General features: G+C 65.9%; 47 protein-coding genes (1 of these 47 running past the window's edge). 24 read left to right on the top strand and 23 right to left on the bottom strand.

Annotation, left to right across the window (positions count from 1 at the left end):
• From AAC645_RS16855 to AAC645_RS16800, 12 genes are all read left to right on the top strand, one after another.
• Nucleotides 1-978, top strand: the 3' portion of a protein-coding gene (locus AAC645_RS16855) for a GspE/PulE family protein (RefSeq protein ID WP_340317697.1). Its footprint begins 528 nt before the window's first position; the window shows 978 of its 1,506 coding nt (coding positions 529-1,506); its start codon lies off the left edge, out of view; the stop codon is at nucleotides 976-978.
• Complete coding sequence (gene gspF, locus AAC645_RS16850; RefSeq protein WP_340317695.1) at nucleotides 971-2,194, top strand: type II secretion system inner membrane protein GspF; 1,224 nt, start codon at nucleotides 971-973, stop codon at nucleotides 2,192-2,194. Before AAC645_RS16855 ends, gspF begins: the two co-directional genes overlap by 8 nt.
• 98 nt (nucleotides 2,195-2,292) lie before the next feature.
• Nucleotides 2,293-2,721 (top strand): type II secretion system major pseudopilin GspG, encoded by a 429-nt coding sequence (gspG, locus tag AAC645_RS16845; RefSeq protein ID WP_340317713.1) that lies wholly within the window; start codon nucleotides 2,293-2,295, stop codon nucleotides 2,719-2,721.
• Complete coding sequence (locus tag AAC645_RS16840; protein WP_340317693.1) at nucleotides 2,696-3,151, top strand: GspH/FimT family pseudopilin; 456 nt, start codon at nucleotides 2,696-2,698, stop codon at nucleotides 3,149-3,151. The genes gspG and AAC645_RS16840 overlap by 26 nt, the downstream gene beginning before the upstream one ends.
• Entirely contained in the window at nucleotides 3,141-3,512 is a 372-nt protein-coding gene (gene gspI / locus AAC645_RS16835; RefSeq protein ID WP_422785849.1) for a type II secretion system minor pseudopilin GspI, read from the top strand. Before AAC645_RS16840 ends, gspI begins: the two co-directional genes overlap by 11 nt.
• The gene (gspJ, locus tag AAC645_RS16830; protein WP_340317691.1) at nucleotides 3,512-4,216 is read left to right on the top strand and encodes a type II secretion system minor pseudopilin GspJ; all 705 of its coding nucleotides are present in this window, start codon (nucleotides 3,512-3,514) and stop codon (nucleotides 4,214-4,216) included. Before gspI ends, gspJ begins: the two co-directional genes overlap by 1 nt.
• Nucleotides 4,213-5,187 (top strand): type II secretion system minor pseudopilin GspK, encoded by a 975-nt coding sequence (gene gspK / locus AAC645_RS16825; protein WP_340317689.1) that lies wholly within the window; start codon nucleotides 4,213-4,215, stop codon nucleotides 5,185-5,187. Before gspJ ends, gspK begins: the two co-directional genes overlap by 4 nt.
• 3 nt (nucleotides 5,188-5,190) lie before the next feature.
• A complete protein-coding gene (gspL, locus tag AAC645_RS16820) occupies nucleotides 5,191-6,273 on the top strand; it encodes a type II secretion system protein GspL (RefSeq protein WP_340317687.1) in 1,083 nt (360 codons plus the stop codon).
• Nucleotides 6,270-6,740: a type II secretion system protein GspM gene (gene gspM / locus AAC645_RS16815; RefSeq protein WP_340317686.1), complete on the top strand. Its 471-nt coding sequence runs from the start codon at nucleotides 6,270-6,272 to the stop codon at nucleotides 6,738-6,740. The genes gspL and gspM overlap by 4 nt, the downstream gene beginning before the upstream one ends.
• Before the next feature lie 12 nt (nucleotides 6,741-6,752).
• A complete protein-coding gene (gspN, locus tag AAC645_RS16810) occupies nucleotides 6,753-7,457 on the top strand; it encodes a type II secretion system protein N (RefSeq protein ID WP_340317685.1) in 705 nt (234 codons plus the stop codon).
• A 44-nt stretch (nucleotides 7,458-7,501) separates the two neighbouring features.
• On the top strand, nucleotides 7,502-9,556 hold the full coding sequence (locus tag AAC645_RS16805; protein ID WP_340317684.1) for a protein-disulfide reductase DsbD family protein: 2,055 nt from the start codon (nucleotides 7,502-7,504) through the stop codon (nucleotides 9,554-9,556).
• Nucleotides 9,557-9,562: 6 nt separating this feature from the next.
• Nucleotides 9,563-9,733, top strand: a complete 171-nt coding sequence (locus AAC645_RS16800) for a DUF1289 domain-containing protein (protein WP_340317682.1) — start codon at nucleotides 9,563-9,565, stop codon at nucleotides 9,731-9,733.
• On the opposite strand, the gene AAC645_RS16795 is transcribed toward AAC645_RS16800, so the two are convergent.
• From AAC645_RS16795 to AAC645_RS16715, 17 genes are all read right to left on the bottom strand, one after another.
• Nucleotides 9,720-11,273, bottom strand: a complete 1,554-nt coding sequence (locus tag AAC645_RS16795; protein WP_340317680.1) for an alkaline phosphatase D family protein — start codon at nucleotides 11,271-11,273, stop codon at nucleotides 9,720-9,722. The genes AAC645_RS16800 and AAC645_RS16795 overlap by 14 nt on opposite strands.
• Nucleotides 11,274-11,298: 25 nt before the next feature.
• Nucleotides 11,299-12,663: a PepSY-associated TM helix domain-containing protein gene (locus AAC645_RS16790; RefSeq protein WP_340317679.1), complete on the bottom strand. Its 1,365-nt coding sequence runs from the start codon at nucleotides 12,661-12,663 to the stop codon at nucleotides 11,299-11,301.
• Entirely contained in the window at nucleotides 12,660-14,933 is a 2,274-nt protein-coding gene (locus AAC645_RS16785) for a TonB-dependent receptor (protein WP_340317678.1), read from the bottom strand. Before AAC645_RS16785 ends, AAC645_RS16790 begins: the two co-directional genes overlap by 4 nt.
• A gap of 47 nt (nucleotides 14,934-14,980) precedes the next feature.
• Nucleotides 14,981-15,379, bottom strand: a complete 399-nt coding sequence (locus tag AAC645_RS16780) for a DUF2946 family protein (protein ID WP_340317677.1) — start codon at nucleotides 15,377-15,379, stop codon at nucleotides 14,981-14,983.
• A gap of 56 nt (nucleotides 15,380-15,435) precedes the next feature.
• Nucleotides 15,436-17,541 (bottom strand): TonB-dependent receptor, encoded by a 2,106-nt coding sequence (locus AAC645_RS16775; protein WP_340317675.1) that lies wholly within the window; start codon nucleotides 17,539-17,541, stop codon nucleotides 15,436-15,438.
• An 86-nt stretch (nucleotides 17,542-17,627) separates the two neighbouring features.
• Nucleotides 17,628-19,259, bottom strand: a complete 1,632-nt coding sequence (gene bglA / locus AAC645_RS16770) for a beta-galactosidase BglA (protein WP_340317674.1) — start codon at nucleotides 19,257-19,259, stop codon at nucleotides 17,628-17,630.
• A 2-nt stretch (nucleotides 19,260-19,261) separates the two neighbouring features.
• Nucleotides 19,262-21,226: a glycogen debranching protein GlgX gene (gene glgX, locus AAC645_RS16765; RefSeq protein WP_340317672.1), complete on the bottom strand. Its 1,965-nt coding sequence runs from the start codon at nucleotides 21,224-21,226 to the stop codon at nucleotides 19,262-19,264.
• Nucleotides 21,227-21,238: 12 nt separating this feature from the next.
• Nucleotides 21,239-22,870, bottom strand: a complete 1,632-nt coding sequence (locus AAC645_RS16760; protein WP_340317670.1) for an alpha-D-glucose phosphate-specific phosphoglucomutase — start codon at nucleotides 22,868-22,870, stop codon at nucleotides 21,239-21,241.
• On the bottom strand, nucleotides 22,867-24,324 hold the full coding sequence (gene glgA, locus AAC645_RS16755) for a glycogen synthase GlgA (RefSeq protein WP_340317669.1): 1,458 nt from the start codon (nucleotides 24,322-24,324) through the stop codon (nucleotides 22,867-22,869). The genes AAC645_RS16760 and glgA overlap by 4 nt, the downstream gene beginning before the upstream one ends.
• 8 nt (nucleotides 24,325-24,332) lie before the next feature.
• Nucleotides 24,333-25,598 (bottom strand): glucose-1-phosphate adenylyltransferase, encoded by a 1,266-nt coding sequence (gene glgC / locus AAC645_RS16750; protein ID WP_340317667.1) that lies wholly within the window; start codon nucleotides 25,596-25,598, stop codon nucleotides 24,333-24,335.
• Between the two features lie 14 nt (nucleotides 25,599-25,612).
• The gene (gene glgB / locus AAC645_RS16745) at nucleotides 25,613-27,772 is read right to left on the bottom strand and encodes a 1,4-alpha-glucan branching protein GlgB (RefSeq protein WP_340317665.1); all 2,160 of its coding nucleotides are present in this window, start codon (nucleotides 27,770-27,772) and stop codon (nucleotides 25,613-25,615) included.
• 151 nt (nucleotides 27,773-27,923) lie between these two features.
• A complete protein-coding gene (locus AAC645_RS16740) occupies nucleotides 27,924-30,389 on the bottom strand; it encodes a glycogen/starch/alpha-glucan phosphorylase (protein WP_340317663.1) in 2,466 nt (821 codons plus the stop codon).
• A gap of 196 nt (nucleotides 30,390-30,585) precedes the next feature.
• Nucleotides 30,586-31,791: a hydrolase gene (locus tag AAC645_RS16735; protein ID WP_340317661.1), complete on the bottom strand. Its 1,206-nt coding sequence runs from the start codon at nucleotides 31,789-31,791 to the stop codon at nucleotides 30,586-30,588.
• Nucleotides 31,788-33,191, bottom strand: a complete 1,404-nt coding sequence (astD, locus tag AAC645_RS16730) for a succinylglutamate-semialdehyde dehydrogenase (RefSeq protein WP_340317659.1) — start codon at nucleotides 33,189-33,191, stop codon at nucleotides 31,788-31,790. Before astD ends, AAC645_RS16735 begins: the two co-directional genes overlap by 4 nt.
• Complete coding sequence (locus AAC645_RS16725; protein ID WP_340317657.1) at nucleotides 33,188-34,192, bottom strand: arginine N-succinyltransferase; 1,005 nt, start codon at nucleotides 34,190-34,192, stop codon at nucleotides 33,188-33,190. The genes astD and AAC645_RS16725 overlap by 4 nt, the downstream gene beginning before the upstream one ends.
• Before the next feature lie 69 nt (nucleotides 34,193-34,261).
• Nucleotides 34,262-35,533 (bottom strand): N-succinylarginine dihydrolase, encoded by a 1,272-nt coding sequence (locus tag AAC645_RS16720; protein WP_340317655.1) that lies wholly within the window; start codon nucleotides 35,531-35,533, stop codon nucleotides 34,262-34,264.
• The gene (locus tag AAC645_RS16715) at nucleotides 35,530-36,540 is read right to left on the bottom strand and encodes an arginine N-succinyltransferase (RefSeq protein WP_340317654.1); all 1,011 of its coding nucleotides are present in this window, start codon (nucleotides 36,538-36,540) and stop codon (nucleotides 35,530-35,532) included. The genes AAC645_RS16720 and AAC645_RS16715 overlap by 4 nt, the downstream gene beginning before the upstream one ends.
• A gap of 81 nt (nucleotides 36,541-36,621) precedes the next feature.
• Here AAC645_RS16715 and AAC645_RS16710 point away from each other — a divergent pair, with 81 nt between their 5' ends.
• Together AAC645_RS16710 and AAC645_RS16705 are read left to right on the top strand one after the other, a co-directional pair.
• Entirely contained in the window at nucleotides 36,622-37,230 is a 609-nt protein-coding gene (locus AAC645_RS16710; protein ID WP_422785852.1) for a trimeric intracellular cation channel family protein, read from the top strand.
• A 106-nt stretch (nucleotides 37,231-37,336) separates the two neighbouring features.
• Nucleotides 37,337-37,993: a hypothetical protein gene (locus AAC645_RS16705; protein ID WP_340317653.1), complete on the top strand. Its 657-nt coding sequence runs from the start codon at nucleotides 37,337-37,339 to the stop codon at nucleotides 37,991-37,993.
• 6 nt (nucleotides 37,994-37,999) lie between these two features.
• On the opposite strand, the gene AAC645_RS16700 is transcribed toward AAC645_RS16705, so the two are convergent.
• The 6 genes from AAC645_RS16700 to AAC645_RS16675 all read right to left on the bottom strand — a co-directional run bounded on the left by AAC645_RS16700 (nucleotide 38,000) and on the right by AAC645_RS16675 (nucleotide 45,880).
• Complete coding sequence (locus AAC645_RS16700) at nucleotides 38,000-38,509, bottom strand: GNAT family N-acetyltransferase (protein WP_340317651.1); 510 nt, start codon at nucleotides 38,507-38,509, stop codon at nucleotides 38,000-38,002.
• 14 nt (nucleotides 38,510-38,523) lie between these two features.
• Nucleotides 38,524-40,407 (bottom strand): signal peptide peptidase SppA, encoded by a 1,884-nt coding sequence (sppA, locus tag AAC645_RS16695; RefSeq protein ID WP_422785851.1) that lies wholly within the window; start codon nucleotides 40,405-40,407, stop codon nucleotides 38,524-38,526.
• 64 nt (nucleotides 40,408-40,471) lie between these two features.
• The gene (locus AAC645_RS16690; RefSeq protein ID WP_340317647.1) at nucleotides 40,472-41,299 is read right to left on the bottom strand and encodes a transglutaminase family protein; all 828 of its coding nucleotides are present in this window, start codon (nucleotides 41,297-41,299) and stop codon (nucleotides 40,472-40,474) included.
• On the bottom strand, nucleotides 41,299-42,234 hold the full coding sequence (locus tag AAC645_RS16685) for an alpha-E domain-containing protein (RefSeq protein ID WP_340317645.1): 936 nt from the start codon (nucleotides 42,232-42,234) through the stop codon (nucleotides 41,299-41,301). The genes AAC645_RS16690 and AAC645_RS16685 overlap by 1 nt, the downstream gene beginning before the upstream one ends.
• Nucleotides 42,234-43,682, bottom strand: a complete 1,449-nt coding sequence (locus AAC645_RS16680; protein ID WP_340317643.1) for a circularly permuted type 2 ATP-grasp protein — start codon at nucleotides 43,680-43,682, stop codon at nucleotides 42,234-42,236. The genes AAC645_RS16685 and AAC645_RS16680 overlap by 1 nt, the downstream gene beginning before the upstream one ends.
• Before the next feature lie 149 nt (nucleotides 43,683-43,831).
• Nucleotides 43,832-45,880: a lytic transglycosylase domain-containing protein gene (locus AAC645_RS16675; protein ID WP_340317642.1), complete on the bottom strand. Its 2,049-nt coding sequence runs from the start codon at nucleotides 45,878-45,880 to the stop codon at nucleotides 43,832-43,834.
• A gap of 46 nt (nucleotides 45,881-45,926) precedes the next feature.
• Here AAC645_RS16675 and dapA point away from each other — a divergent pair, with 46 nt between their 5' ends.
• The 10 genes from dapA to AAC645_RS16625 all read left to right on the top strand — a co-directional run.
• Nucleotides 45,927-46,802 carry a 4-hydroxy-tetrahydrodipicolinate synthase gene (gene dapA, locus AAC645_RS16670; protein WP_340317641.1) on the top strand — a complete coding sequence of 292 codons (876 nt, stop codon included), beginning with the start codon at nucleotides 45,927-45,929 and terminating at the stop codon, nucleotides 46,800-46,802.
• Nucleotides 46,803-46,917: 115 nt separating this feature from the next.
• Entirely contained in the window at nucleotides 46,918-47,400 is a 483-nt protein-coding gene (gene smpB, locus AAC645_RS16665) for an SsrA-binding protein SmpB (RefSeq protein ID WP_340317639.1), read from the top strand.
• Entirely contained in the window at nucleotides 47,400-47,972 is a 573-nt protein-coding gene (locus AAC645_RS16660; RefSeq protein ID WP_340317637.1) for a DUF2062 domain-containing protein, read from the top strand. The genes smpB and AAC645_RS16660 overlap by 1 nt, the downstream gene beginning before the upstream one ends.
• 154 nt (nucleotides 47,973-48,126) lie before the next feature.
• On the top strand, nucleotides 48,127-50,553 hold the full coding sequence (locus AAC645_RS16655) for a hybrid sensor histidine kinase/response regulator (protein ID WP_340317636.1): 2,427 nt from the start codon (nucleotides 48,127-48,129) through the stop codon (nucleotides 50,551-50,553).
• Between the two features lie 112 nt (nucleotides 50,554-50,665).
• Nucleotides 50,666-51,739, top strand: coding sequence for a recombinase RecA (recA, locus tag AAC645_RS16650; RefSeq protein ID WP_340317635.1), 1,074 nt, complete (start codon nucleotides 50,666-50,668; stop codon nucleotides 51,737-51,739).
• 28 nt (nucleotides 51,740-51,767) lie between these two features.
• The gene (locus AAC645_RS16645; protein WP_340317634.1) at nucleotides 51,768-52,112 is read left to right on the top strand and encodes a VOC family protein; all 345 of its coding nucleotides are present in this window, start codon (nucleotides 51,768-51,770) and stop codon (nucleotides 52,110-52,112) included.
• Nucleotides 52,113-52,254: 142 nt separating this feature from the next.
• A complete protein-coding gene (locus AAC645_RS16640; protein WP_340317633.1) occupies nucleotides 52,255-52,881 on the top strand; it encodes a glutathione S-transferase family protein in 627 nt (208 codons plus the stop codon).
• A 280-nt stretch (nucleotides 52,882-53,161) separates the two neighbouring features.
• Nucleotides 53,162-55,816 carry an alanine--tRNA ligase gene (gene alaS, locus AAC645_RS16635; protein ID WP_340317631.1) on the top strand — a complete coding sequence of 885 codons (2,655 nt, stop codon included), beginning with the start codon at nucleotides 53,162-53,164 and terminating at the stop codon, nucleotides 55,814-55,816.
• 648 nt (nucleotides 55,817-56,464) lie between these two features.
• Nucleotides 56,465-57,217 carry an SDR family NAD(P)-dependent oxidoreductase gene (locus tag AAC645_RS16630; RefSeq protein ID WP_340317629.1) on the top strand — a complete coding sequence of 251 codons (753 nt, stop codon included), beginning with the start codon at nucleotides 56,465-56,467 and terminating at the stop codon, nucleotides 57,215-57,217.
• Between the two features lie 95 nt (nucleotides 57,218-57,312).
• Nucleotides 57,313-57,671 (top strand): oxidoreductase (locus AAC645_RS16625; RefSeq protein WP_459112809.1); only part of this gene is annotated, 359 nt, incomplete at its 3' end.

The following is a 57,671-nucleotide window of genomic DNA, read 5'->3' as shown; positions in this document are numbered from 1 at the left end:
GTGATGTCCCGCCTCGACATAGCCGAGCGGCGGCTGCCGCAGGACGGGCGGATCGGCCTGTCGATCGCAGGCCGGCTGCTCGACGTCCGCGTCTCCACCTTGCCGGGCCGTGCCGGCGAACGGGTGGTGCTGCGTATCCTCGACAAGGAAGCGGCGGGCATCGCGCCCGAAGCGCTCGGCATGCCGGCACGGATCGAGAGCGCGTTCCACCAGGCGCTGACCGAACCGAACGGCATCATCCTCGTCACCGGACCCACCGGATCGGGCAAGACGACCACGCTCTATGCCGCGCTGCGCCTGCTCAACGACGGCAGCCGCAATATCCTGACGGTCGAGGATCCGGTCGAATATGCGATAGACGGTGTCGGCCAGACCCAGGTCAATCCGAAGGTGGGGCTGGACTTCGCGGCGGGGCTGCGGGCTATCCTGCGCCAAGACCCCGATGTCGTCATGGTCGGCGAAATCCGCGACCGCGAGACCGCCGACATCGCCACCCAGGCCTCGCTTACCGGGCATCTGGTCCTGTCGACCGTTCATACCAACGATGCGGTCGGGGCGATCACCCGGCTGCGCGACATGAAGATCGAACCTTTCCTGATCGCATCGACGCTGCGCGTGGTGATCGCTCAGCGGCTCGTGCGGCGATTGTGCCCTGCCTGCAGCATCGGCGACGTGCCTGCGTCCGGCGTCCGCATCGCGCTCAAGCTCAAAAAGGACGAACTGGTGCGCTCGCCGCGCGGCTGCGACGCCTGCGCGCAGAGCGGCTATCGCGGACGGGTCGGGCTTTTCGAGTTAATCCGCATCGATGATCGTATCCGCGCGGTGATCAACGACAATGGCGACGAGGACGCGATTGCACGGCTCGCCTTCGCCGATGGCGATACATTGGCGAAGGCAGCGCGGCGGCTCGTCCGCGATGGCGTCACCAGTCCCGAGGAAGCGCTGCGGATCCTGCGCAGCGAGGGCGGCGATGGCTGATTTCGCCTGGCATGCCATCGATACCGGCGGGCGCGAACGCCGCGGCCGCATCCACGCGCCATCGCTGGACGAAGCGAAGGCCCGGCTCGAGGCGCGCCGTTATTATGTAGTGGCCGTCGACAAGGCGGGGGAGGGGCCGGGTCCCAGCCTCGCCACCAGCCTGTTGCAGCGGCGGCCGAAGCTGTCCGTGCGCGAGCTGACTCTGTTCACCCGGCAATTCGCCACGCTGATCCAGGTCATGCCGATCGAGGAGGCGCTGCGCAGCATCGCCCGCCAAATAACGAAACCGCGCGTGGTGACGGTGATCGAAGCGGTCCAGGCGTCGGTGTTGAGTGGCCATCGGCTCGCCGATGCGCTTGCCGTCGAGGCGCCGAGTTTTCCGCCGCTCTATCGCGCGATGGTGGCGGCGGGCGAGGCGAGCGGTACCTTGCCGGATATATTGTCGCGGGTCGCCGATCTGCAGGAGCGCCAGGCCGAGGTCCGCAACAAACTGGTCACCACGCTGGCCTATCCCGCGGCGCTCGCGCTGGTGGCCGCTGCGGTGGTGCTGGCGCTGATGCTGTTCGTAGTGCCCCGGATCGTCGAGCAGTTCGAAACGGTGGGACAGCAGCTGCCGTTGCTGACCCGCATCGTCATCGCCACCTCGCACTTCATCGGCGCCTGGTGGTGGGCGATGCTGATCGCTCTTGCCGCGGCGCTGCTGCTGTTCTCGCGGCTGATCGCCGATCCCGCCCGGCGCCTCGGCTTCGATGGCTGGCTGCTGCGCCTGCCTTTGATCGGCGGTCTGATCCGCGATCTCCACGCCGCGCGCATGGCGCGGACGCTGGCGAAGATGGTCGAAAGCCGGCTGCCGCTGGTGGAGGGCCTTGCAATGACGATCCCCACGCTGCGCAACCATGCGTTGCGCGATGCTACACGCGTCATCGTCGAGGATATCCGCGGCGGATCGAGCCTGTCGGCCGCGCTGCGGCGCGCGGGACTGTTCCCCGCCATCCTCGTCCACATGACGGCGAGCGGCGAGGCGGCCGGCCGGCTCGACGAGATGCTCGAACACGCCGCCGACTATCTGGAGCGCGAGTTTGACATGTTTACTGCGACGATGCTGTCGCTGCTCGAACCCGCGGTTATCGTGGTGATGGGTGCGGTGGTCGCCCTGATCATCCTGGCGATCCTGCTGCCGGTGCTGCAGCTCGATACTTTGGCGGGGATTTCGTGATGCGCTTCCATCCTCTCTCGTCATTCCAGCGAAAGCTGGAATCTCTCTTCTCTCGCTCGCCGCGCTACGAAGGCAGCGAGATCCCAGCTTTCGCTGGGATGACGGGGGAGCATGCGGAATCAGGCTTCACCCTGATCGAGCTCATGGTCGTGATCCTCATCCTCGGCTTGCTCGCCACCGTCGTTGCGCTCAATGTGATGCCGGCGCAGGACAAGGCGATGGTCGAGAAAGCCCGCACCGATGTCGCGCTGCTCGAACAGGCGGCCGAGCGCTATCGGCTCGACATGTTCGCCTATCCGACCACCGATGCGGGCCTTCGCGCACTAGTCCAGCCGCCGGCCGGGCTCGCGCATCCGGAGCGCTATCCGCCGGGCGGCTATATCAAGCGGCTTCCCGACGACCCCTGGGGCAATCCCTATCATTATCAGGCACCGGGGCGGCATGGCGCGGTCGATATCTACAGCCTCGGCGCGGACAATCGCGAGGGCGGCGAGGGGCAGGATGCCGATATCGGCAACTGGAAATGACCGCGGCTTCACGCTGATCGAGCTGCTCGTCGTGCTGGCGATCATCGCGGTCGGGGCGACGGCGGTGCTGCTCAGCCTGCCGGGGCCTGAGCGCGTCCTGCGCGACAGCAGCGAGCGGCTTGCCGCGCAGGCGGCGGCATTGCGCGACGAGGCGGTGATGGCGTCGCAGCCGATGGCGATCCGTATCGGTGTTGGCGGCTATGGCTTCGAACGCTATGACGGCACCGCCTGGATCGCCGAAACCGGGAAGCCGTTCCGCCATGTCGACCTCCCGGAAGGGATGGCGGTGACTGCGGAGCCCTCGGGCGAGCAGCGCATCCGGTTCGACACCACCGGCCTGGCCGATCCTGTGGTGCTCTCGCTGGGCTATCAGGGACTACGGCGGACGGTGACGGTCGATGCGGGCGGGGGTGTTCGGCTTGGCGGCTGAGGATCATTCCGAGCGCGGCTTCACGCTGATCGAGGTGATGGTGGCGCTCGCCGTCTTCAGCCTTGCCGCGCTGACTCTGCTGCGACTCGAAGGCGCGACCATGACCAACGCGCGCATGCTCGAGGTCCGCACCGCCGCCGAGATCGTCGCGCGCAACCGCGCCGTCGAGGTGCTGACCGATCCGATCGCGCCGTCGATCGGCACGGTCAGCGGCAGCGAAATGCAGGCGGGGCGACCCTGGCCCTGGGTGCGCATCACGCGACCGATGCCGGACGCCGGACTGGTCGCGGTGGCGATCCATGTCGCGAGCCCGTTCGGCGGCGAGGCGGCGGCGATCACTGTGTATCGGCGGGTGACGTGATGGGATCGAACTTCGCGTCGCCGCCGCTCCAACGTCATCCCGGCGGAGGCCGGGATCTCAGGAGGCCAGGGCGCGCGTCAACCTCCCGAGTTCCCGGCCTTCGCCGGGATGACGGTGAGGGCAGAGGAAGCGAACACGGCTTCACCCTCGTCGAACTGCTGGTCGCATTGGCCATCTTCGGACTGCTCGCCGTCGCCGGCGGCTATCTGCTCGGCTTCTCGCTACGCGCGCAGGAGAGCACCGCGCGCTCGCTCGATCGGGTCGCCGCGGTGCGACGCGCCTCGGTGCTGCTGACCGCCGACATGGCGCAGACCCTGCCGCGGACCAGTCGCGACGAAAGGGGCGACCGGCAGCCGGCGGTGATCGGCGGGGATGCCGCCCTCGGCTTCGTGCGCGGTGGCTGGACCAACGACAGCGATGCGCCGCGCTCGGCCTTGCAGAAGGTCTCCTACAGCCTTGTCGGCCGGGAGCTCGTCCGCACCAGCTGGCCGATGGTCGACGGTGTCGCGCTCGATCGGGCGGTGCGCAGCGCCCTGGTGACGGGCGTGTCGCGGCTCGGTCTGCGCTACCGCAAGGAGGGCGCCTGGACCGAGACCTGGCAGCCGCGCCTGCCGGCCGATGTGCCGGACGCGGTCGAAGTCACCATGGCGGTCGACGGCGTCGGCGAGATCCGGCAGCTGTTCCTGGTGGGGATCGGCCGGTGAAGCCGGGCGAACGCGGCGCGGCGCTGCTCGCGGTGCTGCTGCTGGTGGCGCTGATCGCGACGCTGGCGGCACTGGCGATGGACCGGCTCGCGCTGGCGACGCGGCTTGCCGGCAATGCGCGGGCGGTGGATCAGGCGCGCGGCTATGCGCTGGGTGCCGAGGGGCTCGCGACGCTGATCGTCGACCGGCTCAGCGATCGCGCCAGGGGCGAGGCATCGCTGCCGGCGGGATGGGCGGGCGAGACGCGCACCATCCCGATCGAGGGCGGCGTGATTCATGCGCGGCTCGGCGACGGCGGCGCCTGCTTCAACCTCAACAGCCTTGTGATGGGCAACCAGCTCAGCGGCTTCACTGCGCGGCCGCAGATGATGGACCGGCTTACCACCCTGCTGCTGCTCGCCGGCGTGCAGCCGACCCGCACCCGGCCGATCGTCGCGGCGATAACCGACTGGATCGACAGCGACGCGATTCCGCAGCCGCAGGGTGCGGAGGATGCTGCCTATGCGCGGGCGCCGGTGCCCTATCGCACTGCCAACACGCTCATGGCCGACGTCAGCGAACTGCGCGCCGTCGCGGGTGTGACGCCCTCCGTCTATGCGGCGCTGCGGCCCTGGGTCTGCGCGCTGCCGGTGAGTGAGGTCGCAGCCCTCAACGTCAACATCCTGCCGCCCGAGCGCGCGCCGCTGCTGGCGATGCTCTATGGCGGACGGCTGTCGGTGGCGCAGGCTGCGGCGCTGTTGCGCAGCCGGCCCGTCGAGGGATGGGCCGATGCGGGGCAATTCCGACAGCTGCCCGTGATTGCCGCGGCGGGAAATGCCGCTGGCCTCGGCGAGGAAATTGCCGTCCGGTCGCGCTGGTTCACGCTCGAGCTTGACGTGGCGCTGGACGGTGCGCAGGTGAAGGAGGTGGCTCTGATCGACGGCGGCATCGCGCCGTCGCGGGTGGTCAGCAGGGCGTGGGGGAATCGATAGCAGATGCGCGCGCTGCTGCTCTTTGCCGAGGAGGAGGTTGGCACGGTCGAGGGCTGGTTCCGGCTCGTCGATGGCCGCGTCGTCGCGCGCGGATCGGGGATCGACTCGCTGCCGTTGCGCGAGGAGGGCGAGCGCCTGTTCCTGCTGCTGGCCGGCAGCGAAGTAACGATGCGCTGGCTCACCCTGCCGATGCTCACTGAAGCCCAGGCGCTGGCCGCCGCGCGCCTGGCGATTGCCGACGATAGCCTCGGGCCTATCGATGCGCTGCATGTCGTGCTCGGCCGCATCCATGGCGGCCATCGCCTGGTCGCCGTCATCGCGCATGAACGGATCGGCGCGTGGCTTGACTGGGCGGCGAGCGTGGCCATCGATCCGGATCATGTCGTGCCGCTTCCGCTGCTGATCGCCTATGGTGAGGGCCCCGCGCGGGTGTGGGCCCGGCCGCGGCGCACGCTGGTTCATGGTGCGCTGCAGGCATTTGCGATCGAGACCGAACTGGCGGAGATGCTGCTCGGCGACACGCCGGTCGAGACGATGGACGATGCCCGCTTCGAAGCGGAATTGCCGGTTGCCTTGCTCGCGCTGCCGCTCGACCTGCGCCAGGGCGCCTGGCGACGCCGGCGAGTATGGCGCGTCGACGGCGAATGGCGGCGGCGCATGCTGCGCTACGCCGTGGCCGCCGCGATCCTGCTCGCGTTGATCCCGGTCGCGCGCCTCGGACGGCTCGCTTGGGAAGCCCATCGCCTACACAGCGAGGCAGGCCGAGTCGCGCAGTCGACTCTCGGAACGCCTACAAGGCCGGAAGATCCGCGCGCGGTGCTCCTGCAGCGGCTCGAACGACTGCAGGGGCCGGGAATGGGCTTCGTCGACGGGTCGGCCGCGCTATTCGGCGCGGTGCGGCAGACGCCCAATGTCGAGCTTGCCGATCTGGCCTTCGGGGACGATGGGACGCTGACCGCCGATGTCCGGTCGGCCAGTGCCGCCGATCTGGCCGAGCTGGTGCGGCGGATCGGCTCCAGCGGACTGGTCGTCGAGACCAGCGGCAACGGGCAGGGGATCAGCAGCGTCCGGATAAGACAGCCATGATCGAACGGCTACAGGCGTGGTGGCGGCTGCGAAGTTCGCGGGAACAGGGTCTGCTGGCGGTGCTCGCGGTGATCGCGGTGCCGACCCTGCTCTGGTATGGCGTCATCCGCCCGATGGATCGGGCGCTGGAGGCGGCACAGCGCGCCCGCGACGGCGAGGCCCGCAACCTGGCCGATGTGCTGCGGATGGCGGGCAAGATCCAGGCGGCGGATCGTCCGACGCGCGACTCGCGGCCGGTCGAGGCGCTGATCCTGGCTGATGCTGAGCGCGCAGGCTTCACGGTCGACAGCGTGACGCGCGATGGCGATGGCGCGCTGTTGACGATCGACGCGGTTCGGTCCCAGCCTTTCTTCGCCTGGGTGGCGGCGATGAAGCAGCGGCGCGGGATGATCGTGACAAGGCTGACCGCGCGGCCCAACGGGGATTCGACATTGTCGATCGCGGTGCGCTTTCAACACGCACGCTGAAGGGGGAGAGTAATGAAAACGATAATCTGGTTTCTGCTGGTGATAGCGGCGGGCTTCGCCGCGATTGCGTTCGTCCCGCTCAAGATTGCGGTCGACCTGCTCCAGCTTCGCCGGTTCGGGCTGGAGGCGGCGCAGATCGAGGGAAACATCTGGTCGGGCCATCTGTTCGATGCCCATCTCGGCAAGATCGCCCTCGGTGACGTCACCAGCAAGCTGTCGCTGGCGGACCTCACCAAGGGGCGGCTGCGGCTCGATATTGCCGGCACCGACGAAGTGTCCCGGCTCAAGGGCGTGTTCAGCTATGGCCTCGGCGGCGCTGGTATCGACGATTTCAACATCGGCATGCCGGTGATGGCGGGCCCGCCGCCGATCGGCGGCGTGACGCTGATCGTCGATGGGCTGAAGGCGCATTTCCCCGGCGGTGATTGCGCCGACGGCAGCGGCGAGGTGCGCGCCTATCTGTCGGGAGCGCTCCCCGCGGTCGGCCTTCCCGGCGAGATGAGCGGACCGGCGCTGTGCCGCGACGGCAAGCTGATCTTCGATCTGGCGAGCCCGAGCGGGCGCGAGCAGGAGTTGATCACCATCCTTGCCGCCAACCGCTACAAGGTTCGCGCGTTCATCCGGCCCGCTTCGCCGCAGGTCGGGCAGTTCCTCCAGTCCAAAGGCTTCGTGCCGTTCGATGACGGCTATGCCTATGAGGAGGAGCGAACCCTCTGATCGGGTGGCTTCCCAGCCGCAGCGGACGGGGCCATAAGCCGACCATGAGCCTGACCGGAATCCTGATGCGCCTCGCCGTGGCGCTGCTGCTGCTGGGAAGCGGCGCCGGCGCACAGGCAGCGCATATCCGCGTCACACTGGAGGCGGAGACGTTGCGGCCGGCGCCCGGCAGCCGGGTGACCCTCGCCCTCAGCATGACGCCGCAGCCCGACTGGCACGGCTATTGGCTCAATCCCGGCGATGCCGGCGCGCCCACCGACATCGCCTGGACGCTGCCGCAGGGCGTGGCGGTAAGCGCGTTGCGCTATCCGGTGCCCGAGCGGCTGATCGTCCAGGGGCTGATGAACTATGTCTATGAGCGGCCCTATGCGCTGCTGATGAGCCTGAACCTGCCCAAGAGCCTCGCGCCCGGCACGAAGCTGCGCATCGCCGGCAAGGCGCGTTGGCTGGCCTGCTCGCCATCGATCTGCGTGCCCGAGCAGGGGCCGGTGGCGATCGATATGATCGTCGGCGACGGTGCCGTCACTGCCGCAAGCCGTGTGCGTTTCGATGGATGGCGCGCGAAGTTGCCGATGCCGCTCGGTCAGGCGGCGAGCTTCGAGAAGAAGGACGGCCGGATCAGGATTGCCATGCCACTCCCGAAGGCGCGGCCGGTCTCCAGCCCCTATTTCTACCCGATCACGCCGGACATCATCGACTATGCCGCGCCGCAGGCGATCAGCCGGCGGGGCGACCGGCTGATCATCGAAGCCAAGGCCAGCCCCATCGCCGCGCCCGCCGGCACGATCGAGGGGGTGATCGCCATCGGTCCCGATCGCGGCCTGTCGCTGACAGCCCGGCCTGGCAATGTCCCGGCCGCGGGAGCGCCTGTGGTCTCGAAAGACAACGCCGCGCCGGAAGGGAAGAGCCGCCTGTTCCTGCTTGCGTTGGGCGGTGCGCTGCTCGGCGGTTTGCTGCTCAACGCGATGCCCTGCGTGTTCCCGATCCTCAGCCTCAAGGCGCTGAGCCTCGCCCGCAGCGGCGAGACCGATCGTCACGCGCGGGTGGAGGCGCTGGCCTATACCGGCGGCGTGGTGCTGAGCTGCGTCGCGCTGGGGCTGCTGCTGCTCGCAGTGCGCAGCGCGATGCCCACGGCGGGGTGGGGATTCCAGCTTCAGGATCCGCGCCTCGTCATGCTGCTGCTGCTGCTGGTGACGGCGATCAGCCTCAATCTGGCCGGGCTGTTCGAGCTGGGCGCGATCGGCATCGGCGATGCGATGACAAAGGGCGGCGGAGCAGTGCCGGCCTTCTGGACCGGGGTGCTGGCGGCGCTGATTGCGACGCCGTGCAGCGGGCCATTCATGGCCGGGGCTGTCGCGACGGCGCTGCTTCTGCCCCCCATCGCGGCCGTCGCGGTGTTCGGTGGCCTTGGTCTTGGCCTCGCCATACCGTTCCTGCTGATCGGTTTCGTGCCCGCCCTGCGACGCCTGTTGCCCAGACCCGGCGCATGGATGAACCGGCTGCGGCGCATATTGTCCGTGCCGATGTTCGCGACGGCGCTTGGGCTGGCGTGGATATTGGGGCGGCAGGTGGGAGTCGATCACATGGTGCTTGGCCTCGGCGCGGCGCTGCTGCTCGGGCTTGCGCTGTGGTGGGTTGGGGTAAGGCAAGCGCGCGGGCTGCGCTTCAGCTGGGCGCCGGTCCTGCCGGTGATGGCCGCAGCGGCGGCGCTGACGCTGCTGACGCCGGTGGGCACCGCCGCCTCACCGGCGGCACAAATCGGGGGCGGGGTCGGTGAACCCTTCAGCGAGGCGCGGCTGTCCGCGCTCACCAGCCAGAACAAGCCGGTTTTTCTATATTTCACCGCTGACTGGTGCCTGACCTGCAAGGTCAACGAGAGGGCTGCGATCGAACGGCAGGCGGTACGCGATACCTTCGCGGCGAGGGGCATTACGGTCATGGTCGGCGACTGGACCAATGGCGATCCGGTGATCGGCCGCTTCCTCGAGGCGCAGGGCCGCTCCGGCGTGCCGCTCTACCTGTTCTATCACCGCGATGGCCGGGTCGAGATGCTCCCGCAGATACTGACGCCGGCACTGCTGACCGGCCTGTCCGCCTAGTCTGTCATGGCCGTGCCGTCGCCCTGCACCCAGGTCTGCCAGATCGACGCACGCAGCGGCTATTGCCGCGGCTGTCTTCGCACGATCGACGAGATCGCGGCCTGGGGGGCGTCCGACGATCGCTGGAAGCATGCCCTGCTCGACAGGCTGAAGACCCGCTCGATCAGGAAAGACTGAGGCGAGGGCGTCCATATTCGATGGTGGCCGTGGTGCGGGTCGAAATGGTGCCGTCGGGCGTCGTGACCCGGTCGATCACGCGGAAATGGCCCTGCCACGCATCGCGGCCGACATCGCATATCATGTAGCCGCGCTGGTCATTGGTGAAGGATAGGCACGGGTTGCGCGCGATCAGCCGTTCGGTGCCGGCGCGCTTGTCGCTGCCATTGCCGCCTGACGAGATCGAGGTCGACACCAGCTCAACTGCCACGGCATCGCCGCGGCCCGCCCGGCGGCGCAGCTCTCCGGCGAAATTCTGATGCTCGTCGCCAGTCATGACGACGACGTTGCCGAGGCCGTCGAGCCCGGCCAGCAGGCGTTCGCGCGCCGCGTCATAGCCCGCCCAGCTGTCCATGTTGCGCAGCTCGGCGGGGCTATCGTCGATCCGGCGGTCCAGCGGCATCATCATGACCTGCTGGGCGATCAGGTTCCAGCGGCTCTCCCTTTTGCGCAGCGCCTGCGCCAGCCAGCGTTCCTGCGCGGAGCCGAGCACCGTCTTGCCGGGATCGGCGACATCGGCACAGGCCGGCTCGAAGCCGCCGGTGCACGGTAATGGGCTGCGATACTGGCGTGTATCGAGGAAATGGGCGTCGAGCAGATCGCCATAGCGCGCCCGGCGATAAAGCTGCATCGCGCCGCCGCCCGGCATCGAGCTCCTGCGCAGCGGCATGTGCTCATAATAGGCCTGCATCGCCGCCGCCCGGCGTAGCGCGAACAGCGCGGGATCCTTTTGGAAGGGGCTTACGCCGCCGGTCCAGTTGTCGACGATCTCGTGATCGTCGAAGGTCACGAACCAGGGCGCCGCGAGATGGGCGCTCTGCAGGTCCGGGTCCATCTTGTACTGGGCATAGCGTCGTCGGTAATCACCGATCGTGTAGCAGTCGCTGCCGACATGATCGCGCACATGGATCCGCGGCGATCCGTCGCGCTCGTAATTCACCTGCCGGGCGCGCTCCTCATAGATATAGTCGCCATAATGCCAGATGAAGGCGACATCCTCCTGGGCCAGATGCGCGTAAGCGGTGAACAACCCATCCTCATAATGCTGGCAGCCGGCGACGCCGAAGCGGAGGCTGTCGAGCCGCTTGCCGGGCAGGGGCGTCGTCCGGGTACGTCCTAGCTGGGTCTTTTCGCGCCCGATCGTGAAGCGATACCAATAAGGCCTGTCGGATTCGAGGCCCGAGATTTCGACATGGACAGAGTGGCCGAGCTCGGGCCAGGCCGTCGCCACGCCCTTCTGCACGAGGCGCTTCATGCCGGCATCGTCGTAAACGGCCCAGTCCACGTCGATCGGCGCTGTCGGCATGCCGCCATGATCGTCGAGCGGATCGGGGCAGAGCCGAGTCCATAGCACGAAGCCATCCGGGCCAGGATCGCCCGAGGCGATGCCTAATCTGAACGGAAAGGCTGTGAACAGCTGTTGGGCGCGCAGGATGGCCGGCGCGGCGAGCAGGCTCGCGCCGGCGCCGACTAGAAGGTCGCGGCGGGATATCATCGTCATGGCCTGCGCCTCCAGCGTTGCCGCCTTATGACGCCGCGCCACGCTCTGCCGCAAGACCCAGCCAATGCGCGATTGCGCGGCTTCGGCGGAAAACCAGCCGTTCGAGCAGCAGCCAGCCAGCCAGCGTCGCGCCGAACATCGGAAAGAGCAGCGCCAGCAGCAGGATGGCGCCGACCAGCAGCGGTCCGAACCGTGGACGGCCCAGCGGAATCGGTGCGCCGAGCAGGCCCTGCGGTCTCCGACGCCACCACATCACTGCGCCGGTGGCGGCAGTCACGAACAGACCCAGTGCGGTCAGCATCCCGAGCAACTGGTTCGCCAGCCCGAACAACTGGCCCTCGTGGGCCGCGGTGCCATAGCCGACCAGCTGGTCGATCCAGTGCCGTTCGGAGAAATCCGTGCGGCCGACCACCGTGCCGCTGACTCCATCGATGGTCAGGTTGGTCCTGAGCGGCCGGTCGGCGCTGTCCGACTTGGCGGTCCATAGCCCATCGCTGCCCGCCGGCGGCGCGATCAGCACTGGGGTGGCCAGCCCGAGCGGTGCGACGTTGGCGACGATCCGGTCCAGCGGCGCATAATCGATGCGGGGATGGTCCATCGTCATGCCGCCATGCTCGGCATGATCGCCCATCATCTGCGCGGTGCCGGCCCCGGATCCTGCGCGCGACGAGGTCGCCCAGTCCTGGGGCCCGTCGGTCGCGCCGGTCAGCGCGCGCACTTCCTTGAGATAGCCTCCCCAGGCATTGGCCCAGGGCAGGCCGGTCAGGATGAGCAGCAGTGCCAGCCCCGATATCCAGATGGCGGTGACCGCGTGCAGGTCGCGCCACCAGGCTCGCCCGCGGAGCCGGAGGCGCGGCCACAGCACGCCGGCAAGCCCCTGTGCGCCGCGCGGCCACCAGAGATAGACCCCGGTCAGGATCATCATGATCGCCCAGCAGGCGGCGGTCTCGACGATCCAGCTACCCGGATCTCCGATCATCAGCTCGCCGTGGAGCCGGAAGACCCAGCGCATCAGCCGGTCCTGTTCCTCGACGGTCTTGAGGATAGCGAGCGTCTGCGGATGGACATAGACCCGGCTTTCCACGCCGTGCCTGCCGACGATCACCTGCACGGCCTGGCGCTGGGTCTCGGGCAATTGATAGCGGTGAAGCACCGACCCCGGCACCGCGTCGACTGCTGCTTCGGCGATGCGCGCGGCGCTGGCGCGTGGTCCGGTGCCACCCACGTCGGCATAGGGCCTGTCGATCAGCGCCTCGATCTGCGGCCGCCAAAGATAGATGGATCCTGTCATGGAGAGCCATAATATCAATGGGATGCAGAACATGGCTGCGTAGAAATGCCAACGCCAGACGGCGTTGTACCAGCGGCTATCAGCCGGATTCGTGCTCACAGGACCCAGCCCGCCTCGATTACGAAGGTTCGTTGCGGATAGGGGTGAAAGACCCAAGCCTTGTCGTTGGTGAGGTTGTTGACACCGGCCGAGATGCGCAGCCCTTCGGCGATGCGGTGATTCATTTTTGCGTCGACCTGGAACAGCTCGGAGGCGTAGCCATAGGTGTCGCCGCGCTGCAGCCCGTCGATATCGCTGTTGGGCCGCGACGCATAGCGTACGCCCAGCGACAGATCGGTCGCGTGGTCGATCCGGTATCCGAGGTCGCCGCTGAGCCGCCAGCGCGGGATGCGCGGGAACTGTACGCCTTCCGAGGCGGGGTCGGCGCGATTCCGGACCGTGACCGCATCGATCCATGCGGCATTGGCGTTGATGTCGAGCCCCTCGATCGGCCAGTCGTGCGTCTCGACGATGAGCTCGGCGCCATATTGACGGGTGACGTCGATATTCCTGAAGATCAGGCTCGACACGCCATTCTGGTTGAAACTCAAGAAGTTGAAGATCGAATTCTTCACCCGCTGGTAGAAGATGCTGCCGGTGACGGTCGCCGGACCGACATGATGACGCAGCAGCAGGTTGGCGTCACGGCTCCGCTCCGGCTTAAGATTGGGATCCAAGCTATTGATGTTGAAGGAGCCATCTCCGTTCAACGTTCCCTGGAACAGTTCTCCGACGGTGGGAAAGCGGGTGGCCGTAGCGAGGCTGAGTTCGGTGGCCCAGTCGGGCGCGAAGGCCCAGTGCGCCGAGAGTTTCGGATCGACGCTGTGGTCGCGGCGCGGCGCGTAGAGCGTGGTGCTGGTCTGGCCGATCAGCCCGCCGCGATAGGCGCGCCAGAACTCGGCGCGGACGCCGGGCGTGACGCTGAGGCCGTCGCCCAGATCGATCTCGTCTTCGGCGAATAGTCCGATCAGCCGGCTCTTGCCGAACGTGCGGTTGACGAAGGTGCGCCCGCTCGCCTCGCGCCAGCGTGTCGTCGCATAGTTCGCCTGATCGGTCCGATAGCGGTTGGCGTTGAGCCCGAAGGTGACTCGATGCGTGCCAATGGTCCGCGCCGCCGCAAGATCGAGCGTGTACCAATCGGTCGGTCCCTGCTCGATGAGGATGCCGCGTCCATCGAGCAGGCCGGCCACATAGCCGTTGGAGCGGCGCATCGTCTGCTTGTCGAACTGCAGCGTCGAGAGGTTGGCGCTGACATCGAAGCCCAGCAGCGGCGCGGCGATCTTGAGGCCGCCCAGCCACTCGTTCTGGCTGCCGATACCCTGGTTGAAATTGATGAACGGGTTGAGCGTGTAGGTCTTGCCGTTGAGCAGCACCCTGCCGCCATTCGCCGCCGATCCGTAGAAAGGAGCGCCGGCGGCAGTGCGCAGATAGGTCTTCGGATCAAGCTGCCGCTCGACGTTCCACCAATAGGTGAACAGCGCTTCGACATGGACGTCGCCGCTGTCGAAGCGGAGCTGCGCGCGCGCCTGGTCCTGCCGCGTATGGCCGGTCGCATAGTCCCCGGCGACGGGAGTGCCGATGACGAGGGCAGGATCGACGACGCCGCCGCTGATGGGCGTTGCCGGGCCGCCTGCCGGTGCCGCGACCAGCTGATAGAATTGCAGGGGCTGCACGTTGTTTTCCAGCCGTCGGCCGGAGACGCGCACCGAGAAGGGCCCGTCCTTCTGCCTGAGCCCGAAGCCCGCCTCGACCGAACCGCCCCACAGGCTCTCCTGTGTGCCATATTGGCGGTAGGGCTGGATGAATCCCTGAACGGTGCCGAACGCTTCGGTGTGCTCGGGCGCGCGGGTAGTGATGTTGACGATGCCGCCCATCGAGTTGCCGGGATAGCGCGCCGAATAGGGGCCATAGACCACGTCGAATTGCCGGACCTCCGACGGGCTCACTACGCCCCAGGCGGGCGGGAAGGAAAAGCTGTTGCCGAGGAAGTTCGAAATGACGAAGCCGTCCACCATCACCAGCGCGCGCGCGCTCTGCGTACTGTGGGTGCCGCGAAAACCGGGCACCGCGTTGTTGTCCCCGATGAAGCGCGTGCGCACGAAGAAATCGGGCGCATATTTTATGAGATCTTCAACGTTCAACGCGTTGATTCTCTTGAACTGTTTATCCCCGAGACTGACCGAAAGGCCGCGCGGTTCGATGCTTATCGGCTGGTCGCGCTGACCGACCACAAGGATGTTTTCAGGACGTTCTTCGGCATGGGCGGGGGTCCCGGCCAGCGGAATGGCGGCGAGAACCGCCCACAGGCGGTGTGAGACGAAAGTCGACATGGAAACCTCGGAATCGTGGGGCAACAACCGCAACGGGCGGTGACGGGTTACGCTACGAGTGGAGGCCCCCTGAGCGGTGGCCGAAGATGTCCGCTCCGCGCCAGCGGCGGCGAGCGGTCGGGCAGTACGCCCAGGGCAATGATGAAGGCTATGGCGGACGCCAGCAGGACCGGATCGGCGGCCGAGATCATGGCGTGGCCCAGCGAGGCGAAAGCGCAGGGGCTGTCGGCCTGTGCCTTGCCGTGCTCTTGATGACCAGCCTGGCCGGGCAGCGCGATGGTGACGGTCTTGCCGGATACGCCGCTGCACAACTCGACCGTCAGGCCCGCGGGCGAGGCGCTGGTCATATAGCCCGCGGGGATCAGCGAGCGGACGGCAAGCACCAGCACCATGATCGACATCGCGATCATGGCATGGCGGTGCAGCACGTCGCGGACCCCTGTCATGCAGCGGCTGTTAGACGACGATGGTTCGCCTTTCCAGCGAAAGCTCGACCCGGCCGTTAAAGCGAGATTCGGGTCGTGATCCGGAAGTCGCGTCCCGACAATGGCGCGAAATCTTTGAGATAGCTGGCGTGACGTCGCGCGTTCACGTCGAATATATTGTTGGCTGACACTATCACGCTGATACCACGACTGTCCGCCAGCGGCCGGAAGGTCAGCGATGCGTTGACGATGGTGAAGCCGTCGGTCGGCGTCTCGGCCGGCGCCAGCCGGCGCGCCTTGTCGGTCCATTCGACCTCGACGCGACCATCGATACGCTCGCTGTCGGCGCTGAGCCCCCCGAGCAGACGGAGCGGCGGAATGCGCGGCGCCGGGCCACTGCCCTCGATCTGGGCGTGGACATAGTCGCCGAGCGCATCCGCCTTGATCCCGAAGCTGCCGATCGTCGCCAGCTTCAATGTGCCCTCGACCTCGGCGCCATAATAGCGCGCCTTGGCCTGGAAGTTGCGGAATACCGGCAGGCCGTCCTGTAGCGTGCCGTCCGCGCTGTCATAGATGAAATTGTCGAACCAGTTGTAATAGAGCGAGGCATCGAAGGTGAAGGAGGGGCCCTTGCCATGCAGCACCGCCTCGACGCCCCAGCTACGCTCGGTCTTGAAGTCGGGGTCACCGATCTCGAACGCCTCGGTGCCGGCATGCGGGCCGTTGGCGAACATCTCCTCGGCCGATGGCGCTCGCGCCGTGCGCAGCAGGTTGCCGCCGACGCGCCAGTTGGAGGCGAACCCATAAGACGCCCCGATCGAGCCGGACACCGTCTCGAAGCTGCGGCCGCCACTGAAGAATTGCGGTTGATCCTCGAATGGGTTTGCCGACAGCCAGCTTTTCTCGTAGCGCGCGCCACCCTCGATCTTGAGCTTCCCATAGTCGAGCTGTTGCAGCGTGAAGAGGCCGACCTGCTGGGTCTGGTTGCGCGGCAGGAAGGCTTCGTCGCCGACGACGTTGAAGTCGCGGGTGAAGAATTGCGCTCCCGACGCACCATGCCAGACGCCACGGTCGGCCTGGATCAGTTCGATGCGTCCCTCGAAGCCATGATTGTAGAAGGCGGTGCCGACCGAACCGTCCTGCTCGAGCTCGAAGTGGCGATATTGGGCATAAGCCAGCCTTGCCCGGATGGTCTGGATCACCGATCCGCCGGTGGCGATCTCGGCGCGCGCGTCGAGGCGGTTCTGGACCAGGTCGATGCGCGGCGCTTCCTGGCCTTCGCCGGGCAAGGTCGCGTAGCGGATCGGCACGCCGTAAAAGCTGTCATAATGGCTGTAGGACAGGCCATAATGGCTGTCGCCATCGACATAAGCCAGGCCGGCGCCCGCTACCCAGGTCTTGGCGCTGCTGTTCGGAAGTTTGTCTTTGACGGCGGCGTTGGCGGCGAAATCGATCGGCTCCGCGGCATCCGGGTCCGCCGGCAGCTGGGCGCTGGCAAGTGCCTGGGCGCGTGCCCGAGCGGTCAGGGCGTGCCCGCCGATGCGCAAATCGCCGGTCTTCAGATAGCTGCCGTCGAGATGGGCGACGAAGCCGTGCCCTATCGGCGTGTCGATCGCCACGCCGCCCGACCGTTCGTTGGCGGCACTGCCATAGCTGGCGATGGCGTCGACATGGACCGCCTCGTCGGGGATCGCGCGAGGGATTCGCTTGTCGATGACGTTCACCACGCCGCCGATGGCGGCCGAGCCGTAGAGCAGCGCCTCCGGCCCCCGCAGCACCTCGATCCGCTCGGCAAGCAGCGGGTTGATCACCACGGCATGATCGACGCTCGTGTTCGATACGTCGACCGAACCGATGCCGTCGGTCAACACCCGGACCCGCTCGCCCTGCAGGCCGCGAAGGATTGGCCGCGAGGCGTTGGGGCCGAAGGAGGTCGCCGAGACTCCGGGCGTCCGCTCGAGAGTCTCACCGATGGTGGGCCGCAACGCGGTGGTCAACTGCGCGCCGGTCAGCACCGAGGTGCCGGCGAGCACGTCCATCCGATCGCGCTTCACAGGCGCCGTGACGATGATGGTGGCCGAATCGGACTTGTGGAAATCCGTGTCGTCTTCGGCGCGCGCAGCGGTGGCGGCTGCGATCCCGATGAGGGCGAAGGAGAGCATCGGAACTGGTGATCGTGTCATGATATATTATCCCCAAACCCTGTCGAGCAGGGGTTAGGCATGATGATATGTTATATCAAGAGATTTATTTCAGCGCCCGGAGCGGCTCACGACGACCGCAGATATGCCCATGATAAGGCAGGCAGCCGCGCCTTCTTGGGGTTTACGGTGATGCCGGGCGCGGAAAGCGGCTCGGCGATGGCGGCGGAGAAAGCCGAGGGCAGCAGCCAGTCCTGCGGTTCGCGCGACACATTGTATAGACATAATGTGGTGTGGCCGTCGAAGCTCCTCGTGAAGGCCAGGATCTCGTCCGGCGCGTCGAGGAAAACGATGTCGCCGCGCTGGAGGGCGATGCTGCTTCGGCGATAGGCGAGCGCCTGGCGGTAGAAACGCAGCACCGCCCTGCGGTCACGCTCCTGCACGTCGACCGCGCGGGGCAGGTGCTCGGCCGGGATCGGCAGCCATGGCCTGGCCGACGAAAAGCCTGCCTGCTCGGCGGTTGCGGACCAGGGCATCGGCGTGCGGCAACCATCGCGGCCCTTGAAGGAGGGCCAGAAGCGGATGCCATAGGGATCGCGCAGATCCTCATAGGCAATCTCCGCCTCCGGCAGCGCCAGCTCTTCGCCCTGATAGAGGCAGATCGTACCGCGCAGGGCGATCAGGATCGCGAGCGACAGACGCGCAACCCGGTCGAGATCGTCGCCCGGCTGTGCGAAGCGGCTGACATGGCGGACGACGTCGTGGTTCGACAGCGCCCAGCACACCCACCCGTCCTTGGCCGCGGCCTCGAACTTCGCGATGGTCTGCCGGAAATGATCGCCGGAGAATTCCGGGCCGAACAGGTCGAAGGTGTAGCAGAAGTGCAGCGCGTCACCGCCCGAGGTGTAGAGGCCGACCGTTGCCGGCGATCGATCGCCGTCGCCCACTTCGCCGACCGCCAGCGTGCCGGGATATTCATCGAGCAAGGCCCGGATGCGGCGTAGGAAGGGCAGGTTTTCAGGCTGGGTCTTGTCGTATCTGTGCTCCTGGAATCCGTAAGGATTGCTGGCGGGAACATCATGCGCGCCGCTCCGATTCACCGGCGGATTGTCTCGCAGCTGCGCATCGTGGAAATAATGATTGCAGGCGTCGAGCCGGAAGCCATCGACGCCGCGGTCCAACCAGAAACGCATCGCCTCGATCAGTTCGTCACGGATCTCGGGCGAATGGAAGTTCACGTCGGGCTGCGACGCCAGGAAGCTGTGCATATAATATTGCATCCGCGTCCCGTCCCACTCCCAGGCCGGTCCGCCGAAGATCGATAGCCAGTTGTTCGGCGCGGTGCCGTCGGGCTTGGGATCGGCCCACACATACCAGTCGGCCTTGGGATTGTCGCGGCTCGAGCGGCTTTGCTTGAACCAGGTGTGCTGGTCCGACGTATGGCTGAGCACCTGGTCGATGATGATCTTGAGGCCCAGTTCGTGCGCTCGCGCCAGCATGGCGTCGAAGTCGTCGAGCGTGCCGAACATCGGATCGACATCGCGATAGTCCGAAACGTCATAGCCCATGTCGGCCATCGGCGACCTGAAGAAGGGCGACACCCAGATCGCATCGACCCCGAGCGAGGCGATGTGATCGAGCCGTGCCGTAATGCCGGCGAGATCGCCGATGCCGTCGCCATTGCTGTCCTGGAAGGAGCGCGGATAGACTTGGTAGATCACCGCGCCGCGCCACCAGTCCCGATCGCCGCCATCGCTCATGGCTAACCCTCTTCCTCGACCAGATAGGCGACCGATCGCGCGCGCAGCATCAGCGATCCGCCGTCTTCATCGAGCCGTTTCCAATGGTGGTCCGCCTTGGCCGGAAGCACAAGCCGATGTTCCCCCGCCATGCGGTTGAAGGCTACAGCGATCCGCTTGTCCTGCTCCGGCAGGTGGACGAGCATGACGATGCTGGCGGTCTTGGGATCATGCCATTGCTCGTCGTCGAATGCCTCACCTTCGAAGGTCAGCCACTCCACGTCGGCGGCGCCGAGCAGCACCGGATCGGACAAGGCGGGATGCGCCGAGCGCAGCTGGGCGAGACGCGCGGTGAAGCGCTCAAGATCCCGGTCGCGGCCGGTCCAGTCGACCCAGCTGATCGCATTGTCTTGCGCATAGGCGTTGTTGTTGCCCCGCTGGCTGCGGCCGAACTCGTCCCCCGCGGTCAGCATGATCGTCCCGCGCGAGGCGAACAGCGTGGCCAGCAGCGCCCTGGCGTCGCTGCGGCGGGCGGCGAGCACTACCGGATCATCGGTCGGCCCCTCCACGCCGTTGTTCCAGCTGAAATTGTCGTTATGGCCGTCGCGATTGGCTTCGCCGTTGGCCTCGTTGTGCTTCGCGCCATAGGCGGTGACGTCGGCGAGCGTGAAGCCATCGTGCGCGGCGATGAAGTTGACGGTGCGGCTGTGCGTGCGGCCGTGATGGCCGAAGATGTCGGATGAGCCGGCAAGCCGGGTGGCGAGGTCGCCGACGCTGTGCGGATCGCCGCGCCAGAAGCGGCGGACATCGTCCCGATAGCGATCGTTCCATTCGAGGAAGGGATCGCGAAAATTGCCGAGCTGATAGCCGCCCGGGCCGATGTCCCACGGTTCGGCAATGAGGATGCGGTCCGACAGGAGGGCGTCGCGGCGCAGCTCGCGGAAGAAGGCGGCGTCGGGCTCGTAGCCGTCGCGGCCCCGGCCGAGAATCGGCGCGAGATCGAAGCGGAAGCCGTCGATCCCCGCATTGGTGACGAAGTGCCGCATGGCGTCGAAGACCAGCCGGCGGGTCGCGGGATGATCGCAGTTAAGCGTGTTGCCGCAGCCGCTGTCGTTGGCGAGCGTCCCCGGCTCGTCGCGCACCGTGCTGAAATAGGCATGGCTGTCGATCCCGCGCAGCGACAGGGTAGGCCCCAGCGTGTCGCTCTCGCCGCTGTGGTTGAACACCACATCGAGCAGCACGTCGATGCCCGCATCGTGGAGGGCCGCCACGGTGTCGCGCAGTTCGGCGATGCCCCCGGGGGCGAGGCGGGGGTCGAGGGCCATGAAGCCGACCGGATTATAGCCCCAGCTGTTGGTCAGGCCGAGCGGGCCGAGATGCCGTTCGTCGATCCAGGCGGTGATCGGCATAAGCTCGATCGCGCCGACGCCGATCGCCTTCAGATGTTCCACAATCGCCGGATGCGACAGCGCCGCGATCGTCCCGCGCTGCGGTTCAGGAATATCGGGGTGGAGCTTGGTGAAGCCGCGGACATTGACCTCGTAGATCAAGCCACCGGCTCTGAAGCAGGGGAGGCGGTGCTCGACGGGCGAGGGCAGGGCGGTGACGATCGCCTTCGGCATCAGCGGGGCAGTGTCGATCGCGGCGTCGCGCGGCGCAGCGAGGCGGACATCGTAGGAATAGGGCCGGTCGATGGCGATGGCATAGGGGTCGGCGAGCAGTTTCGATGGGTCGAACCACAGGCCGTGGGCCGGATCATAAGGGCCATCGGTGCGAAAGCCGTAGCGGGCGCCTGCGCCAAGGCCGGGAACAGTGGCCTGGAAGATATCGGCAGGGCCGCGCTCGAGCGGGATGCGATCGATTTCGACGTCGGCCTCGGCATCGAAGATCGAGACCCATGCCGTGCTGGCGGTTTCCGACCAGAGCGCGAAGTGGACGCCCTGCGGGGTGATGGTGGCGCCGAAGCGTTGAGGAGGATGGCGCGTCAACGACAGCTCACGTCACGTAATCACGTCGGGCGCCGTCCGCCCGGTGTGCCGCGTGATCCCCGCGATCGCCTCGACCGCGCCGACAAGATCGGCGATTGCATCCCCGGTCTCGCGGCTTAGATCGCCGCCTTTCGGCTCGTAACGCTCGATATAAATCCGGATCGTCGCGCCCGAGGTACCGGTGCCCGATAGGCGGAACACGATCCGCGAGCCGCCCTCGAACAGGATGCGGATACCTTGGTTGCGGCTCTCCGAGCCATCGACCGGATCGAAATAGGCGAAATCGTCAGCGGCGGCGACGGTGAGCGCGCCGATCCGCTCGCTCGGCAGATCCGCAAGGCGCCCGCGCAACTCGGTGATCAGCGCGTCGGCCGCGGCGCTGTCGACCCCTTCATAGTCGTGGCGCGCATAATAGTTACGGCCGTAGCGCGCCCAATGATCCTCGGCGATCGCGCGGACGCTCTCGCCGCGCACCGCGAGGATGTTGAGCCACAGCAGCACCGCCCACAGCCCGTCCTTCTCGCGGACATGGTCTGAGCCGGTGCCGGCACTCTCCTCGCCGCAGATCGTCGCCTTGCCGGCATCGAGCAGATTGCCGAAGAATTTCCAGCCGGTCGGCGTCTCGTACAGCGGGATGCCGAGCTGTTCGGCGACGCGGTCAGCCGCGCCGCTGGTCGGCATCGAGCGGGCAATGCCGGCGAGCCCTTGGGCATAGCCGGGCGCCAGATGGGCGTTGGCGGCGAGCATCGCCAGCGAGTCCGACGGGGTGACGAAGATGCCCTTGCCGATGATCAGGTTGCGGTCGCCATCGCCATCGGAAGCGGCGCCGAAATCAGGGGCGTCGGCCCCCATCATGTCGTCGTACAGCGCCTTGGCGTGGACGAGGTTGGGATCGGGGTGATGGCCGCCGAAATCGGGCAGCGGCGTGCCGTTGCGGACCGTTCCGGCCGGCGCACCGAGGCGGCGCTCCAGTATCTCGGTGGCATAGGGGCCGGTGACTGCGCTCATCGCATCGAAGGCGATGCGGAAGCCGGAGCCGATCAGCGCCCGGATCGCGCCGAAATCGAACAGGCTCTCCATCAGGGCGGCATAGTCCGCGACGGGATCGATGATCCGTACGGTCGCACCACCGATTCGGGTGTCGCCGTCGCGATCGAGATCGACGTCGGGCGCATCGAGCGTCAGGTAGCGGGCGATGGTCAGGCTCTTCGCGTAGATCGCCTCGGTGATCTTCTCGGGCGCCGGGCCGCCGTTCGAGATGTTGTACTTGATCCCGAAATCCTCGGTGGGGCCGCCGGGATTATGGCTGGCCGACAGCACTATCCCCCCGAACGCGCCATACGAGCGGATAACATGGCTCGCCGCAGGCGTGGACAGGATGCCGCCGCGCCCGACGATGATCGTGCCGAAGCCGTTTGCCGCCGCCATGCGGATCGCGGTGTGGATCACTTCGCGATTGTAGAAGCGTCCGTCGCCGCCGATCACCAGCGCCTGCCCCTCGAAGCCTTCGAGCGAGTCGAAGATCGACTGTATGAAATTCTCCGCATAGCCGGGCTGCTGGAACACCGGCACCTTCTTGCGGAGCCCGGAGGTGCCGGTTTTCTGGTCGGTGAAGGCAGTGGTGGCAACCTCGCGGATCGTCATGCAGCCTGGTTCCTGTCGAGCAATGATCGGTAGAGCGCGGCATAACGGGCGCTGCTGCGCTCCCAGCCATAATCGGCACGCATGCCCTGTTTGCGCATCGCCGCCCAGACGTTGGGCGTGCCGTACAGCGCGATTGCGCGGCTGATCGCCGCTTTCAGGGCTTCACCGGAGGCCGATGGGTGGAGAATGCCGGTCGCGCAGCCGCTCGCCAGCGCCGCCTCGTTCGCGTCTATGATGGTATCGGCCAGCCCGCCGGTGCGCGCCGCCACCGGCACCGTGCCGTAGCGCAGGCCGTAAAGCTGGGTGAGGCCGCAGGGCTCGAAGCGCGACGGGATCAGGATCGCATCGGCGCCCGCCTGGATCAGATGCGCAAGCGCCTCGTCATAGCCGGTGACCACGCCGATTACCCCGCGATGGCGGTGCGCCGCGGCGAGCAGGGCGCCCTCGAACGCGCTGTCGCCCGACCCCAGCACCACCAATTGTCCGCCATGGGCGACCATATGCTCGATGGCATCGACGACCAGGTCGATGCCTTTCTGCCAGGTCAGCCGGCTGATGATAGCGAAGATCGGGCCGTTGCCGCGCTTCAGCCCGAAGCGCTTTTCCAGCGCGCGCCGGTTGGCGACACGGGCGCCGAGCTTGCGGACCGAAAATGGCGCGGCGAGATGCGGGTCGGTTTCGGGGTTCCACTCGGTGCGGTCGATGCCATTGACGATTCCGCTGACCGCGTCGCCGCGGCTGCGCAACAGCCCGTCGAGGCCCATGCCGAACTCGGGGGTGCGGATTTCTTCCGCGTAGGTCGGGCTTACCGTGGTGATCGCATCGGCATATTGCAGGCCGGCCTTCAGATACCCCACGCCGCCATAATATTCGGCGCCATCCACCGAGAAGGCGGAAGCGGGCAGACCGAGATCGGGGAAGATGCGCGCATCGAACCGCCCCTGGAAGGCGAGATTATGCACCGTGACCACCACCGGCGTGCTGGGTGCGCGGCCATGGCGAACGTAGGCCGCCGACATCGCCGCCTGCCAGTCATGGGCGTGCACCACGTCGGCCGCCCAGCCCTTGATCGCACCGGCGGCGATATCTGCGGCGGCCGCCGACAGCGCGGCGAAGCGTTGCCAGTTATCAGGCCAGTCATGCCCGCTGCCGTCGCCATAGGGACCACCCTCGCGCGTGCCGAACAGGCGGGGGGAATCGAGCAGCAGCAGATCGAGCCCGTTCAGCTGCGCTGCAAGAATCCGGGCGGGGCCGCCAAACAGCGTCTTATAGCTATGGACGGGCTTGGCCGCCGGCAGCGCCTTCAACACCTGTGGGTAGGCGGGCAGCAGCGAGCGAACCTCGACACCATGCCGGGCCAACGCCATCGGCAGCGCTCCCGCGACATCGGCGAGGCCACCAGTCTTGACGAGCGGATGGAGTTCGGAGGCTACCGATAACAGGCGCAGCGGCATGATCCCGTCTATGCCACGAGCCGGTCGATCATCGCCTGTGTGATCAGGCACACCCCCTTTTCGCTACGCCGGAAGCGCTGTGCATCCGCGACAGGGTCCTCGCCGACGACCAGGCCCTTGGGGATCTGCACGCCCTGGTCGATCACCACCTTGTGCAACCGTGCTTCACGACCGATCTGGCATCCCGGCATGATTACCGCCTCGGTGATCGACGAGAAGCTGTTCACCCGTACGTTGGTGAACAGCAGGCTGCGGTGCAGCGAGGCGCCGGACACGATGCAGCCGCCCGCGATCAGCGAAGAGGTGGCGGCTCCGCGGCGGCCCTCGTCGTTATGGACGAACTTGGCAGGTGGGGTCACCTCGGCATAGCTCCAGATCGGCCAGTCGCGTTCGTAGAGATCGAGCTGCGGCACCACATCGGTCAGGTCGACATTGGCTTCCCAATAGGCGTCGAGCGTGCCGACATCGCGCCAATAGGCCTCGGGCTCGCTGTCGGCGCGAATGCAGCTCTGCGAGAAGAGGTGCGCAATCGCGGTGCCGTGCTTGACGATATGGGGGATGATGTCCCCGCCGAAGTCATGGCTCGACTTCGGATCGGCAGCATCCCGGCGAAGCTGATCGGCAAGGAACTTCGTGTTGAACACATAGATGCCCATCGATGCGAGGGCAGTGTCGGGCTTGCCGGGCATGGCCGGCGGATCGGCGGGTTTCTCGACGAACGCCTTGATCCGCGCCTTGTCGTCGATATGCATCACGCCGAAGCCAGTCGCCTCGAGGCGCGGCACCTCCAGGCAGCCGACGGTCACGTCCGCACGCGCCTCTACATGCTGGCGGAGCATTAGCTCATAGTCCATCTTGTAGATGTGATCGCCGGCCAGGATGATCATATATTCCGGGCCGTAGGACTCGATTATGTCCAGATTCTGGAAGACCGCATCTGCGGTGCCTTCATACCATTGGGTTTCGGAGACGCGCTGGCTCGCCGGCAATATGTCGAAGCTTTCGTTCCGTTCCGGACGCAGGAAGTTCCAGCCGCGCTGGAGGTGCCGGATCAGCGAATGGGCCTTGTACTGCGTCGCTACGCCGATGCGGCGGATGCCTGAGTTCAAGGCATTAGACAGGGCGAAATCGATGATACGCGCCTTGCATCCGAAATAGACCGCGGGCTTGGCCCTCCGGTCGGTCAGCTCATATAGCCGGCTGCCTCGTCCGCCGGCCAGCACATAGGCCATGGCATCGCGCGCCAGAGGCTGGTTGCGCCGGTCCGTCGACATATCGTCCCCCACCATCACGCTGCCTCGATCATCAATGTCGAGAGCGGCGGCAATGTTATGCTGGCATATCCATCGTCGCTCGCGGTGATACACCCGCCATTGCCCATGTTGCCCCCACCATAGATTGCGGCGTCGCTGTTGATGATCTCGTGCCAGTCTCCGCCGCGCGACAGGCGAAGTCCATAGCCGTGGCGCGGCACCGGCGTCATGTTCGAGATCACGGCGATCGGCGCCTGGCCTGGGGCGTGGCGCTCCCAGGCGAACACCGAGTTGGCGGCATCGTCGACCACGGTCCAGCGGAAGCCTTCCGGCTCGCAGTCGCGGGCATGTAGGGCAGGGCGGTCGCGATAGACTTGGTTGAGATCACGGACGAGCCGGCTCACCCCGGCATGGGCTGGTGCGTCGAGCAGCTGCCAGTCGAGCGCGCGCTCCTCGCTCCATTCGGCGCGCTGCGCGAATTCCTGGCCCATGAACAACAGCTTCTTTCCCGGATAACCCCACATCAACGCGTAATAGGCCCGCAGGTTCGCGAATTTCTGCCAGTCATCGCCCGCCATCTTGTTGAGCAGCGAGCCCTTGCCGTGGACGACCTCGTCATGGCTGAGCGGCAGCACGAAATTCTCGTCGAAGGCGTAGAGCAGGCCGAAGGTGATGTCGTCGTGATGATGGCGGCGGTACACCGGCTCGCGCGCCATGTAGCGCAGCGTATCGTGCATGAAGCCCATATTCCATTTGAAGCCAAAGCCCAGGCCGCCCTCATGGACAGGGTGAGAAACCTTGGGCCAGCTGGTCGATTCCTCGGCGATCGTCATCACGCCGGGATGGTGGCCGTAGAGCTCCTTGTTCATGCGGCGGAGGAACTCGACCGCTTCGAGATTTTCGCGTCCGCCCTCGCTGTTGGGCAGCCATTCGCCCGCCTTGCGCGAATAATCGAGGTACAGCATCGAGGCGACGGCATCGACGCGCAGACCGTCGAGATGGTATTTCTCGGCCCAGAACAAGGCGTTGTTGACGAGATATGCCAACACTTCGCGCCGCCCGAAATTATAGATCGCGGTGTTCCAGTCGGGGTGGAAGCCCTTGCGCGGATCGGCATGCTCGTAGAGCGCAGTGCCGTCGAACCGCGCCAGGCCGTGCTCGTCGGTGGGGAAGTGCGCCGGCACCCAGTCGAGGATTACGCCGATGCCGGCGTGGTGCGCACCTTCGACGAAACGGGCGAACCCTTCCGGCGAGCCGAAGCGCGCCGTCGGGGCGTAGAGGCCGGTGGTCTGATAGCCCCAGCTCGGATCATAGGGAAATTCGGTAATCGGCAGGAACTCGATATGGGTGAAGCCCATCTCGACGACATAGGGGATCAGCCGGTCCGCCATCTCATCCCAGGACAGGAAATCGCCCTTGCCGTCGCGCTGCCAGGAGCCGGCGTGGACCTCATAGATCGAGATCGGCTGACGGCGGACATCGGCCTTGGCCCAGAAATCGCGATGCGCCTCGTCCCCCCAGCGGTGCGCGAGGGGGGCGGTGGTGATCGATGCGGTGGCCGGGCGCAGTTCGGAGCGGAACGCGAAGGGGTCGGCCTTGAGCGGCAGCAGCGTGCCCTCGGGCCCGACGATCTCGAACTTGTAGGGCTCGTCTTCGCCGATGTCGGGAACAAAGATCTCCCAGATGCCGGTATCGCGCCGCAGCCGCATCAGATGGCGGCGGCCGTCCCACTCGTTGAAAAGACCGACCACTGAGACGCGCTTCGCATTGGGAGCCCAGACCGCGAAGTGGACGCCATGGGCGCCCTCATGGCTGATCTTGTGCGCGCCCATCTTGTCGAACAGCCGCAGGTGCGAGCCCTCGGCGATGTAATAGTCGTCCATGGGCCCGAGCACCGGGCCGAAGCTGTAGGGATCGGCGACGATCCATTCGCCCGCCGCATTGGCAGCGCGATAGCGCAGCGGCTGCGATTTGCGGATTGAGAGCCGGCCTTCGAACAGCCCGGCCTTGTCGATCATCGCGAGCCTGCCCGCGGGTTTGCCGGCGAGCGTCAGCGCCTCGATAGTTTCGGCGCCTGGGATGAAGGCGCGGGCGATCAGGCCCTTGTCCGTCGCGTGTACGCCGAGCGCGGCGAAGGGGTCGCCATGCTGTCCCGCGATGAGGGCTGAGGTTTCGCTGTTCGGGAGCTCTGTCACGAGCCCTCTCGACTCATTCGGGCAGGCCGTTCGATATATGCCTCGTCTGCTTGTTCGTCATCCCGGCGGAGGCCGGGATCTCGGGAGAATTGCGCGCACCCTTGCCTCCTGAGACCCCGGCCTCCGCCGGGGTGACGATCAGGAGATGGTATCAGAGAACGCCCCAGATTTCAGAGGCATATTGCCGGATAGTGCGATCCGATGAGAACCACCCCATGCCGGCGACGTTGCGGATCGCCTTGGCATTCCAGTCCTCGCGATCAATCCACAGCTGGTCGACGTTGCGCTGGGCGGCGTGATAGCTGTCGAAGTCGGCGGCCACCATGAACCAGTCATGCTCGTACAGGCCCGCTATCAGTGCCTTGTAGCGGTCGCGGTCGTCGGGCGAGAAGACGCCGCCCGAGATCGCCTGGAGCGCCTGACTGAGTTCGCGCGACTGTTCGATGATCTGACGGGGGTTGTGGCCCTCGGCGCGGGCCTGTCCCACCTCGGCCGCGGTCAGGCCGAAGATAATGATATTGTCAGCTCCGACATGATCGCGCATCTCGACATTGGCGCCATCGAGCGTGCCGATGGTGAGCGCGCCATTCAGCCCGAACTTCATGTTGCCGGTGCCCGACGCTTCCATGCCCGCCGTCGAGATCTGCTCGGACAGGTCGCAGGCGGGCATCATGATCTCGGCCATCGAGACATTGTAGTTGGGCAGGAAGGCGATCTTCAGCAGTCCCTGCACGGCCGGATCATGATTGACGACCCGCGCCACGTCATTGGCCAGCTTTATGATCAGCTTCGCGTTGTGATAGCTCGGCGCCGCCTTGCCGCCGAACAGCTTGACCCGCGGCACCCAGTCGCGCTCGGGATGCGAGCGGATCTGGTCGTACAGTGCCACCGCCTCGATGATGTTGAGCAGCTGGCGCTTATATTCGTGGATGCGCTTGATCTGGGTATCGAACAAGGCCGTGGGGTCGACCTTGAGGCCCATGCGATCGCGCAGCAGGTTCGACAGCACCACCTTCTTAGCGCGCTTCACTGCCGCGAACTTTTCCTGGAAAGCGCTGTCCCCGGCGAACTTCGCAAGTGCCTGTAATGCCTCGGTATCGTCGAGGAAGCGGTCGCCGATCGCCTCGCGGATCAGCAGGGTCAGCTCGGGGTTGCACTGCATCAGCCAGCGGCGCGGCGTGATGCCGTTGGTCTTGTTGTTGATGCGATCAGGGTAGAGCCGGTGGAAATCGGCGAACACCGTCTCCTTCATCAGCTCGGTATGCAGCGCCGATACGCCGTTGACGCTGTGCGATCCGGCGAAGGCGAGGTTGCCCATCCGCACCCGCCGATCGCCGCCTTCGTCGATCAGCGAGATCGCGCTGATCCCGGCGTCGTCGAAGCCATGCTCGCGGCGCGCCTCGATCAGCAGCTTGGCGTTGATCGCGTAGACCAGCTGCATGTGTCGTGGCAGCAGCTGTTCGAACAGCGGCACCGGCCAGCTTTCCAGCGCCTCTGGCAGCAGGGTATGGTTGGTGTAGCCGAAGGTGGCGCGGGTGATGTCCCAGGCTTCGTCGAAGTCGATGCCGTGAAGATCGATCAGGATCCGCATCAGCTCGGCGACCGACACCGCCGGATGGGTATCGTTGAGCTGGATCGCCGCCTTGTCGGGCAGAGTGCGGATGTCACCGAAATACTGGACATGCCGGCGGACGATGTCCTGCAGCGAGGCCGAGGAGAAGAAATATTCCTGGCGCAGGCGCAGTTCCTGGCCGGCGGCATTGGAATCGGCGGGATAGAGGACGCGGGTTAGCGCCTCGGCCTTGTTGCTCTCCTTGAGCGCGCCGAAGTGATCGCCGGCGTTGAACGCATCGAGCAGAATCGGATCGATCGGCTGCGCCGTCCACAGCCGTAGCGTGTTGACCCGGGCGCCGCGCCAGCCGACCACCGGCGTGTCATAGGCGGTAGCGATGAAGCGGTCGTGCGGTTTCCACAGCCGGGCATGATCGCCGCTCCCATCGGCCGCGGCGAGATCGACCACGCCGCCGAAGCCGATTTCGTAGCTCGCCTCGCGCCGTTCGAATTCCCAGTTGTTGCCATGGGCGAGCCAGGTTTCGGGTAGCTCGACCTGCCAGCCTTCGGATATCTCCTGGCGGAACATGCCGTTCACATAGCGGATGCCATAGCCATAAGCGGGGATGTCGACCGAAGCCATCGACTCCATGAAGCAGGCGGCGAGGCGACCTAGGCCGCCATTGCCCAGCGCGGCGTCCGGTTCGAGCTCGCGAATGATGTCGATGTCGACGCCGAGCAGCGCGAGCGCCTCGCGCATCTCGTCCATAAGACCGAGGTTGGACACGGCGTCGCGCATCAGCCGGCCAATCAGGAATTCGAGGCTGAGATAATAGACCCGCTTGTCGCCGGCTTCGTAGGTGTCCTGAGTGCTTTCGATCCAGCGGTCGATGATGCGGTCGCGGATCACCAGGATGCTGGCCGCCAGCCAGTCGTGGCTCCTGGCCGCGGCGGCATTCTTGCCGATCCGGTAGGTCAGCCGTTCGACGATTTCTTCGGCAAGCGTGGAGGGATCGGAGGTTCGCTGCGCGGGCTTCGGCAGGGCTGCGCTGCTGGTGCTGCTCATCGTCGCGACTCCCCCGGGGACCCTTGGAACTGCGGCGAGTGTATCGCAGCGGATAGGCGGTGCAACAGCGATGTTGCACTGCGGCAGGGCGCTTTCATTCGCCCTTTGCGGGCGATAGCGTCAGATTAAGCTACAAGAGCGGGCGGGGCGGGTGCCCACTGGCGAAGGGGTGGGAAAACTTCGCCCTCTCGGCGGGCTATCCAGATCCCTGCTCCGCCAGCCTCAGCATCACCAGCGTCGAAAGCTGCGCCCGTTCGGCCAGGCTTTCCACGATCAGATATTCGTCCGGCGAATGGATTGCCCCGCCGCGAGGGCCCATCGTGTCCACCACCGGCACGCCGCAAGCGGCGATGTTGTTGCCGTCGCAGACGCCCCCGGTCGCCGTGTGGCCGATCGGCCGGCCAAGCAGCGCGGCGCTGTCCTCGACCAGCGCGAACAGCCGCGCCGCCTTTTCGTCGATGGGCTTGGGGGGACGGCCGAAGCCGCCATGGACATGCGCCGACACGCCATGTTCGGCAGCGATGGTCCGCGCCAGCTCGTCGAGCAGTGCCTGCGCCGCGCGCTGGTCCGCGGGCAAAGCGGGGCGGAGGTTGACGCGCAATATTGCCCGGTCGGGCACGACATTGTTGGGGCCGCCGCCATCGATGCGCGCGGGGTTGATCGACAGCCCGGCGCGGCGCGCGCGGGACAGGCGTAGCGCGAGATCGCCGGCGGCAACGATGGCATTCCGACCATCTTCGGGATTGCGGCCGGCATGGGCGGAACGCCCGGTGAAGATGATCGAGAAATTGCCGCTGCCGGGCCGGGCGCCCGCCAGCGTGCCATCGGGCAGCGCTGAGGGTTCGTAGGTCAGCGCGGCGAGCTTGCCGCGGGCCGCCTGAGCGATCAGCGCGGCGGAGCCGGGCGAGCCGATCTCCTCGTCGGAATTGACGATGACCTCGTAGCCGATCCGCCCTCCGAGCGGTGAGGACTCGATCGCGTGCAATGCCGCCAGCATCAGCGCGATTCCGCCTTTCATGTCCGCGACGCCGGGGCCGTTGAGCACTGTGCCGCCGTCGAAATCGGTCAGCGTCTGGAAAGGGTGGTCGACCGGATAAACGGTATCCATATGGCCGGTGAGGAGCAGCTGCACCGGCGCTAACGGGCGAACGCGGACATGCAGGTTCTGGCCGAAGGTGAGCAGCTGCAGCTGGCCGGTCCGGTCGACCTCCTCTCCCCGCGCGGCATCGCGCAACAGTACCTCGCCGGGCAACATCGAGAAGGCGTCCGCCAGCAGGCTCGCGATAGTCGCCAGCCCGTCGAGGTTGCGCGACTCGCTGTTGACCGCGCTCCATCGCCGCACCTGCGCCAGCATGGGCGCCGCCGCGGCGGCATCCAGAGCGGCGCGGTGCCGGTCGATCACAGCAGACGTCCCGTCAGTTCTGCGGACATGTCCGCGATGGTATCCGCTTCGAAGCTCGCGACCGGATAGGCGCAGTAGTCGGCGGCATAATAAGCGCTCGGCCGGTGGTTGCCGGACTTGCCCAGCCCCCCGAACGGCATGTTCGCCGCCGCGCCCGTCGTCGGCCTGTTCCAGTTGACGATTCCGGCACGCGATTGGGTGAGAAAGCGCTGCCATAGCGCCGGATCATCGGCGAGCAGGCCTGCCGACAGGCCGAAGCTGGTGGCATTGGCGGCGGCGATGGCGGCGTCGAAATCGGGCACGCGGATCACCTGGAGGATCGGCGCGAAGATTTCCGCATCGGGAACGTGGATGCCGGTCACGTCGTAGATCGCCGGGGTGGCGAAAGCCTCGCTACGCTCCAGCCGTTCGAACGGGAGGAGGGGCTTCGCACCCTGCGCCTTGAGTGCCGCGGCCGCATCGAGCCCGTTCTGCGCCGCGCGGGGCGAGATCAGCGGACCCATATAGGGTTCCTCCACATCGTCCCACGCCCCGATTCTCAATCGGGTCGCAAGCGTGTGGACCGCCTCAATGATCGCATTGCCCTCCACACCCTCGGGCACGATCAGCCGCCGCGCGCAGGAGCAGCGCTGGCCGGTGGTGACGAACGCCGACTGCACGATCGCCGCTGCGGAGGCGTCGGGGTTGCCCCAGGCGATCAGTGGGTTGTTGCCGCCAAGCTCGAGCGCGAGGATCACATGCGGCCGCTCGACCATCACCCGGCGGAAGTGCGCGCCGGTGGAGGCCGAACCGGTGAAAAGTAACCCGTCGATGTCCGCGTCGATCAGTGCCGCGCCCTGATCGCGGCCGCCCTGGACGAGCTGGAAGACATGCTCGGGCACCCCGGCATCATGCAGCGCCCGCGCCATGTGCTGGCCGGTCAGCGGGGTCTCCTCGGAGGGTTTGAACACGACCGTGTTGCCCGCCAGAAGCGCGGGCACGATATGCCCGTTCGGCAGATGGCCCGGAAAATTATAGGGTCCGAGCACCGCCATCACGCCATGCGGCTTGTGGCGCAGCACTGCCCGGCCGAAGGCCGTGTCCGCGCTGCGTGTGCCGGCGCGCTCCGCCTGCGCAGCGACGGAGACGGCCACCTTGGCGATCATCGAGCCGAGCTCGGCCCGGCTTTCCCACAGCGGCTTTCCCGTTTCCCGGGCGATGTCGCGCGCGATATCGTCGGTGCGGGCCTTCAGCGTGTCGGCATAATGCCGGAGGATGGCGATGCGGGCTTCGGTCGTCAGCCCTGCCCAGGCGGGATGCGCGGTGCGGGCGCGCGCGACGATGGCCGGAATCGCTTCGGGGGCGGTTTCCTCGCCTTCCCATATCGTCAGCCCTGTCGCGGGGTCGATCGAGCGCATCATTGCCTTACCCTCACCAGATCGCCGTCCTTCAGCCGCATGGCATCGATGGCTGCCGCATCGAGCATCGCCGTTCCGCCCTCGATCCGCACCTTCGCCCGCGTGGCGCGAAAGCCGGGGACCGACAGGGTCGAAACCAGCCTCTCCGGCGCTTCGACCGGATTGCCGATCACGACCGGCAAGGCCATCGTCCGCTCGATCGTCTTGATACTATCCCGCGGCACGGAATAGGTGGGGCCGCCGTCGAAAATATCCACTAGTCCGGACCCCCGAAACCCTTCGTGTTCGAGCATCGCCCGGGCTGCCTCGCCCTCGACATGGACCTTTCCGATCGCTGCCTGGGCCGATTCCGCAATCAATTCGACGTAGATCGGGTGGCGCGGGGCAAGATCGAGGATGAACTGTCCGTCGGTCGACATCACCATGTGGTCGGCCTCGTCGAACGGAAGATGGAAGAACTTGCTCGCGACACCTTCCCAGAAAGGGCAGGTGCCGTCGGGCGAGAAATAGCCGCGCAACTCGGCCATCACCGTTTCCGAGAAGCGCGTCCTGTCGACGCCGATCAGCATGTAGCGCGAGCGGGCGAGCAGGCTGCCGGCGCCCCCCGAGCGCCGCTCCGGGCGGAGATAGAGCGAGCCGACCTCGGTCCAGCCTGCGCATTCGTTGACCAGCACCAGCGCCTGGTGATCGAAGCGGGTGCCGATCGCCGAGGAGAATTGCGCCAGCGTCATCACCCGAAAGGAGAAATGGGGGCGCGCTACGCCGACGGCCGCGCGCACGCCGCACACCCCCTCGATCCGGCCGGTCTCCAGATCCTCGAGCATCAGCGTGTACCACGCCTCGCGCGGCGGGATCGCGCCGGTGAAGCTGCCCTCCGACAGCGTCAGCCGGTTGAGCAGTGTCTGCTCGTCCTCCGGCAGGCTGGTGAAGCCGCGGCCCGAGAGGATGGCCAGTTCCATCAGGGCGTCGAGATCCGACGGGCCGGCGGGGCGGACGACCAGCATCAGCGTGCCTGGACTGCAGTCTGGAGATGGGAACCCATCACCGTCTTGTGCGATATCCGTTCCGGAAGTTCAAATCGCGCGCAGCAGCGCATCGAGCGCATCATGCGCGGCATTGGCCTGATCCCAAAGATCCGGATCGGCCAGATCGGCCGCCGCGATCCGCGCCGGCCAATGGCGCTCGACCAGTTCGCACAGCGCGGTCCAGCGCCGCTCGTCAAGCAGGAAGCGCTCGTCGACGCTGAGGCGCGCGTCAGCGCTCATCGGAACGCGCAGGCGCAGGCAGGCAGGGCCGCCGCCATTGCGCATGCTCTCGCGCACATCGACGACGATAGCCTCGTCGATCGGATTGTTCCCGGCGCGGATCGCCTCGACCGCTTGCCAAACGCGAGCATTGGCCTGAGCTTCTCCCGGCAGGATCAGCGCCATCCCGCCTTCGGGCAGGGTGACGAGCTGCGAATTGAACAGATAGGAGCTGATCGCATCGCCGAGGCCGATGTTGTCGACCTCGACCGGGGTGAAGCCGGGCACTGCCCGTTCCGCTGCGGCGAAAAGCCCGTCGCGATCCTCGAATGCTGCAGCATGTGCGAGCAGGACATGCTCGTTTGCGACGGCCATGACATCGTTGTGGAAGGCGCCGGCTTCGATCGCGGCTTGCGATTGCAGCGTGTGAAAGCCCTCTATGCCCGTGATCCGGGCGACTGCCTCGCCGGCCCGCCGGGCCTGCCGTTCGGGGAAGCGACTACCGCGCGCCGTGCCATGGACAAACACATTGAGCCCTGCTGCGGCGTGACGCTCCGTCAGCCGCATGTGGTTCGCTGCACCTTCGTCGCTGAAATGCTGCGTCGCCGGCAGCGCCGGGTGGACGGAGAAATGGCGCTCGTCGGGAAAGATGCGGCGTAGCATCCGGTAGGTGTCCGGCGCCTCGAGGCTCCGGTGCAGCATCGTAGCGAGATTGGCAGTGACCAGGTGAACCCGACCATCGGCGCTGTCTGGTGCCGCAATCACCGTCGCAGCATTGGCCGCCCACATCGCCGATGCCGAGCAGGCGTTGATGAACAGTACGGGGTCGTCCGCCGCGGCGCGCGCCAATATGGTCTTGTCGTCGCCCGTGAAGCCGAGCGTGCGCAAGGCCGCGACGGCCGGGCGGCGGGGCGGGGGGATGAAACCCTGGAACAGGCCGCGGTCCATCAGCCGCTTCATCTTGGCGAGCCCCTGCAGCGCTGCAGTGCGGGGCTGCGACACCGCGCCCGCGTTGCTGGCGCTGGCGATGTTGCCGTCCGAGAGGCCGGTGTAGTTGTGCGTGGGGCCAATCAGCCCGTCAAAATTGATCTCGATTGTCATAGCGCCAGATAGCTGAAGCCATTGCCGGCCGACAGGCCAAGGCTTGCCGCGCTCCTCCTGTCGGTGACAGCCTGTCCGCCGGATGCCTCGACAGACCCGACGGTGCAGCGAAATGCGGCGCCAGTGCCGGTGGTGATCAAATGGTCACGCAAGACATCGGCGTCGCTGCCGCCCGCGAACATGGCGTGGCGCAGATCGCGGAGCGCGCGGAGGTCGTCGATCGTGGCGACGAGCGTAGGGCCGGCATCGAAGATATCTACATAGCCTTCATCACGGAATCCCTCCTCGATCAGCAGGCTTCGCGCCGACCGGCCATCGTCGTGCACCTTGCCGATCGCTGCCTGCGCCTCCTGCGACAGCATGTTGACGTAGATCGGCGCACGCGGGCCGAGATCGGCGATGAACTGGTTGCCGGTCGTGCCGCTGATATGATCGGCTTCGGCGAAGCTCATCGCATAGAAGCGGCCGCCAACGGCATCCCAAAAAGGCGAGCGGCCCTCGTCAAGCCAGCCCCTGAGATCGGCGATCACCCGCTTGCCGAACATCGCCCGGTGGCGGCCGATGAACAGATATCGGCTCCGCGCTATCATCCGGCCATAGCCGCCCTGGCGCAGCGCCGGATCGACGATCAGCCCGCCGACCTCGGCGCAATCCTCGAGGTCGTTGTTCAGAGTGAGAACCGGGAAGCGTACCATCCGGCCGTCGATGCTCGAGCGCTGCGTCGTATAGCTGATCCGATAGCTGTAGAAGGGCCAGTCGGTTCCGAGGCGGGGAAAGACCATGCCGCAGCCCCGCACGCGGCCCTCCAACTCCAGCCCCAGGATGATCGCTCCGCCCAGATTGGCGCCATCGAGCAGCGCGATGCTGCGGGCGATGCGGTCGGCCATCGCCTCGCGATCGGGCGGCAGATTGGTGAAGCCGGGGCCGGCTCCGCCCGCCAGTGCCATCATCGCGTCGACGTCGTCATGACGCACCGGACGGATCTGAATCGAAGCGGATTCGGACATGCGGTATAGTGTTGGTTTGCTCTCTGCCTTTCAAGCAGGGGTTGTTTTGCGTAAGGGCGGGCCGTGCTTCTTCCCGATCTCATGATGGCGCGTTCCGTGCTGCCCTGGCTCGACATCGCCGGGATCGCCATCTTCGCGATCAGTGGCGCGCTGGCGGCGGCGCGGCGGAGGCAGACCATCGTCACCTTCACCTTCTTCGCAGCGGTAACCGGCACCGGCGGCGGAACGCTTCGCGACCTGCTGATCGGCGCGCCGGTGTTCTGGATCCATGACAATCGCGCGCTGGCAGTGTGCCTGCTGGCCGCTCTCGCGGTGTGGGTGACGCCGCAGCGGATCTGGCCGGTCAAGGCCATCGACTGGTTCGACGGGTTGGGGCTGGCCGCCTATGCGGTGTTCGGATCGTGGAAGGCGCTTGCCTTCGGGCTCCCGCCGCTGGGCGCAGCGGCCATGGGCGTGATCACCGCCTGCATGGGTGGGATCATCCGCGACGTGCTGGCCGGCGAGCCTTCGATCCTGCTCCGCCCCGAACTCTACGTCACCGCGGCGGCGCTGGCGGCCGGCTTGTTCGTGCTGCTGACGATGCTCGGCGTGCCGCTGCTGACTGCCGCGGCGATCGCCGCCGCAGCGGGTTTCGTGCTGCGCGCGCTCGCGATCGTGCGTGGTCTCGCCCTGCCCGGATATCGCGACTGATCGACGTGATCGGAGCCGCCGTTCACCGTGGCGACATCTTCGTTCCGCATGGGAACCCTGACGGCGGCGAAACGTAGAGTCGTGCACTGAAGTTGAGGATGTGAAGATGCGTAGCTGGGTGTTGGGCAAGATTCCGGCGGTGTCGGCGGCAGCGTTGATGCTTGCTTCCTGTGGGCCCAAGCAGCTTGCGCTCCCAAGCGATCCGATCGACCGGGCCGCGACCTGTGCGGTGGTGAGCGCCGCCGATTCCCGCGCGAAGGCGCCCGAGGCGAAGGGCGATCTGGACTTCGATGCGCAGACCCGAATCATCCATTACGCGATGATCGCCGGTTCGGAGGGCAACAATTTCTCGGCCAAGCGGGCCTCGGCGGTCGTCAACCGGATGGGCGAGGTCGAAGCCGACATCACCAACGGCAAGTGGCAGGATCTGGTCGCCCCCTGCGATCAGGCTTATCCGGTCGTCAAGAAGACCGATGGCATCGCGCTGCCGAAGGGCCGGTTCGATGCCGAGCTGGGCTGCTACTCGATGGGCGATTTCCTTGTGAAGACGGTGACCACCAGCGATCCCACGGCGCAGGAGCGCTTCGCCGCCTTCCAGAAGATGAAGCGTCAATTGGACGGCCCGATCGGTAGCGCCCTCAAGGCGCGCGGTGCCGGCAGCTATGTGAAGACGCAGGCGCTCAAGGAAGCGGCGCTGGTGCAGATGACGAAGCTCGGCGCGCCGGCCGAGGTGATGAAGATCTGCACCAGCCGTTTTTCCTGACCTCCGTCACGCAAATGGACGAGTCTCCAGCGGCCTTGCCGGCCGTGTCCCCAGATCGAGCTGGTAGAGGCCGACATCATACCAGCTGCCCAGTTTGTACCCGACCTTCGACAATATGCCGCAGCGGACGAATCCGAAGGATTCGTGCAGCCGCACACTGGCGGCATTAGGCAGGGTGATCTTGCCGACCACCGCCTGAAACCCCTGTTCGCCGAGAGCGGCGATAAGGGTGCGGTAGAGCGCCGCACCAATGCCACGGCGATGGTGGCCGCGAGCGACATAGACGGTCGCTTCCGCGGTCCAGCGATAGGCGGCGCGTTCATATAACTTGGCGGCGTAAGCATAGCCGGCCACCACGTCTTCCTGCTCGGCTACCAGGAACGGATATTCCGGCAGGATGTGATCCATCCGCGCGGCCAATTCCTCCGAATCGGGCGGATCGACCTCGAAGGTAATCATCGAGTTGCGGACATAATGGCCGTAGATCGCGGCGATCGCCGCCGCGTCGGCGCGCATTGCAGGACGAACCTTCAGCGTGTGGCCCATGCCAACAGGGCGCGGGCGGCGCTGATGTCGTCGGAGCGGGGCGGGGTCTCGCCGCCAGTGCATTCGAGACAGCGCACCTGGATCGCGGGCCCCGTCAGAATGCGCTGCGCCTCGGCCAGCGCGTGCACCATGATGCGATCCGGCCGTCCGGCGGCAGATCCCCACGGGCCGCGCGCCTGCGCCGCATCGCCGTCCTGCTGATCGGGTTCGACCAGCGACTTGATCATCTGCCGCCAAGGCGACAGGGGTTTCTCTATATACAGCGGGCGAGCCGAACCGGGATCGATCTTGGCCAGCCTGGCGGCTTCGGCGATAGCGTCGTCAACGCTGCCGAAGCGGTCGACCAGACCGATCTGCCGTGCGGTGCTGCCGGCCCAGACGCGGCCTTCCGCAATTTCGCGAACCCGCTCGATCGGCAGATTGCGCGACTGCGCCACCAGACCGGTGAAGCGCCGGTAGATGTCGTTGATCGAGCCCTGCATCATTGCATCAAACATCGGGGAGGTGCCGCGATAGAGATCGGGTTCGCCCGATAGCGGCGTTGTCTTGACGCCGTCGGCGGAGAGGCCGAGCTTGGCCAGCGATCCTTCGAACGTCGGCAGGATGCCGAACACGCCGATCGACCCGGTCACCGTCGACGGGTCGGCGATGATCCGATCGGCCGGGGTAGAAATCCAGTAGCCGCCGCTCGCCGCGACGCCGCCCATCGACACCACCACCGGCAGGCCCAGCCCCTTGGCCTGGAGTATCGCCGAGCGGATCTGTTCGGATGCCATCACCGAGCCGCCGGGCGAATCGACCCTGACGACCAGCGCCTTGATCCGCTTGCGGGCAAGTTCGTCGAGCAGCAGGTTGGAAATGGTGGTTCCCCCCGCCGATCCGGGCGAAGCCTCGCCATCCACGATCTCTCCGGCAACGGTCAGCACGCCGATCGGCGTGCCGCTCGATTTTTCGCCGTGCGAGGCCACCCAGCGATCGAGGGGAATGGCCTTGAAGTCGTTGATGCCGCCATCGCTGGCGTCGCCCGCGACCGCCGCGACCCGCGAGTTGAAGGCGTTTCGATCGCCCAGCTTGTCGACCAGGCCGGCCCTGAGCGCCGCCTGCGACATCTGCCCGCCGGCGGCGGCGATCATCGCGTCGGGGCGGGCGAGATAGGGCGCGAGCTTCGCCTTCGGCCGCGCCGTGGCGACATCGGCCTGCCAGCTCGCCCAGAGCGCATTGGCCAACGCCTGATTGGCGTCGCGCGCCTCAGGCGACTGGTCGTTGCGCATGAAGGGCTCTACCGCAGACTTGAACGCCCCGACCCGGTAGATCTTGGCGGTGATGCCGAGCTTGTCCATCAACCCCTTATAGTAGAGCCGCGATCCGCCCGGCCCTGACAGGAGAACCCCACCCAGCGGATTCAGCCAGACCTCGGTCGCATGCGATGCCAGCTGATAGCCATCGTCATTGTAGCCGGTGGCATAGGCATAGACGGGCTTCCCTGCCGCCCGCGCCCTGTCGATGGCCCGCCCCGCGCTCGCGATCGCGGCCTGTTCGCCGCCAAGGAAGGTATCGAGATCGAGCACGACGGCCTTGATGCTCGTCGAGGTCGAGGCGGTCTGCAGCGCGCGTTCGAGGTCGCGCAGCCGGGTCTCGCGGATCAGGCTGCGGTTGCCTGACAGCAGACTCAGCGTGTCGGTCTCGGCCGGCTGCTCGACCAGCGTGCCCGACAGGTCCAGGACCAGTGCGCCCGAGCTGGGCACAACGCTGTTGGGCTTGATCGACAACGCCATGAACAGGAAGGCGAAGAAGATCAGCATCGCGATCAGGACGAGCCCGTCCTTGATACCGACCAGTAGTTTCCAGAGCCCTCGAACCAGCTTCATGTCGCGATCATTTCCAGCCAATGTCCGGCCCAGATAGGCTGCAATGGACCGGCCGTCCATGGCATCAGGATTGCGACTGGCCCTGCGACAGCGTCACATCGACGCCGACGTTGAGCACCTCGTGCCCGCCGCCGACGCGCGCTCCGGAAATCGGTGCGGCATCGCGGAAATCCAGGCCCTTGGCGACGCGGACATAGCGGTCGTCCGGACACTGGTCGTTGATCGGATCGAAGCCTATCCAGCTATATCCGGGCACATCGAGCTCAGCCCAGAAATGCGGCGCCTGGCGGTGGCCATGATCCGGATCGTCGCGATAGATGTAGCCAGTGACGAAACGCGCGGCGAAGCCGGCGCTACGGGCCGCGGTGACGAGGACATGCGCCATGTCCATGCTGCAGCCCGAGCCCGCGGCAATGATCTCCGATGCGGACCGGACTATGGGGCTGCGCTCGGGGGTACCGCGGACCAGTTCGTGCACGGCGGTATTGAGCGCGTGGGCGCGGCCGAGTTCGTCGCCGGGCTCTGACCAGTTTTCTTCGGCGAGTGCTCGGATCACGTCATCCGCGGCCGTGAGCTCGGTCGGTCGGGTATATACCGCCGGCGGCAGCGACTCGATCGCACCGGACACTACGCCGGCGCGGTCCTCGGTCCGCACTTCGCCGGTGACCCTCAGCCCGATGCGCTCGACCGGTCCGGCCAGATAGAGCATCGAAACGACATTGCCGAAGCCGTCGGTAAGGTGCTTGAGCCGGGCGTCGCAGTCGACGTCGATCCGCCAGTCGGCGACGTTCTGGCCGATATGGCTGGATGGCGTCAGGCGCAGCATCTGGACGACGCGAGCCTGCGGCTCGGTAAAGCGATATTCTGTCTGATGGTGGATCAATAGCCGCATCAGCCGAACCGGAATTGCTGCCCGATCGCCTGATGGATGCGGGTGTTCTCATAGATGAACGCCGTGAGCCATTCATGCAAACCCTGCGCAAAGATCGCATCGATCGTGGTGCGTTCCAGCGCGTTGTGGCGCAGCCGGGCGAGGCGGTCGGCTTCGCCCTGGAGGCCGGTGCGTTTGCCGATGGCATTGAGGTGCATGACCGCTTCCTCCGACGATGCGATCAGCGAGCGCGGTAGCTCCGGCTTGAGGCTGAGCAGCTCGGCGACCAGCCAGGGCTTCAGTCCTTCGCTATAGAGCCAACGATAGGCGGTGACCGCGGAGACGGTGTGAAGGATCGTCGTCCACTGGTCCCGGTCGATGGGGCCGCCGACCTTCTCGCCCTCGGGCAGCAGCAGATGATATTTGACGTCGATCAGCCGTGCGGTGTTGTCGGCGCGCTCCACCGCAGCGCCCAGACCAATGAAGCTGTAGGCCTCGTTGCGCAGCATTCGGTGCAGGGCCCCTTCAAAGCCGCGGGTCTCGGCGCGGATCTGTTCGACCAGGGTAAGCGTCGACTGGCTCCCGCCGGTCGAGGCGCGACCACGCAGGCCCAGCCAAGCGCGATTGATGGCTTCCCAGGCGTCACGGCTTAGCGCGGTGCGCACCGACTTGGCATTGCTGCGCGCCGAGTCGAGGCAGGAGCGGATCGAATTAGGATTGGAGGCGGACAATGTCAGATAGCGGCTGATCGCGACCGGCGACCGGGTTTCGCCTGTCAGCCCGAAATCATAGTCTGCGGCGGCGACGAGCAGGGCGCTGTCCCAGGCAGCCTGGCCAGCGGGGCGGGGGGAGAGGGCGTCGAGCCGTATCGTGGCTTCGATCAGCCGTGCGGTGAACTCGGCGCGCTCGACATAGCGGCCGATCCAGAACAGCGAACTGGCGGTGCGGGAGAGCATCAGGCTACGTCCTCCCGTCCGGGCGCCAGGATCAGGCTGTCCTTGGTGCCGCCGCCCTGGCTCGAATTGACGACGAGCGATCCTTCGCGCAGCGCGACGCGGGTCAGGCCTCCCGGGGTGATCGTCACGCCCTTCGCGCCGGACAGCACGAACGGACGAAAATCGACATGGCGGGGGGCGACTCCCTTGTCGCACAGCGTGGGAACGGTCGACAGCGCCAGCGTCGGCTGCGCGATGTAGCGCTCCGGCTCCGCCTTCAGGGCGAGGCGGAACTCCTCGATCTGCGCCTTGGTCGCGGTCGGGCCGACCAGCATGCCATATCCGCCCGATCCGTCGACGAGCTTCACTACCAGCTTGTCGAGATTGTCGAGCGTATATTGGAGCGCGCCCGGCTCGCGGCAGCGATAGGTCTCCACATTGGGCAGCTTCGCATTGCCGCCGGAATAATATTTCACGATCTCCGGCATGTAACTGTAGATCGCCTTGTCGTCGGCGATGCCCGTTCCCGGCGCGTTCACCAGCGCGACATTGCCGGCCATATAGGCGGCCACGATCCCGGGCACGCCGAGCAGCGAATCGGGCTTGAACACCAGCGGATCGAGATAGTCATCGTCGATGCGACGATAGATCACGTCGACCTGGACGCGGCCTTCGATCGTCCGCATCCAGACCTTGTCGTCGTCGACTTCGAGATCGGCCGCCTCGACCAGTTCGATACCCATCGAATCCGCCAGGAAACTGTGCTCGTAGAACGCCGAGTTGAAATGGCCCGGCGTCAGCAGCACGCAGACCGCGCCGGCGCCCTGCACGCGCGGCGACACCGACTGCAGCGTTTCGAGCAGCGCGTCGGGATAGCTGTCGATCGGGCGGACGTCATATTGCTGGAACAGCTCGGGGCACAGTCGCAGCATCGCCTCGCGATTTTCGAGCATATAGGAAACGCCTGACGGGGTACGCGCATTATCCTCCAGCACCCAGAACTCGTCGGGGCCGGTGCGCACCAGATCGATGCCGCAGATATGCGCGAACACGCCATGCGGCGGACGCGCGCCGGCGAGCATCGGCCGGAACTGTGGATTGGCGAGGATCAGCTCCTCGGGTATTATCTTGTCCTTCAGGATCTTGCGATCCCCATACACGTCGGCGAGGAAGGCGTTGATCGCCTCAACCCGCTGGACCAGTCCCTCCGAGAGGTTGGACCATTCGCGGGCGGTGAAGACGCGGGGAACGATGTCGAAGGGAATGATCCGCTCGGCGGACTCCTCTTCTCCATAGACGGCAAAGGTAATCCCCAGCTGGCGGAACGCGGCCTCGGCGGCTTTTTGCCGACGATCGAGTTCGGCGGCGGGTGTGTTTTCTATCCATTCCGAAAGTCGCGCGAATTCGGGCCGTCCTGTCGGATCGCCCGGTGTCCCCCGGATTTCGTCGAAAGCGCCTGCCCCTGCCATACCGCTCCGTCATGTCCTGATAGCCAAGCCGATGTTGCAACGCTTTGTTGCGCTGCACAAGAGCCTTTGCAGGGGTTGTTACGATTGCAGAATAAGGCCCCGCCAAGAAGCCCAAAACGCCATCCGGCCGTAGCGGGTTCCTGACCGCGTCAGCCGGGACGGACCTTGCCGAGATAAGTGGACAGGCGGTTGCGCATCACGCCGCGCGCTCGCGACGGATTGAGCAGATCGTAGACGACCGCGTTTTCGAGCACTTTCTGTACATAGCCCCGCGTCTCGGCAAAGGGGATCGCCTCGATCCAGCTCACCACGTCGACGCCCGGCAGCCGGGGATCGCCGTTGGCGCGGATGAACTTGTTCACATTGCCGGGGCCGGCATTGTAGCTGGCGATGGCGAGGACATAGCTGCCGCCATAATAGGTGAGCATGCGATCGAAGAAGGACGAACCCAGCATCACATTGTAGCCAACCTCGGCCAGCCTGGCCGGATCATAGTCCAGCCCCATCTTGCCGGCCTGCTCGCGCGCGGTGGCGGGCATCAGCTGCATCAGCCCGCGCGCGCCGGTGCGGCTCGTCGCCTGCCGGTCGAACTGGCTCTCCTGGCGGCTGATCGCGTGGATCAGCGTCCAGTGGCCGTTCATCGCTTGCGGAACCGGAACTTCGGGAAAGCCGATGCGCAGCGGATCGGCGGTGCCGCTGGCCCGCGCCGCGCGCGACACCATCACGCCGAGATCGGGGCGGTCGATCGACTGGGACAGTTCGCCGGCCAGGATATGATCGGTGTCAGTCTTGGCATTGGCGGCGATCAGCCGGATGAAGGCGGTCTGGTCCTGCCACGGGCCGGATCGCCCGAGCAGCCGCGCTGCCCGCACCACCTCGCTGGCCTCGAACGCGGCGCGGTCTGTCGCCAGCACCGCACCGCGGGCCGGTTCGGCGGGCATGATGAGTTCGCGGCCGAGGCGCTCATTGGCGAGTTGGCCATAGAATTGATCGATGTGCTGCGCAGCCTGGGTCAGGTAGCTCTGCGCCCAATCGGGCTTGCCGCCGCGTTCGGCGGCGCGGCCGGCCCAGTACCAGCCCTTGGTCTGGGTGCCGGGCGTCTGGGCGGCGCGGGCATAGCGATCAAACATCGCCATTGCGTCGTCATAGCGGCCGAGCTTGTCGAGTGCGACAGTGCCCGCCAGCCACATCAGGCTGGTATAGTCGTCGCGCTCGGCGAAGGGGCGATCACGGACCCGGGTACCCGGTGGGAAGGCTTGCTCGGCATGCTTGGCGATCGCCAGCGCGACGTCATATTGCGCGTCAGCATTGGCCGCCTGCGCGAAGCTGAGCAGGTTATCGAGGAAATAGGCGGTGTCGAAGGGCGGGCTCGTCAGGTTACGGGACTGGCCAAGCCAAATGCGGGCCCCCCGGCTGTCGCCGCGATCGCGCAGATAACGGGCACGCTCGACCATGTAGCCGGGGTCGTGGTTTACCGCGTCGCCCGCCGCGGCGATGCGCGCCTCGACATCTGGATCCTGCCGCAACAGGGCGAGACGCGCCGCGTAGAGCGGCTGCCTGGCCGGCGAGACGTTGAAAATCTGACGACTCGCGGCGGTCGTTGCGCGATCGAGCAGCAGCCTTTCCATGCGGCGATCATGGTCGGCGCGGGTCATGCTTGCGCCGAAGCGGGCCATCAGCCGGCTCTCGTCATCGGCGCTCAGCCCCTTGGTCGTCCACGCGCCGGCGGCGTTTGCCCGCGCCTCGGCCATTCGGCCAGTGGTAGCGAGCGCTTCGGCATAGCGGCTCTGGCCGGCGGCAGTCAGCGGCGCGAAGCGGGTGAAGAAAGTGACTACCAGGGCCGGGTCATAGCTGTTCGGGTTGATCTGCCGCTCGGCGGCCCGGCGCATCGCCGTCTCTCCAGGCCAGCCGGGATGCGCTATCAGGAAGGCGGCATAGTCCTGGAACGGCAGCGAATCGCTCTGCTGCAGCCGGCGCCATTCGACGATGGCGCCCTGAAGCAGGTCGTCACGCCAGGCCGGGGCGCCGGGGGCGGGAGAGCGGTTGCCGCTCGACAGCGGCAATTCGGGGGCGATGGTCGCCGCAAGCGCAGCCGTGGAGACCAGCAGCGCGGCAGCCGTAAAAAGACGGCGACTCCTGCTGGACAGGGCAGGGCCCGCGAACCTATTGGGCGCATTCGTTTCTCGGACGGGCTTCATCGCGCCATTATGGCCTCGGAAGCGCTCGAGGTGAAGGGAGAGCGTGATGTTCTTTGGGTCGATTCCTGCCCTTGTGACGCCGTTTCGCGATGGGGCGTTCGACGAGAAACTGTTCCGTGGCTTCGTCGACTGGCAGATTTCGGAGGGTTCGAGCGCGCTGGTGCCGTGCGGAACGACCGGCGAGAGCGCGACGATGTCGATCGAAGAGCATAACCATGTCGTGAAGGTCTGCATCGAGCAGGCGGCAGGCAGGGTGCCGGTGATCGCCGGCTGCGGCTCCAACGACACCGCGGTCGCGCTCGAGCATATGCGCTCGGCAAAGGCCGCCGGCGCCGACGCGGCGCTCGTGGTGCTGCCTTATTATAACCGGCCGAACCAGGACGGCCTGCTGCTTCATTACCGCTATTTGGCTGAAAATTGCGACCTGCCGATTATCGTCTACAACGTGCCGGCGCGTACCGTGACGGACATCCTTCCGGAGACGCTGGGCAAGCTGGCCGAGATCCCCACAATCGTCGGCATCAAGGATGCGAGCGGCAAGGTGGAGCGGGTTTCGGCGCAGCGGCAGCACTGCGGAGCCGACTTCTGCCAGCTGTCCGGCAATGACGACATGGCGCTCGGATTCAATGCGATGGGCGGTGTCGGGTGCATCTCCGTGACGGCGAACGTCCTGCCGGGGCTGTGCGCCGATTTCCAGAAAGCCTGCACGGAGGGGCGGTGGACCGACGCGCTCACGCTGCAGGATCGGCTGTTCCCACTCCACAGCGCCCTGTTCACCGATGCTTCGCCGGGCCCTGTGAAATATGCGCTGACCCAAGCCTATCCGGATTTCCCGGCGGAGTTGCGGATGCCGATGACCTGGCCGTCGCAGGCGAGCCGCGATGCCGTGGACGCGGCGTTGAAGCATGCCGGCGCGGTGTAAGGCCGGTTGGGGGCGTCACACAGCTAATTAACTTGCCAACACGACCGCGATAACGGCATCGAGCCGTTCCAGCTACCCCGTCTCCTCCTCAGTCGGAGGGGTGATATAGAGATTTATGGTCCGTCCGCGTCCCGCCGAGTTCGAGAAAACCAAGGTCGTCGCCGAGAATCGGCGTGCGCGCTATGAATATTTCCTTGAGGACTTCTTCGAGGCCGGCATCGCGCTGACCGGTACCGAAGTGAAGTCGCTCCGCTTCGGCGAGGGGTCGATCGCCGAGAGCTATGCCGAAGTGAAGGGCGACCAGATATGGCTGGTCAACGCCAATATACCCGAGTTCAGCCATGGCAACCGCTTCAACCATGAGCCAAAGCGGCCTCGCAAGCTGTTGCTGCACCACCGGCAGATCGAGAAGATGCGCACGGCGGTGTCGCGCGAGGGCATGACGCTGATCCCGCTTTCGATCTATTTCAACGGCAAGGGACGGGCGAAGGTCGAGCTGGCGCTGGCCAAGGGCAAGAAGCTGCACGACAAGCGCGAAACCGAAAAGGCGCGCGACTGGAAACGCGAGCAGGGGCGCCTGCTCCGGGAACGCGGCTGATGTTCGACAGCATCGGCAGATGGTGGCGCAAAAATGCTCCGACCCGCGAATCGCTGGAGGAGGTGCGCTGGCTGCGGCCGTTCGCCCATCGGGTTCTCGAGCCCAGCCTGTGGCGCTTCACTCGGCGCTCGGTGCCACGCGGCGTAGCGCTCGGCTTGCTGGTCGGCATCTTCCTGATGATCCCCGGACTGCAGATCATCGGCGCGGCGCTGCTGGCGCTGCCGTGCCGCGCCAACGTGCCGATCGCGATCGCGATGACATTCCTCAGCAATCCCGCGACCACGCCATTCCTGCTCTATCTCTCTCTCATCGTCGGGAACCACTTCGTTCATTCGACCGCAGATCTCGATACGGTCTCGGCGATGATCAATCATGGTGCATCGCTGGCCGAATGGGCGGGCTGGGCAGCCTCGTCGGCGGCGCCTGCGCTGATCGTCGGGCTGTTCGTAATCGCTACGGTTTCGGGCGCGGTCGGCTATCTGCTGTCGAGCTGCGTGTGGCGGGCGTGGATTTCGCGGAAGTGGACGCTTCGCGAACGTCACCGCGCCGAACGCGAGACCGTCGAGACTTGATACTGACAACGGTGAGGGTAAGCCAGCCGTCATAACCGGCGCCGGCCGAACGTCTCCGTATCTGGCTATACGCCGGCCGGACGTTTCGCGTCCGATGGGAAAGGCATCAAGGCGCCGCTTGACGAAGACGGAACGGCGAGAGAACAAGGCCTTCATGCCGAGCAGCTACCCCCCCAGAACCATGTCCCCTCGCCTGGGACGGCTCGTGCTCAATGCGATGCTGGCGATGCTGACGCTCGTCTCGTCGGTCGGCATGGCCGGCATGATCTGGGGTGCGACCGACAACCTGCTCGTCGCGGGCCTGTTCATGCTCGCGTTCAGCCTGGGGATCGGCATGATCCTGCTGGTTGCGATGATCCGGGCCCAGATCCATGTGCGGCCGATGCGGCAGACCGATCTGGGCCTGGTGCTGGGCAGCATCGAGGATGCCGATGCCGGTATCGCCATCACAGGGCCGAAAGGTGAACTGGTCTGCGCCAATCGCCAGTTCGAGGCCTGGTTCGGCGGCCTGCCGACCCCGCCCGCGCTGCCGCTGCCGCAGGAGGTCCGCATGCAGCTTGCCGCCGCCTCCATCGCGGCGATGCGCGACGGCCGGGCCGATCTCGCCAAGCTCGCCACCGACCGCGGGCTGGTCGACGTCATCGTACGGCGCGCCGGCAACGAGGATGGCCATCTCATCTGGCGGTTCCACCGTTCGAGCCAGTCGGACAGCATGGCTGACATCATGCGCATATTGGGCAGCGATATCGGCCGGCGGATCGGCAGCGCGGGCCTGATGGGGGCGCTTGTCGACGGCAACGGCATCGGTATCGTCGCCAACCGCGTCTTCCTTCAGCGCGCGCTTGGTTCCGCCGACGCGCCGAGCTCCGGCTGGGCCTTTGCCGAACTGTTGCGCAGCGATGGCGACGTGATCCGGCTCGCCGCCGATCCGCCGGGCGGCGATCCGGTCCGCCTGATCCAAATCCCGCTCAACGATCAAGGGGCCGTCAACGCCACGCTGTTCCTGTTGCTCGACGAGCTGGGCGGCGGCAGCATGGGAGCCGAGGCGCGCAGGGTCGCCACCGGCGATCTGCACGCGTTGCTCGGCATGCTCCCGCTCGGGCTCGCCGTAGCGGAGCAGGACGGCCGCGTGCTGTTCATGAACGCGCCGTTCCGGCGCGCGGCGGGGCTGGGGCCGGAGGCGACGATCGTCTATCCGGGCGACCTCGTTGTCGAGGAGGACAAGGCGGCGGTTTCCGACGCTGTGCGGCGCTTCTCGGCCGGCCGCGGATCCGCCAGCGATCTGTCGGTGCGCCTCAAGGAACGGCCGGAGGAGAATGTCTCGCTGACCATCGCGGCGGCGAAGGGGCTTGGCAATGCCTCGGTGCTGCTCAGCCTCAAGGACAATAGCGAGGAGTCCAAGCTCAAGCGCCAGGTGGCGCAGGCGATGAAGATGCAGGCGGTGGGCCAGCTAGCCGGCGGCGTCGCCCATGATTTCAACAACATCCTGACCGCGATCATCGGCCATTGCGACCTGATGACGATGCGTCACATCCCGGGCGACAGCGATTATGACGATATCCAGCAAATCAAGCATAATTCGAACCGCGCCGCGGCACTGACCCGCCAGCTGCTCGCCTTCTCGCGCCAGCAGACGCTGCGGCCGCAGATACTTCAGATACCGGACGTGATCTCCGAAATTTCGAACCTGTTGAAGCGGCTGCTGGGCGAAACCGTCAAGCTGGAGGTCAGCCATGGCCGCAATCTCGGCACGGTGCGTGCCGACCCGGGCCAGCTCGAACAGGTGATCGTCAACCTCGCGGTCAACGCACGCGATGCCATGTCCGATGGCGGCACGCTGACGATCCAGACCTATGCGATGTCGCAGGCCGACGTACGGCGGCTTGGCATGGAGATCATGCCGGTCACCGAATATACCGCGATGAAGGTGACCGACACTGGCAGCGGCATCGCGCCGGAGATCATTACCAAGATCTTCGAACCCTTCTTCACGACCAAGGAAGTCGGCAAGGGCACGGGCCTGGGGCTGTCGACCGTGTATGGTATCGTCAAGCAGACCGGCGGTTTCATATTCGCCGAGAGCGAGTTGGGGAAGGGCACCAGCTTCGTCATCTATCTGCCGGTACACGAGGCGCCGGCTTCGGCGGTGGCGCCGCTGGTCAAGGCGAAGGAAGTCAGCACCGAATTATGGGGCACCGGCACCATCCTGCTCGTCGAGGACGAGGCGATGGTGCGCGCAGTGGCGGAGCGCGCGCTGGCGCGCCAGGGCTACAAGATCCTGACGGCCACCAATGGCGAGGAGGGGCTCGAGATAATCGAGACCGCCGAAGAACCGATCGACCTGGTGATCTCCGATGTGGTGATGCCGACGATGGATGGGCCGACCATGGCGCGCGCGGCCCGGGAGAAGCGGCCGGACCTGCCGATCATCTTCATGTCGGGCTATGCCGAGGAGCAGCTGCGCAAGTCGATCGACCTCGACAATATCGGCTTCCTGCCGAAACCCTTCTCGGTCCAGCAGATCGGGCAGGCGGCGCGCGAGGCGCTGGCAGATCATGCGCGAACCGAGGTGGTCAGCTAGGTCGATCCCGCGAACAAATCATGAATGTTTACCTCTTGTTCTTGGAGAACATTCCATGTACGAAGATCGTGTTTGAAGCTTTCGCTCACGCGATCTACGAGGGAGTTTACCCATGGCGGCTCAGTTGAAGCTCATTGGATCCGAAAAGGACGCGGCGAATATGGATAGACAGAAGGCCCTTGAAGCCGCCTTGGCGCAGATCGACCGCGCCTTCGGCAAGGGCTCGGCGATGAAGCTGGGATCGCGAGAGGCGATGCAGGTCGAGGCGATTTCCTCGGGCTCGCTGGGGCTGGACATCGCCCTCGGCATCGGCGGCTTGCCGCGTGGTCGAGTCGTCGAGATCTTCGGTCCGGAAAGCTCCGGCAAGACGACGCTGGCGCTGCACGCGATCGCCGAGGCGCAGAAGGGCGGCGGCACCGCAGCATTCATCGATGCCGAGCATGCGCTTGACCCCGTTTATGCCAAGAAGCTGGGCGTCAACATCGACGAGCTGATCGTGTCGCAGCCGGATACTGGCGAGCAGGCGCTCGAGATCGCGGACACGCTGGTCCGCTCCAATGCAATCGACGTGCTGGTGATCGACTCGGTCGCGGCGCTGGTGCCGAGGGCCGAGATCGAGGGTGAGATGGGTGACAGCCATGTCGGCCTGCAGGCGCGGCTGATGAGCCAGGCGCTACGCAAGATCACCGGCTCGATCAGCCGGTCGAAATGCCTTGTCATCTTCATCAACCAGATCCGCATGAAGATCGGGGTGATGTATGGTTCGCCGGAGACGACGACCGGCGGCAATGCGCTCAAATTCTACGCCTCGGTTCGGCTCGATATCCGTCGCACCGGCGCGATCAAGGATCGGGACGAGGTCGTCGGCAACGCGACGCGGGTCAAGGTCGTCAAGAATAAGGTCGCGCCGCCATTCAAGCAGGTCGAGTTCGACATCATGTATGGCGAGGGTGTGTCGAAGGTAGGCGAACTGATCGATCTGGGCGTGAAGGCAGGGCTGGTCGAGAAATCAGGGGCCTGGTTCAGCTACGACTCGGTTCGCATCGGTCAGGGCCGTGAGAATGCCAAGACCTATCTGCGCGAGAACCCGGAACTGGCCGCAAAGCTCGAATCGGCAATCCGCGGCAACACCGAAACGGTGGGCGATGCGTTGATGGCGGGTCCAGCTGAAGACGACGACATCTGATCTGACGCGATAGCGGAAAGGGCCGATTATGGCGGCGCGTCTGAACTATATCGAGCTGCCGGTCGGGAATACCGCCGGCAGCAAAGCCTTTTTCGAACAGGCATTCGGGTGGTCACTGACCGCCTTCGGCCCGGATTATGCCGCAACGATGGGACAGGGCTGTGACATCGCCCTCAACGGCGACGCCGCCGAGGCGAGCAGGGCTCCGCTGGCGGTGATCGAGGTCGACGATCTCGAAGCCGCCCAGATCGCGGTGGAGGCGGCCGGTGGCGTGGTGGTGCGGCCGATCTTCGCTTTTCCCGGCGGCCGCCGCTTTCACTTCCTCGAACCTTCGGGTGTCGAGCTGGCCGTCTATGTGAACGAGCCGCACTGACGGGATACGCTACTATCGTTCCGTCCCTCGATCGTCATTCCCGCGAGTAACGATTGGGAAGACGGCTTTGCGATGTTGATGCTTGCGCATCACGGGCGAAAGGGCCGATGCAGCCGACGGGTTTCTCCATGGAGCACCGGCCATGACGATCATCGTCCATCATCTTGAAAACTCGCGCTCGCAGCGTGTGCTCTGGCTGCTCGAAGAGCTGGGCCTCCCCTATGAGGTTCGCCGCTATCCGCGCGACCCGAGGACGATGCTCGCCCCACTGATACTCAGGAAGATCCACCCACTCGGCAAGTCGCCGATGATCGAACATGGCGGCCGCATCGTCGCCGAGACTGCGACGATCCTCGAATATCTCGTTGCGCTGGCCGGCGGGCGCTTCGGTCCGCCCGAGGATGAAGACGGCGCTCTGCGCTGGCGATATTTTCTCGACTATGCCGAGGGCTCGCTGATGCCGTCGCTGCTGCTCCGCCTGGTGATCGACAAGATGGGACCATTCGGATGGGTTGCGAAACGAACCGTCACCAGGATGGCGATGCTCCACATCGACTATGTCGAAAGGGAGCTCAGCCGGCGCCGCTGGTTTGCGGGCAGCGAGATCAGCGCCGCGGACATCATGATGAGCTTTCCGCTTGAGGCTGCCCGCGAGCGGCTGAAGCTCGACGGCACGCGGCCGACGATCACCGAATGGCTCGACCGGACCCACGCTCGACCGGCCTATCGGGCAGCGCTGGAAAAAGGCGGCCCCTATGCTTATGCCTGACGCGAGGCATGTGCGAGACCTCGGCGTGTGTTAGGCGCTGAAAGAAGCCGTGCTGCCGTACCGCGTGTCGGGATGGCGGACGTGCTGCGCCTCGTGGATCGCTTCGAGGGACTGGCGGCAGATCCCGCCCGTCTTGACTAAGTCGCGCGTCGACAGCCTGGCGGCCCACGTCGAGATTTACGCGGACCGGATGACGCATTTTGCGTCGGCAGACCGATCGCCCCTCAACCACTCTGCCGAACCGCTTGAGAACCGGTCGCGCGTCGCCTAAGTCCCACGCATGACATCGACCAACGACATCCGCCGCTCCTTCCTCGATCATTTTGCGCGCGAGGGGCATGCGCCGGTGCCTTCGGCGCCGCTGGTGCCACATAATGATCCGACGCTGATGTTCGTCAATGCGGGCATGGTGCCGTTCAAGAATGTCTTCACCGGGCTCGAAACCCGACCTTATTCGACCGCGACATCCTCTCAGAAATGCGTGCGCGCGGGCGGCAAACACAATGATCTCGACAATGTCGGCTACACCGCCCGGCATCACACCTTCTTCGAGATGCTCGGCAATTTCTCCTTTGGCGACTATTTCAAGGAACGCGCGATCGGCCTCGCCTGGGGCCTGATCACCGGCACCTGGGGGATCTCACCCGATCGGCTGACCGTCACCGTCTATCATAGCGACGACGAGGCATTCGATCTCTGGAAAAAGATCGGCATGCCCGAGAGCCGGATCATCCGCATCGCCACTTCCGACAATTTCTGGTCGATGGGCGATACCGGCCCGTGCGGACCCTGCTCTGAAATCTTCTATGATCATGGCGCTCATATCCCCGGCGGCCCTCCCGGCAGCCCCGACGAGGATGGCGATCGCTTCGTCGAGATCTGGAACCTTGTCTTCATGCAATATGAGCAGGTCGACAAGGATAACCGGATCGATCTGCCCAGGCCGTCTATCGACACCGGCATGGGGCTGGAGCGCGTCGCCGCGGTGCTGCAGGGCGTTCACGACAATTATGACACCGATACCTTCAAGGCGCTGATCGCTGCTTCGGGAGAGTTCACCAGGACTGCCACCGATGGGGCGAACAAAGCGTCGCATCGCGTGATCGCGGACCATCTGAGGGCTTCCGGCTTCCTCGTGGCAGACGGGGTGCTGCCCGCCAATGAGGGCCGCGGCTATGTGCTGCGCCGGATCATGCGCCGGGCGATGCGCCACGCCCATCTGCTGGGGGCCGCCGACCCGCTGATGCACCGCCTGGTGCCGAGCCTGGTTGCCGAGATGGGCGCCGCCTATCCCGAACTGGTGCGCGCGCAGCCGTTGATCGAGGAGACGCTGAAGCTCGAGGAGACGCGCTTCCGCCAGACGCTCGCCAACGGCCTGCGCCTGCTCGACGAGGCAACCGGCTCGATGAAATCGGGCGACGTCCTGCCCGGCGCGGTCGCATTCAAGCTCTACGACACATTCGGCTTTCCCTATGACCTGACAGAGGATGCGTTGCGCGCCCAGGATCTCGGCGTCGATCGCGCCGGATTCGATGCCGCGATGGCCGAGCAGAAGGCAGCGGCCCGCGCCGCCTGGAAGGGATCGGGCGACAAGGCATCCGAAGAGATCTGGTTCGACATCGCCGAGGAACATGGCGGCACCGAGTTCACCGGCTATGTGAGCGAGGAAGGCGATGGCCAGCTGATCGCGATTGTCCGTGACGGCAAGCGCGTCGATAGCGCCGCCGCGGGCGACGAGGTGACGCTGATCACCAACCAGACGCCTTTCTACGGCGAGAGCGGCGGCCAGATGGGCGACGCGGGTCGGATCACCGGCGACGATGGACTGGATATCGAGGTAAGCGACACCGCCAAGCCGCTCGGCCGCCTCCACGCCCACAAGGCCCGGATCGTCAGCGGTGCGGTCAAGCTCGGCGACACGCTCCATCTGAGCGTTGATGGCGTACGGCGCTCCCAGATCCGCGCCAACCACAGCGCGACGCATCTGCTGCACGCGGCGTTGCGCCACCGCCTCGGCGGCCATGTCACCCAGAAGGGGAGTCTCGTTGCGGCCGACCGGTTCCGCTTCGATTTCTCGCACCCCAAGGCTCTTACTGCGGAAGACATCGCCGCGGTCGAGGCAGAGGTGAACCGGCACATCCGCGAGAATGATGACGTGTCGACCCGCCTAATGACCCCCGATGCGGCGATCGAAGCCGGAGCGATGGCGCTGTTCGGCGAGAAATATGGCGACGAGGTCCGCGTTCTCTCGATGGGTCGTGCCAATGACGGAACCTATTCCGTGGAACTGTGCGGCGGCACCCATGTCTCGGCGCTGGGCGACATCGCGCTGTTCAAGATCATCTCGGAAAGCGCCGTGTCGAGCGGCGTTCGGCGCATCGAAGCCCTGACCGGCGAGGCTGCGCGGCTTTGGCTCATCCATCGCGACGAGCGATTGCGTGAAGCCGCCGCGGCGCTGAAGACCTCACCCGACGACGTCCCGGCCCGGATCGCCGCGCTGGTCGAGGAGCGCCGCAAACTGGAGCGCGAGCTGGCCGATGCGAAGAAGGCGCTAGCGCTGGGCGGCGGTGCGGCCAAGGGCGATGCGCCCGGTCCCGAAGACGTCGCGGGCGTGAAGTTCCTGGCGCAGATCGTCGAGGGGCTCGATCCCAAGGGCCTGCGCGGACTTGTCGATGAGGCAAAGTCGGCGCTCGGTTCCGGCGTATCGCTGATCATTGCGGTAAACGATGGCCGCGCCAGCGTGGCAGCCGGTGTTACCGCCGATCTGGCCGGCCGGATCAGCGCCGTCGATCTCGTCAAGGCCGCGGTCGCGGCACTGGGCGGGCAGGGCGGCGGCGGGCGGCCCGACATGGCGCAAGGCGGCGGGCCCGACGGGACCAAGGCGGCGGACGCCGTCGCTGCCGCGAGGGACGCGCTGGTGAAAGTTCCCGCCTGATCGTGTCCCTGGGGAACACCTGACGCCTCGAATTCACGGGAAATCAAAGCGAGAACTGCGAAGTGCTGGCAAAGTTCGGCCCTTGGCCGAGCTCGCGCCCTCGAAAAGCCGGTTCGCAGGCGGCTGCCTTCTCAAACGAGGTCCGCAGCCCGAAGAACTGGCACGGTTTTCTCATATACCACTTTTCGCCTGCGCATTTTTTCATCGGTGATTGTCCGAATCTCGACCAAGGTAGGGAGATTCGATTTTCCAGTATTCCTTGCAGGGGGGGATCGAGCACTCCTCACGAGATGACATTATCGCCACTCGCAGCGATGTTATCTCTAGGCCAATAGGCGCGGCGAGGGGCCGGAACGCGCTTCTCATTGACTCGATGAGGCAAGTGCCTTAATTGATAGCCGCAAGAAAAATGCTGCGATTCGTATTTGCGGTATCGCCACTCTGGAGAGTTCCGATCGGTATATCGAACCCCATCTATCCCCGGCCCACTTATTAGCTGCGGGCCGCCTTGGTTGGCGAACGTCAGTGCCGCACCGTCAAACCGGTGCGGCTCGAAGCAAAGATGTTTGTGCTGCATGTCGGTGGAAGCAACGCATCGGCGGCCGCGTCGCCGTAAGAAGCTGCATGAATTTGGAGAGAAGTCGCGGCATGACGGACAGAGAATTGGAGGGCAAGTGCGCCCTTGTGACCGGCGGAACGCGCGGCATCGGCAAGGCCGTGGTACTCGCATTGGCGGCCAAGGGCGCCAACGTGGCGTTCAGCTATCGCGAGTCGGCGGCCGAGGCGGCGGCAATCGTCAGCGAGCTCGAGCAGATGGGCGTGCGCGGCAAAGCCGTCCAATCCGACCAGTCTGATCCGGCCGCCGCGCATCAGCTGGTGGATGCGGTCATCGAAGCGTTCGGCCGGCTCGACATATTGATAAACAATGCCGGTATCGCGCATTTGCAGCGATTGGGCGATGGCCGCGATTATAGCGACCTCGACCGGATGTGGGCCGTAAACACGCTGGGCGTGGTCGCCACCATCCGAGCAGCGGCGCACGTCATGGCGGACGAAGGGCGCATCATCACGATCGGATCGGGTAGCGGCAGCCGCGCCGGCATGCCCACGGCGGCCGACTATTGCGGTACCAAGGCGGCCGTCTCCGGCTATACCCGTGGGGCAGCACACGACCTTGCCCCCCGCAAGATCACGGTCAATGTCATCGAGTCGGGCATGATGAACACCGAGATGGCGCACAGCATGCCCGACAATGAAAAGGCCCGGATCAGAGCTGGCATTCCGTTGCAGCGTTTCGGAGACCTTACAGAGATCGGTGCTCTGGTCGGATTTCTCGCAAGTCCCGCGGCCGGCTACATCACAGGCGCGACACTGGCGATCGACGGCGGGTTTTCCGCGTAGGTCGCCCGCTACACAGCTAATCGGAAGATTTGCCGCAGGTTCGAGCGGCAACGTGACGCTACCAGCGGACTAGATTGAATAACGGAGAATAAAGGATGTCGTATACCCACGTCGACAAGCCGATCCGGCTTGGGAATCTCGAGATCAAGAACCGGACGTTCCGACCGGCACATGGCACGGGCATCGGCTGGGGTATGATGAACGACGCGCTGATCGCCTATCATGAAGAGCGGGCGCGCGGTGGCATCGGCCTCATCATCAACGAGATCGGGTCGGTTCATCCGACGACGGCGTTCAACCTCGATATATACAAACCCGAGATCGAGGACGGGATGCGCGTGTTCGCGGAACGCCTCCAGCGGCACGGCACCAAGGTTTTTCAGCAACTCTGGCATGCGGGCGCCGCATTTGGTCGGCCCGACGGCTCGCCGCCGTGGAGCGCATCCGACATTCC

Origin of the sequence: Rhizorhabdus argentea (assembly GCF_037861105.1) — a bacterium.
GTDB classification, from domain to species: domain Bacteria; phylum Pseudomonadota; class Alphaproteobacteria; order Sphingomonadales; family Sphingomonadaceae; genus Rhizorhabdus; species Rhizorhabdus argentea.
The sequence above is the reverse complement of the archived record's forward strand: the minus strand, read 5'-3'. Positions and strand labels throughout refer to the sequence as shown.

Coding starts and splice junctions, on each gene's coding strand:
- gspF (WP_340317695.1), top strand. CDS start 971: ATGGCTGATTTCGCCTGGCATGCCATCGATACCGGCGGGCGCGAACGC.
- gspG (WP_340317713.1), top strand. CDS start 2,293: ATGACGGGGGAGCATGCGGAATCAGGCTTCACCCTGATCGAGCTCATG.
- AAC645_RS16840 (WP_340317693.1), top strand. CDS start 2,696: ATGCCGATATCGGCAACTGGAAATGACCGCGGCTTCACGCTGATCGAG.
- gspJ (WP_340317691.1), top strand. CDS start 3,512: ATGGGATCGAACTTCGCGTCGCCGCCGCTCCAACGTCATCCCGGCGGA.
- gspL (WP_340317687.1), top strand. CDS start 5,191: ATGCGCGCGCTGCTGCTCTTTGCCGAGGAGGAGGTTGGCACGGTCGAG.
- gspM (WP_340317686.1), top strand. CDS start 6,270: ATGATCGAACGGCTACAGGCGTGGTGGCGGCTGCGAAGTTCGCGGGAA.
- gspN (WP_340317685.1), top strand. CDS start 6,753: ATGAAAACGATAATCTGGTTTCTGCTGGTGATAGCGGCGGGCTTCGCC.
- AAC645_RS16805 (WP_340317684.1), top strand. CDS start 7,502: ATGAGCCTGACCGGAATCCTGATGCGCCTCGCCGTGGCGCTGCTGCTG.
- AAC645_RS16800 (WP_340317682.1), top strand. CDS start 9,563: ATGGCCGTGCCGTCGCCCTGCACCCAGGTCTGCCAGATCGACGCACGC.
- AAC645_RS16795 (WP_340317680.1), bottom strand. CDS start 11,273: ATGACGATGATATCCCGCCGCGACCTTCTAGTCGGCGCCGGCGCGAGC.
- AAC645_RS16785 (WP_340317678.1), bottom strand. CDS start 14,933: ATGTCGACTTTCGTCTCACACCGCCTGTGGGCGGTTCTCGCCGCCATT.
- AAC645_RS16780 (WP_340317677.1), bottom strand. CDS start 15,379: ATGACAGGGGTCCGCGACGTGCTGCACCGCCATGCCATGATCGCGATG.
- AAC645_RS16775 (WP_340317675.1), bottom strand. CDS start 17,541: ATGACACGATCACCAGTTCCGATGCTCTCCTTCGCCCTCATCGGGATC.
- bglA (WP_340317674.1), bottom strand. CDS start 19,259: ATGAGCGATGGCGGCGATCGGGACTGGTGGCGCGGCGCGGTGATCTAC.
- AAC645_RS16760 (WP_340317670.1), bottom strand. CDS start 22,870: ATGACGATCCGCGAGGTTGCCACCACTGCCTTCACCGACCAGAAAACC.
- glgA (WP_340317669.1), bottom strand. CDS start 24,324: ATGCCGCTGCGCCTGTTATCGGTAGCCTCCGAACTCCATCCGCTCGTC.
- glgC (WP_340317667.1), bottom strand. CDS start 25,598: ATGTCGACGGACCGGCGCAACCAGCCTCTGGCGCGCGATGCCATGGCC.
- AAC645_RS16740 (WP_340317663.1), bottom strand. CDS start 30,389: ATGAGCAGCACCAGCAGCGCAGCCCTGCCGAAGCCCGCGCAGCGAACC.
- astD (WP_340317659.1), bottom strand. CDS start 33,191: ATGATGCGCTCGATCGACCCCGCGACAGGGCTGACGATATGGGAAGGC.
- AAC645_RS16725 (WP_340317657.1), bottom strand. CDS start 34,192: ATGCTGGTCGTCCGCCCCGCCGGCCCGTCGGATCTCGACGCCCTGATG.
- AAC645_RS16720 (WP_340317655.1), bottom strand. CDS start 35,533: ATGACAATCGAGATCAATTTTGACGGGCTGATTGGCCCCACGCACAAC.
- AAC645_RS16715 (WP_340317654.1), bottom strand. CDS start 36,540: ATGTCCGAATCCGCTTCGATTCAGATCCGTCCGGTGCGTCATGACGAC.
- AAC645_RS16710 (WP_422785852.1), top strand. CDS start 36,622: ATGATGGCGCGTTCCGTGCTGCCCTGGCTCGACATCGCCGGGATCGCC.
- AAC645_RS16705 (WP_340317653.1), top strand. CDS start 37,337: ATGCGTAGCTGGGTGTTGGGCAAGATTCCGGCGGTGTCGGCGGCAGCG.
- AAC645_RS16700 (WP_340317651.1), bottom strand. CDS start 38,509: ATGCGCGCCGACGCGGCGGCGATCGCCGCGATCTACGGCCATTATGTC.
- sppA (WP_422785851.1), bottom strand. CDS start 40,407: ATGAAGCTGGTTCGAGGGCTCTGGAAACTACTGGTCGGTATCAAGGAC.
- AAC645_RS16690 (WP_340317647.1), bottom strand. CDS start 41,299: ATGCGGCTATTGATCCACCATCAGACAGAATATCGCTTTACCGAGCCG.
- AAC645_RS16685 (WP_340317645.1), bottom strand. CDS start 42,234: ATGCTCTCCCGCACCGCCAGTTCGCTGTTCTGGATCGGCCGCTATGTC.
- AAC645_RS16680 (WP_340317643.1), bottom strand. CDS start 43,682: ATGGCAGGGGCAGGCGCTTTCGACGAAATCCGGGGGACACCGGGCGAT.
- AAC645_RS16675 (WP_340317642.1), bottom strand. CDS start 45,880: ATGAAGCCCGTCCGAGAAACGAATGCGCCCAATAGGTTCGCGGGCCCT.
- dapA (WP_340317641.1), top strand. CDS start 45,927: ATGTTCTTTGGGTCGATTCCTGCCCTTGTGACGCCGTTTCGCGATGGG.
- smpB (WP_340317639.1), top strand. CDS start 46,918: ATGGTCCGTCCGCGTCCCGCCGAGTTCGAGAAAACCAAGGTCGTCGCC.
- AAC645_RS16660 (WP_340317637.1), top strand. CDS start 47,400: ATGTTCGACAGCATCGGCAGATGGTGGCGCAAAAATGCTCCGACCCGC.
- AAC645_RS16655 (WP_340317636.1), top strand. CDS start 48,127: ATGCCGAGCAGCTACCCCCCCAGAACCATGTCCCCTCGCCTGGGACGG.
- recA (WP_340317635.1), top strand. CDS start 50,666: ATGGCGGCTCAGTTGAAGCTCATTGGATCCGAAAAGGACGCGGCGAAT.
- AAC645_RS16645 (WP_340317634.1), top strand. CDS start 51,768: ATGGCGGCGCGTCTGAACTATATCGAGCTGCCGGTCGGGAATACCGCC.
- AAC645_RS16640 (WP_340317633.1), top strand. CDS start 52,255: ATGACGATCATCGTCCATCATCTTGAAAACTCGCGCTCGCAGCGTGTG.
- alaS (WP_340317631.1), top strand. CDS start 53,162: ATGACATCGACCAACGACATCCGCCGCTCCTTCCTCGATCATTTTGCG.
- AAC645_RS16630 (WP_340317629.1), top strand. CDS start 56,465: ATGACGGACAGAGAATTGGAGGGCAAGTGCGCCCTTGTGACCGGCGGA.